63 protein-coding genes and 4 tRNA genes (2 of these 67 cut by a window edge) are annotated in these 55,721 nt (G+C 59.1%); 12 read left to right on the forward strand and 55 right to left on the reverse strand.

The window, feature by feature from the left end:
• Together Q0X28_RS02375 and mycP are read left to right on the forward strand one after the other, a co-directional pair.
• Positions 1–300 carry the final stretch of a hypothetical protein gene (locus Q0X28_RS02375; RefSeq protein WP_298576117.1) on the forward strand. The gene continues 1,101 nt to the left of window position 1, outside the view, so 300 of the gene's 1,401 nt are visible here — the last part of the coding sequence; its start codon lies beyond the left edge, outside the window; the stop codon is at positions 298–300.
• A gap of 105 nt (positions 301–405) precedes the next feature.
• Positions 406–1,785: a type VII secretion-associated serine protease mycosin gene (gene mycP / locus Q0X28_RS02380; RefSeq protein ID WP_296238916.1), complete on the forward strand. Its 1,380-nt coding sequence runs from the start codon at positions 406–408 to the stop codon at positions 1,783–1,785.
• Here mycP and Q0X28_RS02385 read toward each other — a convergent pair.
• On the reverse strand, positions 1,745–2,917 hold the full coding sequence (locus Q0X28_RS02385; RefSeq protein WP_298576121.1) for a type VII secretion protein EccB: 1,173 nt from the start codon (positions 2,915–2,917) through the stop codon (positions 1,745–1,747). The two genes, mycP and Q0X28_RS02385, sit on opposite strands and share 41 nt — an antisense overlap.
• Before the next feature lie 91 nt (positions 2,918–3,008).
• On the opposite strand from Q0X28_RS02385, the gene Q0X28_RS02390 reads away from it, so the two are divergent.
• A complete protein-coding gene (locus Q0X28_RS02390) occupies positions 3,009–4,256 on the forward strand; it encodes a hypothetical protein (RefSeq protein WP_298576125.1) in 1,248 nt (415 codons plus the stop codon).
• Between the two features lie 69 nt (positions 4,257–4,325).
• On the opposite strand, the gene Q0X28_RS02395 is transcribed toward Q0X28_RS02390, so the two are convergent.
• The 34 genes from Q0X28_RS02395 to rpsJ form a co-directional block, all read right to left on the reverse strand.
• The gene (locus Q0X28_RS02395; protein ID WP_298576127.1) at positions 4,326–7,619 is read right to left on the reverse strand and encodes a family 20 glycosylhydrolase; all 3,294 of its coding nucleotides are present in this window, start codon (positions 7,617–7,619) and stop codon (positions 4,326–4,328) included.
• 17 nt (positions 7,620–7,636) lie between these two features.
• On the reverse strand, positions 7,637–8,485 hold the full coding sequence (gene truA, locus Q0X28_RS02400) for a tRNA pseudouridine(38-40) synthase TruA (protein ID WP_296238907.1): 849 nt from the start codon (positions 8,483–8,485) through the stop codon (positions 7,637–7,639).
• 110 nt (positions 8,486–8,595) lie between these two features.
• Entirely contained in the window at positions 8,596–8,775 is a 180-nt protein-coding gene (locus Q0X28_RS02405; protein WP_296238906.1) for a hypothetical protein, read from the reverse strand.
• A 220-nt stretch (positions 8,776–8,995) separates the two neighbouring features.
• Positions 8,996–9,703 (reverse strand): 50S ribosomal protein L17, encoded by a 708-nt coding sequence (rplQ, locus tag Q0X28_RS02410; RefSeq protein WP_296238903.1) that lies wholly within the window; start codon positions 9,701–9,703, stop codon positions 8,996–8,998.
• Between the two features lie 29 nt (positions 9,704–9,732).
• Positions 9,733–10,758, reverse strand: coding sequence for a DNA-directed RNA polymerase subunit alpha (locus tag Q0X28_RS02415; protein WP_298576134.1), 1,026 nt, complete (start codon positions 10,756–10,758; stop codon positions 9,733–9,735).
• A gap of 67 nt (positions 10,759–10,825) precedes the next feature.
• Positions 10,826–11,431 (reverse strand): 30S ribosomal protein S4, encoded by a 606-nt coding sequence (gene rpsD, locus Q0X28_RS02420; protein ID WP_053961727.1) that lies wholly within the window; start codon positions 11,429–11,431, stop codon positions 10,826–10,828.
• Between the two features lie 20 nt (positions 11,432–11,451).
• The gene (gene rpsK / locus Q0X28_RS02425; protein ID WP_298576138.1) at positions 11,452–11,850 is read right to left on the reverse strand and encodes a 30S ribosomal protein S11; all 399 of its coding nucleotides are present in this window, start codon (positions 11,848–11,850) and stop codon (positions 11,452–11,454) included.
• Positions 11,850–12,218 (reverse strand): 30S ribosomal protein S13, encoded by a 369-nt coding sequence (gene rpsM / locus Q0X28_RS02430; RefSeq protein WP_053962665.1) that lies wholly within the window; start codon positions 12,216–12,218, stop codon positions 11,850–11,852. Before rpsM ends, rpsK begins: the two co-directional genes overlap by 1 nt.
• A gap of 155 nt (positions 12,219–12,373) precedes the next feature.
• On the reverse strand, positions 12,374–12,595 hold the full coding sequence (infA, locus tag Q0X28_RS02435; protein WP_053961729.1) for a translation initiation factor IF-1: 222 nt from the start codon (positions 12,593–12,595) through the stop codon (positions 12,374–12,376).
• A gap of 212 nt (positions 12,596–12,807) precedes the next feature.
• Positions 12,808–13,605 carry a type I methionyl aminopeptidase gene (map, locus tag Q0X28_RS02440; RefSeq protein ID WP_296238898.1) on the reverse strand — a complete coding sequence of 266 codons (798 nt, stop codon included), beginning with the start codon at positions 13,603–13,605 and terminating at the stop codon, positions 12,808–12,810.
• Between the two features lie 15 nt (positions 13,606–13,620).
• Positions 13,621–14,166: an adenylate kinase gene (locus Q0X28_RS02445; protein WP_296238894.1), complete on the reverse strand. Its 546-nt coding sequence runs from the start codon at positions 14,164–14,166 to the stop codon at positions 13,621–13,623.
• Entirely contained in the window at positions 14,163–15,515 is a 1,353-nt protein-coding gene (secY, locus tag Q0X28_RS02450; protein ID WP_296238892.1) for a preprotein translocase subunit SecY, read from the reverse strand. Before secY ends, Q0X28_RS02445 begins: the two co-directional genes overlap by 4 nt.
• 202 nt (positions 15,516–15,717) lie before the next feature.
• Positions 15,718–16,164 (reverse strand): 50S ribosomal protein L15, encoded by a 447-nt coding sequence (rplO, locus tag Q0X28_RS02455; protein WP_296238890.1) that lies wholly within the window; start codon positions 16,162–16,164, stop codon positions 15,718–15,720.
• Between the two features lie 3 nt (positions 16,165–16,167).
• Positions 16,168–16,353, reverse strand: a complete 186-nt coding sequence (gene rpmD / locus Q0X28_RS02460; RefSeq protein ID WP_296238888.1) for a 50S ribosomal protein L30 — start codon at positions 16,351–16,353, stop codon at positions 16,168–16,170.
• 2 nt (positions 16,354–16,355) lie between these two features.
• On the reverse strand, positions 16,356–16,979 hold the full coding sequence (gene rpsE / locus Q0X28_RS02465; RefSeq protein WP_296238886.1) for a 30S ribosomal protein S5: 624 nt from the start codon (positions 16,977–16,979) through the stop codon (positions 16,356–16,358).
• Entirely contained in the window at positions 16,979–17,371 is a 393-nt protein-coding gene (gene rplR, locus Q0X28_RS02470; RefSeq protein ID WP_296238884.1) for a 50S ribosomal protein L18, read from the reverse strand. Before rplR ends, rpsE begins: the two co-directional genes overlap by 1 nt.
• Positions 17,372–17,373: 2 nt before the next feature.
• Positions 17,374–17,913 (reverse strand): 50S ribosomal protein L6, encoded by a 540-nt coding sequence (gene rplF / locus Q0X28_RS02475; protein WP_296238882.1) that lies wholly within the window; start codon positions 17,911–17,913, stop codon positions 17,374–17,376.
• Between the two features lie 14 nt (positions 17,914–17,927).
• Positions 17,928–18,326, reverse strand: coding sequence for a 30S ribosomal protein S8 (gene rpsH, locus Q0X28_RS02480; protein ID WP_298576148.1), 399 nt, complete (start codon positions 18,324–18,326; stop codon positions 17,928–17,930).
• Between the two features lie 169 nt (positions 18,327–18,495).
• Positions 18,496–19,059, reverse strand: a complete 564-nt coding sequence (rplE, locus tag Q0X28_RS02485; RefSeq protein ID WP_053961739.1) for a 50S ribosomal protein L5 — start codon at positions 19,057–19,059, stop codon at positions 18,496–18,498.
• A gap of 2 nt (positions 19,060–19,061) precedes the next feature.
• Complete coding sequence (gene rplX, locus Q0X28_RS02490; RefSeq protein ID WP_298576152.1) at positions 19,062–19,376, reverse strand: 50S ribosomal protein L24; 315 nt, start codon at positions 19,374–19,376, stop codon at positions 19,062–19,064.
• Complete coding sequence (gene rplN / locus Q0X28_RS02495; protein ID WP_053961741.1) at positions 19,376–19,744, reverse strand: 50S ribosomal protein L14; 369 nt, start codon at positions 19,742–19,744, stop codon at positions 19,376–19,378. The genes rplX and rplN overlap by 1 nt, the downstream gene beginning before the upstream one ends.
• 219 nt (positions 19,745–19,963) lie before the next feature.
• A complete protein-coding gene (locus Q0X28_RS02500) occupies positions 19,964–20,779 on the reverse strand; it encodes a hypothetical protein (protein WP_296238873.1) in 816 nt (271 codons plus the stop codon).
• 274 nt (positions 20,780–21,053) lie between these two features.
• On the reverse strand, positions 21,054–22,622 hold the full coding sequence (locus Q0X28_RS02505) for an FGGY-family carbohydrate kinase (RefSeq protein WP_296238871.1): 1,569 nt from the start codon (positions 22,620–22,622) through the stop codon (positions 21,054–21,056).
• A 259-nt stretch (positions 22,623–22,881) separates the two neighbouring features.
• The gene (gene rpsQ / locus Q0X28_RS02510; protein ID WP_053961744.1) at positions 22,882–23,166 is read right to left on the reverse strand and encodes a 30S ribosomal protein S17; all 285 of its coding nucleotides are present in this window, start codon (positions 23,164–23,166) and stop codon (positions 22,882–22,884) included.
• On the reverse strand, positions 23,166–23,396 hold the full coding sequence (rpmC, locus tag Q0X28_RS02515) for a 50S ribosomal protein L29 (protein ID WP_053961745.1): 231 nt from the start codon (positions 23,394–23,396) through the stop codon (positions 23,166–23,168). Before rpmC ends, rpsQ begins: the two co-directional genes overlap by 1 nt.
• Complete coding sequence (rplP, locus tag Q0X28_RS02520) at positions 23,396–23,812, reverse strand: 50S ribosomal protein L16 (protein ID WP_296238867.1); 417 nt, start codon at positions 23,810–23,812, stop codon at positions 23,396–23,398. Before rplP ends, rpmC begins: the two co-directional genes overlap by 1 nt.
• A 3-nt stretch (positions 23,813–23,815) precedes the next feature.
• A complete protein-coding gene (rpsC, locus tag Q0X28_RS02525; RefSeq protein WP_296238866.1) occupies positions 23,816–24,577 on the reverse strand; it encodes a 30S ribosomal protein S3 in 762 nt (253 codons plus the stop codon).
• Entirely contained in the window at positions 24,577–24,963 is a 387-nt protein-coding gene (gene rplV / locus Q0X28_RS02530; protein ID WP_296238865.1) for a 50S ribosomal protein L22, read from the reverse strand. Before rplV ends, rpsC begins: the two co-directional genes overlap by 1 nt.
• 11 nt (positions 24,964–24,974) lie before the next feature.
• Entirely contained in the window at positions 24,975–25,256 is a 282-nt protein-coding gene (rpsS, locus tag Q0X28_RS02535) for a 30S ribosomal protein S19 (protein ID WP_053961748.1), read from the reverse strand.
• 14 nt (positions 25,257–25,270) lie between these two features.
• Complete coding sequence (gene rplB, locus Q0X28_RS02540) at positions 25,271–26,107, reverse strand: 50S ribosomal protein L2 (RefSeq protein ID WP_296238862.1); 837 nt, start codon at positions 26,105–26,107, stop codon at positions 25,271–25,273.
• Positions 26,107–26,412: a 50S ribosomal protein L23 gene (gene rplW / locus Q0X28_RS02545; protein WP_296238860.1), complete on the reverse strand. Its 306-nt coding sequence runs from the start codon at positions 26,410–26,412 to the stop codon at positions 26,107–26,109. The genes rplB and rplW overlap by 1 nt, the downstream gene beginning before the upstream one ends.
• A complete protein-coding gene (gene rplD, locus Q0X28_RS02550) occupies positions 26,409–27,056 on the reverse strand; it encodes a 50S ribosomal protein L4 (RefSeq protein WP_296238858.1) in 648 nt (215 codons plus the stop codon). The genes rplW and rplD overlap by 4 nt, the downstream gene beginning before the upstream one ends.
• Positions 27,057–27,058: 2 nt before the next feature.
• Positions 27,059–27,718: a 50S ribosomal protein L3 gene (rplC, locus tag Q0X28_RS02555; RefSeq protein ID WP_296238856.1), complete on the reverse strand. Its 660-nt coding sequence runs from the start codon at positions 27,716–27,718 to the stop codon at positions 27,059–27,061.
• Positions 27,719–27,750: 32 nt separating this feature from the next.
• Complete coding sequence (gene rpsJ, locus Q0X28_RS02560) at positions 27,751–28,056, reverse strand: 30S ribosomal protein S10 (protein WP_003883485.1); 306 nt, start codon at positions 28,054–28,056, stop codon at positions 27,751–27,753.
• 601 nt (positions 28,057–28,657) lie between these two features.
• Here rpsJ and Q0X28_RS02565 point away from each other — a divergent pair.
• From Q0X28_RS02565 to Q0X28_RS02590, 6 genes are all read left to right on the forward strand, one after another.
• Positions 28,658–29,095: an Asp23/Gls24 family envelope stress response protein gene (locus tag Q0X28_RS02565; protein ID WP_296239300.1), complete on the forward strand. Its 438-nt coding sequence runs from the start codon at positions 28,658–28,660 to the stop codon at positions 29,093–29,095.
• Between the two features lie 73 nt (positions 29,096–29,168).
• Entirely contained in the window at positions 29,169–29,486 is a 318-nt protein-coding gene (locus Q0X28_RS02570) for a hypothetical protein (RefSeq protein WP_296239299.1), read from the forward strand.
• 9 nt (positions 29,487–29,495) lie between these two features.
• Complete coding sequence (locus Q0X28_RS02575) at positions 29,496–29,675, forward strand: DUF2273 domain-containing protein (protein ID WP_296239296.1); 180 nt, start codon at positions 29,496–29,498, stop codon at positions 29,673–29,675.
• A complete protein-coding gene (locus Q0X28_RS02580; protein ID WP_296239295.1) occupies positions 29,676–30,143 on the forward strand; it encodes an Asp23/Gls24 family envelope stress response protein in 468 nt (155 codons plus the stop codon).
• On the forward strand, positions 30,127–30,693 hold the full coding sequence (locus Q0X28_RS02585; protein WP_296239293.1) for a DUF6286 domain-containing protein: 567 nt from the start codon (positions 30,127–30,129) through the stop codon (positions 30,691–30,693). The genes Q0X28_RS02580 and Q0X28_RS02585 overlap by 17 nt, the downstream gene beginning before the upstream one ends.
• The gene (locus Q0X28_RS02590) at positions 30,693–31,358 is read left to right on the forward strand and encodes a hypothetical protein (protein ID WP_296239291.1); all 666 of its coding nucleotides are present in this window, start codon (positions 30,693–30,695) and stop codon (positions 31,356–31,358) included. Before Q0X28_RS02585 ends, Q0X28_RS02590 begins: the two co-directional genes overlap by 1 nt.
• 200 nt (positions 31,359–31,558) lie before the next feature.
• Here Q0X28_RS02590 and tuf read toward each other — a convergent pair whose 3' ends face one another.
• The 4 genes from tuf to rpsL form a co-directional block, all read right to left on the reverse strand.
• Complete coding sequence (gene tuf, locus Q0X28_RS02595) at positions 31,559–32,749, reverse strand: elongation factor Tu (RefSeq protein ID WP_298576671.1); 1,191 nt, start codon at positions 32,747–32,749, stop codon at positions 31,559–31,561.
• Between the two features lie 169 nt (positions 32,750–32,918).
• Entirely contained in the window at positions 32,919–35,027 is a 2,109-nt protein-coding gene (fusA, locus tag Q0X28_RS02600; protein ID WP_298576334.1) for an elongation factor G, read from the reverse strand.
• A 129-nt stretch (positions 35,028–35,156) separates the two neighbouring features.
• Positions 35,157–35,627, reverse strand: coding sequence for a 30S ribosomal protein S7 (rpsG, locus tag Q0X28_RS02605; protein WP_296239287.1), 471 nt, complete (start codon positions 35,625–35,627; stop codon positions 35,157–35,159).
• A gap of 2 nt (positions 35,628–35,629) precedes the next feature.
• The gene (gene rpsL, locus Q0X28_RS02610) at positions 35,630–36,001 is read right to left on the reverse strand and encodes a 30S ribosomal protein S12 (RefSeq protein ID WP_053961761.1); all 372 of its coding nucleotides are present in this window, start codon (positions 35,999–36,001) and stop codon (positions 35,630–35,632) included.
• Between the two features lie 678 nt (positions 36,002–36,679).
• On the opposite strand from rpsL, the gene Q0X28_RS02615 reads away from it, so the two are divergent.
• Positions 36,680–38,104 (forward strand): alkaline phosphatase, encoded by a 1,425-nt coding sequence (locus Q0X28_RS02615; RefSeq protein WP_298576338.1) that lies wholly within the window; start codon positions 36,680–36,682, stop codon positions 38,102–38,104.
• A gap of 95 nt (positions 38,105–38,199) precedes the next feature.
• Here Q0X28_RS02615 and Q0X28_RS02620 read toward each other — a convergent pair whose 3' ends face one another.
• The 9 genes from Q0X28_RS02620 to Q0X28_RS02660 form a co-directional block, all read right to left on the reverse strand.
• A complete protein-coding gene (locus Q0X28_RS02620) occupies positions 38,200–42,153 on the reverse strand; it encodes a DNA-directed RNA polymerase subunit beta' (RefSeq protein WP_296239281.1) in 3,954 nt (1,317 codons plus the stop codon).
• A gap of 95 nt (positions 42,154–42,248) precedes the next feature.
• On the reverse strand, positions 42,249–45,719 hold the full coding sequence (locus tag Q0X28_RS02625; RefSeq protein WP_298576341.1) for a DNA-directed RNA polymerase subunit beta: 3,471 nt from the start codon (positions 45,717–45,719) through the stop codon (positions 42,249–42,251).
• A gap of 625 nt (positions 45,720–46,344) precedes the next feature.
• A complete protein-coding gene (gene rplL / locus Q0X28_RS02630) occupies positions 46,345–46,731 on the reverse strand; it encodes a 50S ribosomal protein L7/L12 (RefSeq protein ID WP_296239276.1) in 387 nt (128 codons plus the stop codon).
• 105 nt (positions 46,732–46,836) lie between these two features.
• Positions 46,837–47,355, reverse strand: a complete 519-nt coding sequence (gene rplJ, locus Q0X28_RS02635) for a 50S ribosomal protein L10 (RefSeq protein ID WP_298576345.1) — start codon at positions 47,353–47,355, stop codon at positions 46,837–46,839.
• A 337-nt stretch (positions 47,356–47,692) separates the two neighbouring features.
• Positions 47,693–48,409 (reverse strand): 50S ribosomal protein L1, encoded by a 717-nt coding sequence (gene rplA / locus Q0X28_RS02640; RefSeq protein WP_298576348.1) that lies wholly within the window; start codon positions 48,407–48,409, stop codon positions 47,693–47,695.
• Positions 48,410–48,482: 73 nt separating this feature from the next.
• The gene (gene rplK, locus Q0X28_RS02645; protein WP_298576351.1) at positions 48,483–48,917 is read right to left on the reverse strand and encodes a 50S ribosomal protein L11; all 435 of its coding nucleotides are present in this window, start codon (positions 48,915–48,917) and stop codon (positions 48,483–48,485) included.
• A gap of 194 nt (positions 48,918–49,111) precedes the next feature.
• Positions 49,112–49,771, reverse strand: coding sequence for a transcription termination/antitermination protein NusG (nusG, locus tag Q0X28_RS02650; protein WP_298576673.1), 660 nt, complete (start codon positions 49,769–49,771; stop codon positions 49,112–49,114).
• 232 nt (positions 49,772–50,003) lie between these two features.
• Complete coding sequence (gene secE / locus Q0X28_RS02655; protein ID WP_298576354.1) at positions 50,004–50,462, reverse strand: preprotein translocase subunit SecE; 459 nt, start codon at positions 50,460–50,462, stop codon at positions 50,004–50,006.
• 49 nt (positions 50,463–50,511) lie between these two features.
• Positions 50,512–50,587 (reverse strand) — tRNA-Trp (locus Q0X28_RS02660).
• 257 nt (positions 50,588–50,844) lie between these two features.
• On the opposite strand from Q0X28_RS02660, the gene Q0X28_RS02665 reads away from it, so the two are divergent.
• Entirely contained in the window at positions 50,845–51,615 is a 771-nt protein-coding gene (locus Q0X28_RS02665; protein WP_296239268.1) for an SDR family oxidoreductase, read from the forward strand.
• A 113-nt stretch (positions 51,616–51,728) separates the two neighbouring features.
• On the opposite strand, the gene Q0X28_RS02670 is transcribed toward Q0X28_RS02665, so the two are convergent.
• From Q0X28_RS02670 to Q0X28_RS02680, 3 genes are all read right to left on the reverse strand, one after another.
• A tRNA-Met gene (locus tag Q0X28_RS02670) sits at positions 51,729–51,805 on the reverse strand.
• A 54-nt stretch (positions 51,806–51,859) separates the two neighbouring features.
• Positions 51,860–51,932, reverse strand: a tRNA-Thr gene (locus Q0X28_RS02675).
• Between the two features lie 145 nt (positions 51,933–52,077).
• A tRNA-Tyr gene (locus tag Q0X28_RS02680) sits at positions 52,078–52,159 on the reverse strand.
• Positions 52,160–52,298: 139 nt separating this feature from the next.
• Here Q0X28_RS02680 and Q0X28_RS02685 point away from each other — a divergent pair.
• On the forward strand, positions 52,299–52,790 hold the full coding sequence (locus tag Q0X28_RS02685; protein WP_296239266.1) for a YajQ family cyclic di-GMP-binding protein: 492 nt from the start codon (positions 52,299–52,301) through the stop codon (positions 52,788–52,790).
• A gap of 18 nt (positions 52,791–52,808) precedes the next feature.
• Here Q0X28_RS02685 and Q0X28_RS02690 read toward each other — a convergent pair whose 3' ends face one another.
• From Q0X28_RS02690 to menD, 4 genes are all read right to left on the reverse strand, one after another.
• Positions 52,809–53,837 carry a polyprenyl synthetase family protein gene (locus tag Q0X28_RS02690; RefSeq protein ID WP_296239264.1) on the reverse strand — a complete coding sequence of 343 codons (1,029 nt, stop codon included), beginning with the start codon at positions 53,835–53,837 and terminating at the stop codon, positions 52,809–52,811.
• Positions 53,838–53,968: 131 nt separating this feature from the next.
• Entirely contained in the window at positions 53,969–54,661 is a 693-nt protein-coding gene (locus tag Q0X28_RS02695) for a demethylmenaquinone methyltransferase (RefSeq protein ID WP_296239262.1), read from the reverse strand.
• A gap of 5 nt (positions 54,662–54,666) precedes the next feature.
• Positions 54,667–55,332: a DUF3592 domain-containing protein gene (locus Q0X28_RS02700; protein WP_296239259.1), complete on the reverse strand. Its 666-nt coding sequence runs from the start codon at positions 55,330–55,332 to the stop codon at positions 54,667–54,669.
• A gap of 2 nt (positions 55,333–55,334) precedes the next feature.
• Positions 55,335–55,721, reverse strand: partial view of a 2-succinyl-5-enolpyruvyl-6-hydroxy-3-cyclohexene-1-carboxylic-acid synthase gene (gene menD / locus Q0X28_RS02705; RefSeq protein ID WP_298576360.1) — the end only. 1,341 nt of this gene lie beyond the right edge of the window; only the last 387 of its 1,728 coding nucleotides appear in the window; the start codon falls outside the window, past its right edge; it ends in the stop codon at positions 55,335–55,337.

A 55,721-nucleotide genomic window follows, 5' to 3' on the forward strand; every position in this document is an offset into this window, starting at 1 on the left:
CTCAGTACCGCACTCCACGCCGTCTACCGCACCCAGGTGGGGTGGATTTTGGGATCGCTGCTGGCCATCACTGCGCTGGTAGCTGTCCTGGTCGCTGCTATGACACTTCCCCTCGTGGGACTCGTCCTTGTCCTGGTCTGCTTGCTCATCGTCAGTTCACTCTGGCTCTGGGCGACCCAATGGAACCTCACCCCCATTGCCCAGAAGATTCTTGATGTCATCGAATCGGTGCTCCTTGCCATCATCTTCCCCATTGGCATCGTGGCGACCGGGCTAGTGTCGCTCCTCCTCACCCTCTAGCCCCGCAGGTGCCGGTAGTTCACACCAGAAAGCCTCCACCAGCACCCCTCTCCTTGTTATCCGCCGTGGAGTCTCCGACAGCCCCACTCGTCTGAATGCGAGAGAATGCCCCCTTCCCGACTTACCCCAGCCGCGCTGCTCGCCACCTGTCTGACCTTCATTCTCAGCAGTGGGCTTGCTACCCCCGCCCACGCCGAGAATTACCATGCCCCTGTGGTCGACAGCTCACTGCTCCCCAGTGGGTCCATCCACGTGCGAGTTGCCCAGACGTCCCCCTGCGTCACCCCTATTGCCTCCCCCAATCTGACAAACCACATGCGCACCCAACAATTCCACCCGTTGGTCGATGCGCGCCCCATCTGGCACCTCACCAAAGGCGAGGGACAAACTGTCGCCATCATCGACACCGGTATCAACCCCCACGGACGGCTCCACAACCTTCACGGCCTCGGAGACTTCGACCCCCACCACAACGGCCTCCTCGACTGCGACCAGCACGGCACTTTTGTGGCAGGTGTGCTAGCTGCCCAACCCGCCGACGATGGTTTCGCCGGTGTGGCCCCCGGCGTACGCATCCTCTCCATCCGACAAGCCTCCGGGCACTATGGAGTCTTCCCCGACCCTCCCCGGAACATGCCACCCCAGCTGCGCCAGCACTACCAAGAGCGTCCGGAAGGTAACCCGGGCAACGTGGTCACTCTGGCAAAGGCCGTCCGAATGGCAGCCGATGCAGGCGCTACCGTCATCAACATTTCCCAAGCGGCCTGCCGCCCCTTCGGCATGGACCTCGGTGACGGGCCCCTCGGCGCCGCCCTTCACTATGCGGTACACGTACGAGATGCTGTCGTCGTCACCGCTGCCGGCAACCTCACCCAGGCCTGCCGTACCCAAAACGCCATCCATACCGTCACCTCTGCTGCCGTCCCGCAATCGGATGTCGTTACGGTCGTCTCTCCCGCCCACTTCGACGATCTCGTCCTCACCGTCGGGTCAGTTGCACAAGACGGGCGGCCCTCCGAATTCTCTGTCGCCGGCCCATGGGTCGACATTGCCGCGCCCGGGGAGGAAATCGTCTCCGTAAGCACACACGGTCTCATCGACGCCGTGCGCACCGAAGACGGGCAGATCAACGAACTGCAGGGAACAAGTTTCGCGACCCCCTTCGTCAGCGGTGTCGTTGCACTTGTCCGGTCCCAACACCCCGACTGGAACGCCTACACCGTGATGGAACATGTCAAGCGCACGGCCCGCCCCGTCGCGGGTGGGCGGAACACACAGCTGGGGTACGGCATTGTTGACCCCATTGCAGCAGTCTCAACCACCAGTGCAGTGACACAAGGCGGTGGACAGGGGCTGCCATTCCGAGAACGTCCAGCAGCCGTCCACCACACTGTATTCTCTGCCATCCTGGGTACCTTTGCAGCGGCTGGACTGCTCTTCGGAATTAGCCGGTGGCGGCGGCGTTATCGCTCGAACCAGGCTTAGCCAGATACGGCCCAGTACTCAGCTGGGAAATCATTGCCCAGGGCAGTGGCATAGCCTCCGACCCCAAACCCAACGTATCTAGGGTCTCCCGCTGGGTACCGAAACGGACACCGTCATCCCCCACAACCCACACGTCCGCCTGGCGCTGGGCTGCTTCCTCGGACTCGTCCAAGGCCGACTGCACGGCACCGCCTCCCACCAAAGGTGCGGCAAAACCAACTACCGTCCGCCGACCCACCAACAGGAAGGCATCAACTCGGTCACCATCATTATCCTGCTGCGCCACATCGGTGGCTTGCTTCCACTCCTTATTGAGGTCGCCCGCGCGCAGTGAAAGACGCGGCTCTGCCTCCCCCGGCTTCACCCGCCACACGGCACACAGGGACGTCTCTCCCGTATCCGCCGGTAACGTACTCGGCTTAGTGCTCGGCATTTCCACCAGGGAGTTTAGGAGAGCCCCCGACACAACGCGGGCGCCCTTCCGCAAAGCATCGCTCCGCGTCATCCCCCGCACCTCCCGCCGATGCCCCTGCTCCAGCAACCACACATCCTCATCGTGCACTGCCAGCATGGATACCGGGTGAAGTTTGTCCAGCGCAGACTCTGTCACCGCTCCTAACAGCATGGTCGAACGCACCTTGAAGAACCTATCCGTGGTGGGCTCGGCGTAGTCACACATCGCCCATGTTTGGCCGCTTTCCCCTACCCTGCCGGCGTCCTCGGGGAGCGCACGTGGCCCCTGCGCGATGCCCAACGGAACCCCTTGCGGTACCTTGGAAATGTCTTTATCGGTGACCATTATGGGGCTAGCGGCGTTCCCCAACACCAGCCGAGCCGCCGCAATGCCCGAAACGGGATGCAGACGGCCATCCTTCATGACATACATCTGCCCGGAGTTTTTACTGAGAACGAGATCATTTCCAGCCGCTCCTCGCGACGGTGAAATTAAGGCGACAACTGCCACCACCACAAGCACCAAAACCATCAGGATGACACCCGCAATAAGGGACTTTGACCTGCGCGAGGGGACTTCCTCATCCCACTTCCACGACTGATCCGGCATCCCTGCTTGCAGGTGTTTAATGATGAAGCTGTAGGCGTTAATGCGCGCCCGAGATTGTTCCTGGCCCATAAAGTAGCTCTCCCACGGTTAGCGATCGACCAGTACCATACAGATCGTTCCGTCCCGTGGGGGATGCTACTTTACGCGCAGAAGGGTAGATATGGCCACCACAAGCAGCACGAATATGCCATTGATCTCGGCAAACATCGACCAGAATGAGGCCGCCACAATTCTTGAAAACGGTGATCATTGTCTGGGCTGGGCGCTGCGCCTCCAACCCACCTCGGAACACTGTTACAGCGAGTCCGTCTCCCTCGAAATTGAACATATTCTGCGCCATCATCCCAACTCCCTCCTCACCGTCCTCACCCTCTACAATCGCACCCTCTATGGCGGCAACAACGGTAGCTCCCAGCTCACCTGGGAAGACCAAGACGTCCAGATCTCCATCAGCTACCGGCTGCCCTCCCCCGCCAATATGCTCGCCCACCCTACCGCTCTCGACGACCTGCAACAAGCCATGCGAGACGACCGCCAAGCAGTCTTCACCTGGGCGCACCATGCACACTGGCATGCCTCCTCCCTCCCCTGGGAAAAAACGTTGCAAACCGCCCGCGAGTGGGAAAACGTGGGAATCTTCCACCGTCCCCAAACGCTCCGCACGAACAACTACCAGCTAGGCTCCTACGCCCCCACTACTACCGAGTCCCCTAAACTCCGCATTGCCAACCGTGTCTGGTGGGATGAAGTGTCCCAATGCTTCATGGTGACAGAGTGCTCTTACCATGACTTCAGTGTGACACCCGACTACGAGAGTGACCCACTGGAAATGTCCCATCAGCTCATCCGCAACCACTGCCCGTGCCAACACTGGATCCTCCCCACTCCCCTCAGCAGCATCCTTATCGGTGTCGATGACGGAAACACCCCTGCAGCTGTCAACCTCCAGTTCGGTAACCGCATGGCGATGGTGCACGCCTACGATGAAGCCAGCGCCACCTGGCACCCCTTGCTCTTCAACACATGCCTGCGGGCTGCCGCTGCCGGCCTCCGCGCCTACGTCGCTACCCACAACCCCGAACCGTGGATCAAGCTGCGCACCTATGTAGGGCGCCAACAGCTCACGTTCCTGGAAGACGCTCACGAGGACCAGTATCCCCGTCAACTCCTTTTTTGGGACTACCCAGAACCCCCCACCTACGATGTGATGAACCGCTATTCCTCGGTCGGAACCGTGGTGTGGACGCGCCTCGAATCCATGGCGCAGTGCGCGACTCTTTTCCCCACCTACGTGGTGGAGTGCCTGTGGCCAGATACCCCCCAGCACCATGTGGAGCGCTACACCGGGGTGCTGCATCGGCACGGCGACAAACGCCACATCCGCTGCGTCGCCGACCGCCCACAGTAGAAGGCGAACCTGCGGAGGAGATTAACCAGCACTGGCAGAGGTAACTAACCCCGTCGGCGGGAGAGGCCACTAAGGGACTCGACTATAGGGGGCATCCCCAATGAGGTCGTGTTGTTGCCGAAACACCACCAACGAAACTGGCGTCACTGGATTCCACACTTTCGCAGCCATAGCCCGCAGCCGCAGATACACCCCATCGGCTACCTGTTGTTCTGTCTCCACTTCTGGATGATCCGTCCAGATGGAGAAACACCCACCCCGCACCCACTCCGGGCTAGGTACACCATAGTACTGGCGGTCACCTGCCGGTGAGTGCACTGTAGCGCCGGGCTGCCAGGGGAAGTCCCCGGGCACCCAACTATAAATGCGCTGCACCGTGGGACGGTCGTAGTACCACAGGCCAGGGTATGTGAGGTTGTAGTAAAAGGCATGATCGTTGTAGTTGATGATCTTGTGGCCGTGCTCGCGCACCGTCTTTACAGACGGGGCATTCTCATTCGCCATCGTCCAGTAAGCGACATCAATCGCGGGGTTGAGCGTTTCCGTGGTTCCCTTCCAGTACAGGGCATCATTCCATACCCGCACATCCGTCTTCCCTAACGCCTTCACAACTGCATACTGCTGGTTGAGGAAATACATGAATCCGTCAAAAATCGTTGCTTTCTCCCCCGCTGCCGCGTGTTTCTTGGCATAGGCCAGGAGCTTCGGAAAACGCTGGGTAATGCCCTCTGCTCCGCCATTGGGGTAAAACACCTCGTCCCCTCCCATATGGAGTTTCGTGGAGGGAAACAGCGGGAGGAGCTCGCTCAGCAGATCATTGAGATAGGCAACAGCCTGCGGATTGGAGTAGTCGAGGATCTTCATCCCCTCATCAGTGGAGGCAGCACGGAAACGTGGGTGGTAGATTAGTGCGGCACGGAAATGCCCCGGCATATCAAAACTAGGGACAATCTCCACATGGTACCGCTGTGCATAGGCGATGATGTCCCGTAACTCCGCCTGGGTGATGTAGCGGCCCAGCATCACCTCTGGATGGCGCTTGGACTCCAGCCGGAACCCCTCATTTTCGGAAAAGTGCAACTCCAGCTCGTTCATTTTGAGGTAGCTCATACGGCGGATCTGCTGTTTGAACCATCGCGGGGAAAAGTATTTCCGGCCGGCGTCAACATTGAGAGCGCGCACTGGCTTGGCTGGATAATCGACAATTTCGCCGGTCTGTACGAAGCCACTTGCTCGGAGCCCCTGGAGAAGAGTGCGAGTGCCCCAAAAGATGCCGGCATGTGTTGGACCGGTAATAGTGACGCGTCCATCAACAGTGCGGATACGGTACGCCTCCGGGTTTCCGGATGTTCCTGCGACGTCACCTCGTTGAAGGCGCACATCACCTTCCTGCGCACTCGCAGGTCCCCCGTCAGGCGCCTGCACCACCGGCATACGATAGCCCGTCACCTGAGATAGCTCGGATGCCACCAACTGGGCGTCTTTCCACAGTTGTGACCCGCGAGAGGCCTGGCTGCGTGATACCACCACCCGCTTCAGCTGGTAGCTTTTCACTCTGCCGTCGACGTCCAGCATCAGGGTGGTAGGGCGCGGCATAACAGCCCGATATCCCGCTAGCTGACGTGACTCTGGCTGGGGGTTAGGCGGTTCACCAATCTGACGGTGCTCCAGGCGGAACCTGACCACGGAGGTTGTCGGCTGGCTTTTCCACATCTTGGCGGCAAAGGCGCGCAGCCGCTCATTAACCCCCTGAGAGACACTCTCTTGGGTGGCAACATCCGGTTTATCGCACCAGACGGAGAAAGCCCCACCCGTGATCCAACTGGGGCTGGGTTCTTGCCAGTACTGCCGCTCCTCCTGACCGCGGAGGATAGTCGTTCCAGGACGCTGCGGGAGCACACCTGGTGCCCAGGAGTAGATCTTGCTGACGGACGGCTTCAGGTAATAGCCCTGGCCAGGAGTCGTCAGCGTGTAGTAGAGGTAGTCGCCATTAAAGTTGATGATCTTGTGGCCGTGGCGGCGGATCTCCGCCACCGACTGCCAGGCTTTAGACCACGCAGACCAGTAGGTGATGGTGATGCGCGGGTCGAGGGACTCGGTAGTGCCGTCCCAGTAGAGGGCGTCGTTCCAGGCACGGATATCTGTTTTCCCTAGTGAGCGCAGATAGTCGTTGATCTGGTTGAGGAAGTAGGTGTATCCATCCAGGATAGTTGCAGACTGACCGGCCTTGGCGTGCCGCCGTGCGTAGGCCAGTAGCTGTGGAAAGTTCCGCCCCATTTGGTTGAGGGTGCTGTCCAGGTCGAACACCTCGTCGCCACCCAGATGCCAGGTTGTGGAGGGGAATAGGACAGTGTATTCCGAGAGAAGGCTCTTAATGAAGGCCATCGCCTTAGGGTCGGCATAGTTGAGGATCTTCTGTCCCTCGGGGGTTTGCGACGCACGGTACTGGGGAAAGTGATTCAGAAGCACTCTCATATGTCCTGGTACATCAAATGCGGGCACAATCTCCACATGGTAGCGCTCTGCGTACGCAATGATGTCCCGCAGCTGTGCCTTGGTGATGTACTGCTTCGACATGAGCTGCGGGTACTGAGTGGATTCGAGCCGGAACCCCTCATTTTCGGAGAAGTGGTACTGGAGCTCATTGAGTTTGACGTAGCTCATCCGTCGGATGTGTTCTTTGAACCAGTCAGGGGAGAAATACTTCCGTCCAGCGTCCACATGGAAAATACGGTGCGTTTTGGATGGCCAGTCGACGACTATTCCGGCCGGGGCGCTCCCTCGTGCAGCAAGACTCTGTAGCAGCGTCCGGGTACCGTAGAACAATCCGCGCGCTGTAGGGGCTTGGATCTCCGCCCAAACACCTAGCTGCATGCGGTACCCTTCAGCTGCGCGTGCGCCGGTAATCCCCGGAGCTGGCTTTAGCCGCAGCACGATGTCACCGCGTCGATAACGGGTGCTGAAAACGACGGGGAGACGTTTCATATCCTTCCACCCGTAGACGATGGGAAGTTCCTGAGCCACCAACTGGGCATCTCGTCGCACCACATGAGGAGCACCTGGTGCAAGCACAATACGGGACTCTTCCGTGGCGTAGAACGGGAGGCTACCGATATGTGGGGTGTAGCGCTGTACCTCGGGGATGGAGGTGAAGGTGGTGAGATGAGTGGCACGATCGAGACGCGGAGTCTTTCGAGTGGCCTGGTGGATTGTGGTTCCTACCACTGCGGTAGCAGTGATGTCGGCTGCCGGAGCGGCGTGTGCCGTCACGGAACTGGTAGTGATGAGTCCTACCAGTAAGGCCAGGGAACTCATCATAGACATGGCTTTACGCCAGGAAGTTACACGCAGAAATTTTCCCATGGCCCAAGTTTATGGGCTTAGTCGCACTCGCAGGCTTCTCTCATGCCACGGGTTTGCCGCTGTCGCGCCGCCAACTCACTGTCGGCTGGATAGTCAACCTGATAGAGACAGAGACCGTGTGCGTCCGCTACCGGGACCTGCGGATTCCGCGATCCGGGCCCTAATAAAGAGGCTGGCCAGTCGACTGGTTTGCGCCCGTCGCCTACCAGAAACAATGCCCCTACCAGGCTTCGCACCATAGACCAGCAGAACGCATCAGCAGTCACATATGCCTCGAGTACCGGGCCGAGGGGTTCATCGCACCATTCCCAGTCGAATCGTTGCAGGTCTCGAATGGTGGTGGAGCCTTCGCGGTAGCGGCAGAAGGCCGAAAAGTCGTTAAGCCCAAGCAGGCGCTGGCTTGCCTCTTGCATCCGCGCGCGGTCGAGCGGTCGATGCCAGGAGGCTGTGTCGCGTGCCCGCAGTGGGTTTGCGCCGAAAGGCTGGTTGGCGACTCGGTACACATAGTGCCGGCGGAGGGCGGAGAAGCGGGCATCGAAGTCAGCGGGGGCTTCGACCACACGAGTTATGGTGACATCTGAGGGAAGCAGACGGGCGAGGCGTCGTACTAGCCGTGTCGGGTCGCCGGCAAGCGAGCGGGTATCCAGGCGATCCCGCGGGATGTCGACGTGGGCGACCTGACCGGTGGCGTGGACGCCGGCGTCGGTCCGCCCCGCTACGGTGAGGTGAAGGGGGCTTTGCAACACCAGTTCCAAAGCGCGGGTTACTTCTCCGCAGACGGTGCGTTGATGTGGTTGGATGGCCCATCCGGAGAAGTCAGTGCCGTCATAGGCGATGTCGAGACGCAGCCGCATGATGTTATCCATACTCCTCCTGTCGGACGGGGCGCGGATGGGTGGTACGCAACATGGTAACGATAGTAATCCACCCCCGTACTGTGCAGCGACGGGGGTGGCGGAATCAGGGTTGTGGGTAGTTATAGGCTAGTGCGGTAAGCACCGGGCTCATCTGCAAGGAGGGGCTTGGTGGGCGACTGGCCGAAACCGCGGTAATCCATCACTGGGCTTTCCGGCTTCACATATTCTTTGACGAGGAGGGAGCCGATGCTCATCAGCAGAGCGACCAGGCCGACAGTGCTGAACGTTTTCTTTGCCATAATGTTTATCCTTCCGATTTCACCGAACTTCACTAGGGATATTACTCAAAATCGCTATCGCGGGAGCTTTGTTCGGACGAGTTTGCTGCCCGGTTTCTGAAGTGGTGGGGAAACGTGGTGGCAAAGGCAAAAAAGTGCCCCTGTTCAATAGAACAGGGGCACTTTTCATGTTGGTGTCGGGGTAGTGGTACCCCGCGCAGCAGCGGAAGCTGTAGTGCTACTACTTCTGCTGGGACTTGGGCTTCTCGTAGCCGGCAGCCTCTGCATCTTCTTCGGTGGCGAACCAGATTTCGGCAATGGTGCGGTCATAGAAGCTGGAGCCCGGAACGTGGTACTTCTTGGAGTTGGCGTTGCCCTTAATAGGGAAGCCCTCCGGAGCCTCGTTCGGATCCTCGAGCGGTGCGTGGGCACCGGCGGGGAGCTCGGTCTCAGCAGCGTCAGCGGCGGGAGCAGCCTCAGCGGTCTTCTCCTCGGCAGCGGCCTGGTCGGCGTCCTTCTTCGCAGCCTTTTCCTCATCGGCCTTCTTAGAGGCGGCGACGCGGGTGGCGCGAGAGGCTTCTGCAGCAGCGGTGGACTCGGTTACGAGGGAGATCTGCGCCATGGGGGCGTTGTCACCCTTGCGGTTCTCGAGCTTGATGATGCGGGTGTAACCACCGTTACGCTCGGCGAACATCGGGCCGATTTCTTCGAAAAGCGTGGCCAGTACGTCCTTGTTACGGATCATCTTGGCAGCATTGCGGCGGGCAGCGAGGGAGCCGTCCTTGGCCTTGGTGATGAGCTTTTCGGCGTAGGGGCGAAGGTTCTTAGCCTTCGTCTCAGTGGTGGTGATTGCACCATGCTCGAACAGCTGGGAGGCCATGTTGGCCAGGATCTTTTCCTGGTGGGAGGCCGAGCCGCCGAGTCGGTTACCCTTCTTGGGTTTTGGCATGATTTTCTCCTGTTAAGGGGTTGGCGAGACTAAAGCTGTTCGGTCTCGGAGTAAGCGTCAGCACCCCAGCCGTTGCCGTCCTGGTCATAGCCGTCCAGCATCGTGGCATCGAAGTTGGGGTCGGCATCCTTGAGGGTAAGACCCAGCTCAGCAAGCTTGAGCTGAACTTCCACGATGGACTTCTGACCGAAGTTTCGGATATCCAGCAGGTCGGATTCCGTGCGGGCAACCAGCTCACCAACGGTGTGGATGCCTTCGCGCTTCAGGCAGTTGTAAGAGCGGACAGTGAGATCGAGGTCGTCGATCGGCATGGAGTATGCCGCAATGTGATCGTGCTCGACGGGGGAAGGCCCAAGCTCGATACCTTCGGCTTCGGTGTTGAGCTCACGGCACAGGCCGAAGAGTTCAACCAGAGTGGTTCCGGCGGAAGCAAGTGCATCGCGGGCGGCGATGGAGTTCTTGGTTTCCACGTCGATAACCAGCTTGTCGAAGTCGGTACGCTGCTCAACGCGGGTGGCCTCAACCTTGTAGGACACCTTCAGCACCGGAGAGTAGATCGCGTCCATGGGGATGCGACCAATCTCGACGCCCTGCACCTTGGTGTCGGGGGCGGGCACGTAGCCGCGACCGCGCTCAACGACCAATTCCATGTCCAGCTTGCCCTTTTCGGACAGGGTGGCGATGTGGAGGTCAGGGTTGTGGATGGTAACGCCGGCGGGCGGAACGATGTCCGCACCGGTAACCTCACCCGGTCCCTGCTTGCGCAGGTACATGGTGACGGGCTCGTCATCCTCGGAAGACACAACGAGGTGCTTCAGGTTCAGGACGATTTCCGTAACGTCTTCTGTCACACCAGTAATGGTGGAGAACTCGTGGAGGACACCATCAATACGAACTGACGTGACCGCTGCACCCGGAATGGAGGACAGCAGGGCACGGCGCAACGAATTACCAATGGTGTAGCCGAAACCAGGCTCAAGGGGTTCGATGGTGAAGCGCGAGCGGCTTTCGGTGACGAACTCCTCGTGTAGGGTGGGGCGCTGAGAGATCAGCATGGGGGTTTCTCCTTACGGGCGACCGCTATATGACGCCCATTGAGGGATGATCACTAATGCGATCGGATTACTTCGAGTAGAGCTCGACGATGAGCTGTTCCTGAACGGGAACGTCGATCTGGGCGCGCTCGGGCAATTGGTGCACGAGAACACGGAGGTTCGACGGAACAACCTGCAGCCAGCCCGGAACGGGACGGTCGCCAAGGTTATCCATGGCATCCTGGAACGGCAGCATCTCCAGCGACTTGGGGCGCACGTCGATGATGTCGTACTGGGACACACGGTAGCTCGGGATGGTCACCTTCTGGTCGTTGACCAGGAAGTGTCCGTGGCTAACCAGCTGGCGGGCCTGGCGGCGGGTGCGGGCCAGACCGGCGCGGTACACAACGTTGTCGAGGCGAGACTCAAGAATCTGCAGGAGGTTCTCACCTGTCTTGCCGGGACGACGGTTAGCTTCTTCGTAGTAGCGACGGAACTGACGCTCGAGAACGCCGTAGGTGTAGCGGGCCTTCTGCTTTTCTTGGAGCTGAACGAGGTATTCAGATTCCTTGACGCGGTTGCGGCCGTGCTGACCCGGGGCGTACGGGCGGCGCTCGAATGCTACGTCTCCACCGACAAGGTCAACCTTGAGACGGCGGGACTTCTTAGTGATAGGTCCGGTGTAACGAGCCATGATTTATCTATCTCCCTTTCCTAGACCCGGCGACGCTTCGGCGGACGGCAGCCGTTGTGGGGCTGCGGAGTCACGTCGGAAATCGTGCCAACCTCAAGGCCGGCAGCCTGGAGGGAGCGGATGGCGGTCTCACGGCCGGAGCCGGGACCCTTAACAAGAACGTCGACCTTCTTCATGCCATGATCCATGGCCTTACGGGCAGCATTCTCGGCAGCCAGCTGAGCGGCGAACGGGGTGGACTTACGGGAGCCCTTGAATCCCACGTGGCCGGAGGAGGCCCAAGAAATGACAGCACCAGAGGGATCTGTGATGGACACAATGGTGTTGTTGAAGGTGGACTTGATGTGGGCGACGCCGTGCTGAACGTTCTTCTTCTCGCGACGACGACCGCCCTTAACGGAACGAGTCTTAGGAGGCATTACTTCTTCTTCCCGGCGATGGTCTTCTTCGGGCCCTTACGAGTACGGGCGTTGGTCTTGGTGCGCTGACCGTGAACGGGCAGGCCACGACGGTGGCGCAGACCCTGGTAGCAGCCAATTTCCATCTTGCGACGGATGTCGGCCTGAACTTCGCGGCGGAGGTCACCCTCAACCTTGTAGTTGTTTTCGATGTGGTCGCGCAGCTTGGCGACATCATCATCGGTCAGGTCCTTGGAACGAAGGTCCGGGCTAATGCCGGTGGCGTCAAGGATGTCCTTGGCGGTTTTCCGGCCAATGCCATAGATGTAGGTCAGTGCGATCTCCATCCGCTTTTCGCGGGGGAGGTCGACACCAGCAAGGCGTGCCATAGAGGCATTTCCTTCCAGTACAGTGACGGTTTTCTCCCATTCCATCCCCGGTGGCCACGCATTGTCTCTTGCGTGAGCGGGGCCTCAGCCGTCACAGCCGAGGGTATTGCGGGGAGCTTGGGACTCTCCGCAAGGCAGTGGGAGGCGAAAATTTCTTACTTGTAGCGGTAGACGATTCGCCCGCGAGTCAGGTCGTACGGGGACAGCTCGACGACGACACGGTCCTCGGGGAGAATACGGATGTAGTGCTGACGCATCTTTCCGCTGATGTGGGCGAGCACCTTGTGTCCATTCTCTAGCTCGATGCGAAACATTGCATTCGGCAGAGGCTCGACAACGCGGCCCTCAACCTCAATGGCTCCCTCTTTCTTGGCCATATCCTCTACTATCCAGACCGGTAGACGGTCTTTCTCGTTGACAATTATCTGGTGGATCACCTGTAGCACAAGCCTTTCGAAACTCTTGGGAGAATCGTGAGCGATGCACATGAGGCGCTACTGATCCGTTTGTGGGCACACTTATAGAAAGGTACCGACAAACTAGTCTAGCCATTCGCGGCTAAATGCCGCAAATCCTGCATAAATGGGTGTTAAGAGACCTCTCGCACAGTGAGGATCCGGGGCCCTTCTGGCGTTGCAGCGACGGTGTGCTCCCAGTGCGCCGCGAAAGAGTCGTCGTCGGTAATGGTGGTCCAGTTATCTGAGAGCTCCACCGTCCAGGGGCTTCCCAACGTTAACATGGGCTCAATCGCCAATACCGAACCTTCATTGAGGAGGGGTCCACGGTGTGGTTTACCTTCGTTCGGCAGGTAGGGATCCATGTGCATTTCTCGGCCGATACCATGCCCACCGAACTCTTTCACGATGGCGAACGTGTAGCCATAGCGGCGGGAGGCCTCTTTGGTAGCAACTTCAATGGCATGGGAGATATCGCCTAGCCGGTTCCCCGGCACCATTTGAGCGATACCTGCAGCAAGAACGTCTTGAGTCGCTTGGTTGAGTGCAGCAACGTCTGCATCTACAGCGCCGATCTCGACAGTGAGGGCGGAGTCTCCGTGCCATCCATCGAGAATTGCACCGCAGTCAATAGAGAGGAGGTCCCCCTCTTTGAGAATGATGCTGCGTCGGGGGATGCCATGGACGACGACTTCGTTGGGGGATGCACAAATGGAACCGGGGAAGCCGTGGTAGCCCTTGAAGGAGGGGACGGCACCGGCGTCACGAATCACGCTTTCGGCGAGTGCATCGAGCTCTAATGTGCTCACACCCGGAACCGCAGCGGCCTGGACTGCCAGGAGAGCCTGACCGACGATTCGGCCAGCAGCTTCCATGGCGTCGAGTTCGCCGGGGGTCCGGGTGGGAACAGTACGCTTTTTAAAAATACCCATGTGCTGGGCGGGCTCCTACTTCTGGAGAGCTGTCATGGTGCGCTCGTGAATATCTTCCACGGTGCCCACAGCGTTGATCGGGATGATCACATCTTTGTAGTAGTCGATAAGGGGTTCGGTTTCGGAGCGGTAGACGGCCATACGGTTGCGGATGACATCCTCGGTATCGTCTGCGCGCCCACGAGCCAGCATGCGCTCGACAACAGTATCTTCATCGACCTGGAATTCCACCACCGCGTCGAGGGCGACTCCGCGCTTCTCCAACATTTCCTTGAGAGCATCGGCCTGTTCTACGGAGCGGGGGAAGCCGTCCAGCAGGAAGCCGTTCTGGGCGTCAGCCTCGTCAAGGCGCGCATCTACCATGCGGTTGGTGAGTTCGGCAGGCACCAGGTTTCCGGCGTCCATGTAGCTCTTGGCTTCCAGACCTAGCTCGGTGCCTTCGCCAATATTGGCGCGGAAGAGGTCACCGGTGGAGATGTGGGGGATACCAAGCTTTTCGGCGAGGAGAACAGCTTGGGTGCCTTTACCTGCCCCAGGGGGGCCGACAAGTACGAGTCTCACTTGAGGAATCCTTCGTAGTTACGTTGCATTTGCTGGCTTTGCAGCTGCTTAATCGTGTCAAGGCCAACACTGACGAGAATCAGTACTGCGGTACCACCGAACGGGAAGTTGTGGCCGGAGCCGCCGGACCCAATGGTCATCAAGAGGTTCGGCAGGATGGCGATGATCGCGAGGTAGAGAGAACCAACGAAGAGGAGTCGGTTCATGACGAAGCCGAGATACTCGGCAGTGGGGCGGCCGGGGCGAATGCCGGGGATGAAGCCGCCGTACTTCTTCATGTTGTCAGCCTGCTCGGTCGGATCGAACTGCACCGACACATAGAAGTAGGAGAAGAAGATGATGAGGATGAAGTACAGAAGAGTGTACTGCCAGGTTGCCGGCTGCGTCAGCCAGGTCATCACATGCTTATCCCACCAGGAAGCCTGTCCAGCTGTCCCCTGGGATTGCTGCACGATGGTGGTGATGAGCACTGGCACATAGATAAGGGAGGACGCGAAGATGACGGGGATAACACCGGCTTGGCACACCTTCAGCGGCAGGTAGGTAGAGGCACCACCGTACATGCGACGGCCGACCATACGCTTGGCGTACTGTACCGGGATACGACGCTGGCCCTGCTCCACAAAAGTGACAGCGATGATGATAACGAGTGCGGCAACAATGACTGCGGCGAACCGGAAACCACCCGACTGACGCAGGATGGCGGCGCCTTCTACCGGCATGCGGGACGCGATACCAGCGAAGATAAGTAGCGACATGCCGTTACCAATACCTCGCTCGGAAACCAGCTCACCCAGCCACATCAGGAGAACGGCGCCAGCGGTCATCACCATGATAGCGGCGACCATTTCAAGAATCTGGAGTCCATCGCCTTCACCGGCGGCGAAGACCTGGACACCAGGGAGGAACTGGCTGTTCGGGGAGGCGGAGGCTGCCATTGCCACCACACCGGCGGCCTGCAGGAGGGCGAGAGCGACAGTGAGGTAACGCGTGTACTGCGTCATCTTCGTCTGACCGGACTGGCCTTCCTTCTTCAGCTCTTCGAAGCGAGGGATAACCACAGTCAACAGCTGGATGATAATCGAGGCCGTAATGTACGGCATGATGCCGAGGGCGAAGATAGATAGCTGCAGCAGCGCGCCACCAGAGAACAGGTTAATCAGCTGATAGACGCCGTTGGAGCCATCGCTCGACTGCATGTTGTCAAGGGCGGCTTTCACCGCGGTGTAGTTCACGCCGGGAGACGGAATCTGGGCGCCAATGCGGTACAGAATAATAATGCCGAGGGTGAACAGGATCTTCCGACGAAGTTCCTTGTTCTTCCAGGTGGCAGCAATGCGTGATGACACTTATCCTCCTGCCAGAGCAGCCGTAATGGAGCTGCAGCTGTGACATGTGCGTGACGGAGTGTCTCCGTCTACTAAGACTGCGGCTACGGGGGAACCGCAGCGACTATTCGAGAATATCAGGATTATAGAGAAAGGGTGACCACGGGTCGCCTTCCAGTGGAAATGCGACCACGTGGTCACCACTACTGTCTCTGGGTGAAGACTAGGCTTCAACGACGGTCACAGAACCGCCAGCAGCCTCAATCTTCTCCTTGGCAGCACCGGAGAACTTGTGGGCGCTAACCTTGACGGCTACGTCGATGTCGCCCTGGGCGAGCACCTTGACGAGCTCATTCTTCTTCACGAGGCCAACTGCCTTGAGGTCGTCAAGAGATACCTCGCCACCCTGCGGGAACAGACGTGCCAGGTCGGAGACGTTGACAACGGCGTATTCCTTACGAGCCGGGTTCTTGAATCCCTTGAGCTTCGGCAGACGCATGTGAATAGGCATCTGGCCACCTTCGAATGCCGGGGAGACATTCTTACGGGCCTTCGTACCCTTGGTACCGCGTCCAGCGGTCTTGCCCTTGGAGCCTTCACCACGGCCGACGCGAGTCTTGGCCTTGGTGGAGCCTGCTGCGGGCTTCAGATCGTGCAGTTTAATGGTCATGTTTTACTCTCCCGCTACTTCTTCGACCTCAACGAGGTGGCGAACAGCGTTGATCAGACCACGGACCTGCGGGGTGTCCTCGCGAACCACGGACTGATGGATCTTGTGCAGACCGAGGGTACGCAGGGAAGCCTTCTGGTTTGCCTTGCTGCCCACGGTGCCACGCACCTGAGTCACCTTAAGTGCCATGACTATGCCTCCTGTCCTGCGGTGCGCTTCCGCAGCATACCGGCCGGGGCAACCTCGTCCACAGCCTTGCCACGGCGAGCGGCGACGGCTTCCGGACGCTGGAGCTGCTTGAGGCCATCTACGGTGGCGTGCACAACGTTGATGGAGTTGTCGCTACCAAGCGACTTGCAGAGGATGTCGGAGATGCCGGCTGCTTCAAGCACTGCACGGGCAGCGCCACCAGCGATCACACCGGTACCTTCGGAGGCGGGACGCATCATAACGACACCAGCGGAGTCCTCACCCTGAACCGGGTGGGGAATAGTGGTACCGATGATCGGCACGCGGAAGAAGTTCTTGCGAGCTTCTTCAACACCCTTGGAGATAGCGGCGGGAACTTCCTTGGCCTTGCCATAGCCCACGCCAACCATGCCCTTACCGTCACCAACGACGACGAGAGCGGTGAAGCTGAAGCGACGACCACCCTTTACGACCTTGGCGACGCGGTTGATGGTGACAACGCGCTCGATGTAGTTGTTTTCCTTTTCCTCGTTCCGAGCGTTGTTGCGCTCATCACGACGACCGCGACGCTGCTCGCGGCTGTTGGCGGAATTCTCTCCGCCTTCTCGACGCTGACGTTCTGCCATTAGAACTCCAGACCTCCTTCACGAGCGGCATCGGCGAGGGCGGCGATGCGACCGTGGTACTTGTTACCGCCACGGTCGAACACGACGTTTTCGATACCTGCAGCCTTGGCACGGACGGCAACGAGTTCGCCAACCTTAGCGGCCTTGGCCTTCTTGTCGCCTTCCAGGGCACGCACATCAGCTTCGATGGAGGAAGCCGCGGCGAGGGTGTGTCCAGCCAGATCGTCGATGATCTGAACGTGGATGTTGCGGGTAGAGCGGTTCACGACCATACGGGGGCGTGCGGCGGTACCAGCAACCTTCTTGCGCAGACGGGCGTGGCGGCGGGCACGGGCGGCGCGACGCTTGGTGGACTCGTCCTTACCAATACTCTGACGCTTGTCTTCAGCCATGCTTACTTACCAGCCTTTCCGACCTTGCGGCGAATCTGCTCGCCTTCGTAACGGATGCCCTTGCCCTTGTAGGGGTCAGTCTTCCGCAGACGACGGATGTTGGCGGCAACCTGGCCGACGAGCTGCTTATCAATGCCGCTCACGGCAAACTTGGTGGCGCCATCGGTGGTGAAGGTGATGCCTTCCGGAGCCTGGACGGGCACCGTGTGGCTGTAGCCGAGGGAGAACTCGAGGTCCTTGCCCTTCTGTAGCACACGGTAACCAACGCCGTAGATTTCCATCTTCTTGGTGTAGCCCTCGGTAACACCGATCACCATGTTGTTGATGAGGGTGCGGAAAAGGCCGTGCAGGGCACGGTTTTCGCGCTCATCGTCAGGACGCTCTACAACAATGGCACCGTCTTCGTTACGGGACACCTTCATGGGCTCATCAACGGTCAGGGAGAGGGTACCCTTGGGGCCCTTCACCTCGACGTCCTGGCCATCAATTTTAACTTCCACATTGGCCGGAATGGCAATGGGGTTCTTACCAATACGTGACATTGTGTCAGTCCTCCTTACCAGACGTAGGCGAGGACTTCCCCACCTACACCCTTCTCGGTTGCCTGACGGTCAGTCAGCAGGCCCTGGGAGGTGGAGATGATGGCCACACCCAGGCCGCCCAGCACGGTCGGCAGGTTGTCGGACTTGGCGTACACGCGGAGACCCGGCTTGGAGATGCGGCGCAGTCCAAGAATGCCCGGCTCACGGGAAGAGCTGTACTTAAGCTCGATGGTGAGAGTCTTGCCAACCTTGGCGTCTTCGACGGTGTAGTCGGCGATGAAGCCCTCGTTCTTCAAGATCTCAGCAATGTTGATCTTGAGCTTGGAGGCCGGCATTGCGACCTCGCTGTGGAATGCAGAGCTTGCATTACGAACGCGCGTAAGCATATCTGCGATCGGATCGGTCATCGACATGAGCGATCTTCTACCTTTCTCGCCGTGGTTCCCATACAACATGCGGCGGATTCCCGCCTCATCGTGGGCCTTCTGCGAAGTAATTTGTGAACCGAACTGGTTTTCCAGTCCGGCAGGTTCTGCGTGGCCGGGTCAGCGTGTGCTGTTCCCAGCCCCACAGCGCCTCAACTTATTTGTTGTTTTTCTTGAAGGGGAAGCCCAGCTCGCGGAGGAGAGCGCGTCCCTCATCATCGTTCACCGCGGTGGTCACGACAGTGATGTCCATGCCGCGCGGGAAGTCAATCTTGTCAATGTCCAGCTCGTGGAACATGGACTGTTCGGTGAGACCGAAGGTGTAGTTGCCGTGGCCATCGAACTGCTGGTCAGACAGACCGCGGAAGTCGCGAATACGCGGCAGGGCGGTGGTCAGCAGACGGTCGAGGAATTCCCACATGCGGTCGCCACGCAGGGTGACGCGAGCGCCAATGGCCTGGCCTTCGCGCAGCTTGAAGTTAGCGATGGACTTGCGGGCTCGACGGATTTCCGGCTTCTGTCCGGTAATGGCGGTGAGGTCTTCCACAGCACCATTGATGCGCTTGGCATCATGAGCGGCGGCGCCAACACCCATGTTGACGACAACCTTGGTGAGACCCGGGATCTGCATGACGTTCTCGTAAGTGAATTCCTTCTGGAGAGCGTCCTTGATCTCGGTCTGGTAGCGGGTCTTCAGACGGGGGGTAAGGGCATCGGTCATGATTAGAGATCCTTCCCACTCCGGCGAGAGATACGGACATTCTTGCCGTTCTCGTCCTTGCGGTAACCCACCCGAGTCGGAGTGCCGTCAGCGTCAAGAACCATGACGTTGGACACGTGGATGGGGGCTTCCTGAGTGACAATTCCACCGGACTGTGCGCCGGCTTCGTTGGCAGAGTTAGCGGTGTGCTTCTTAATGCGGTTAACGCCTTCGACGAGGACTTTATTGGTCTGCGGGTAGGCTTCGATGACCTTGCCCTCGACGCCCTTGTCCTTACCGGAGATGACGAGAACCTTGTCGCCCTTGCGTACCTTCATTACAGCACCTCCGGAGCGAGAGAAATGATCTTCATGAAGCGACGGTCGCGCAGCTCGCGAGCGACGGGTCCGAAGATACGGGTACCGCGGGGCTCATTGTCATTCTTGATGATGACAGCGGCGTTCTCGTCGAAACGAATGTAGGAACCGTCGGGACGGCGGGTTTCCTTCTTGGCGCGAACGATGACAGCCTTGACGACATCGCCCTTCTTAACATTGCCGCCGGGGATGGCTTCCTTGACGGAGGCGACGATGACGTCGCCGATCCCGGCGTAGTGGCGGCCGGAACCACCGAGAACACGGATGCACAGCAGCTCGCGTGCACCAGTGTTGTCGGCGACCTTAAGCCGCGACTCTTGCTGAATCATTGTTACTCCTGACCAGGAATCTTGTACGTATATGAGATTTCCGACCTACATATACGCGGTCTAGTGAAATGTGTCATTATCCAACGCGCACAAGCTAATTCACCTTGCATAAGGCGATCCCATCCACATACCGAAATTGTGGCATTAGACATAACTGTGCCCGTACGGACAGCAACTGTTCAAGTATAGAATCCCGCAGGTAAATGACCAAATTTGCGGTTACTGCAGCCAGGTCCCCTGTTGTGCGAAATCCTCTAGGTAGGCCGTCGTTACACCGAAGCAGATTCCAATGGCGTCCAGTGAGGGAGAAAGCATCGAGGTGTAGAGGCCCACTGTGATATTGCGATTAATCACCAGCGGACTGCCAGGGATGGCAAAACGGGGTTCGCAGCTGAAGGCGAATGTGGAGACACCATCGGCATCGTCACTGGGGTAGCTGAGGACAAGAGGATTGTCGAGACTGTGCGCACCGCGCCCAAAGTAGTCCAGCCGGTTGATGAACGGACGTGGGTGCATTCCACGGGGCAGGTTCGGGTAACTGTGCCCCTGTCGAACATGCTTGTCGAAGCGGATAACGGCGAGGAAAGAGTCTGCCTTGTCATGTGCGACAACCTCTCCTACCCGCTGAGTTTGGCCGCGCTGCCCCAGTTTAGAGACGACGGTGCCAGTGGGTCCGCAGGCGGTGGTGGTGATGCCGTAGAACACCCCGTCCCGTTGGAAGAGGTATCCCGCCATGCACTCAGTAATGTGCAGACCATCTGCTTGTTTGCTGGCGATATGGACGAGCGGATCGGTTTGATGGACGACGTTAAACTCGTCGAGCGGTTCTCCGGTTGGTGCGGTGACGGGGGTTGGCGCCGGGGATTCGGAGAGGATGGGGGCAGCCGTGGCTGCCGCTCCCCCGGCGACTGAGCTCAGTAGCGCGAGAGTGCTCGTGACCGAGCACATATACCGAACCAGACGCTGACGACGGTGTGAAACAGTGGTATGAGGAGTGGCCCAGGGGGACAGGATGCGGGCGGCGCGGGACTTCATTGCGCAGTATCTACTTATCTTGACGGTGAACAGGGGTGGACGAGGGGCTGAGTGATTGAATGGTGGGGAGTGCACCTATGGGAGGTGGCCAGTGTGATAGTACTGGGTTTACTCCAGGTTGTGGGAGAGGACAAGAGAGACCCGCTGTTTTCTTGTGCAATCCTTTAAACTCCCGATATACCCCAGGGGAGACCCATCATCGTGGCCGGTGATGGGTCTCCCCTGGGACTAGGTGAGCAATCGTGTTCGGAAGAATTGCTGTCAGAGACGTCCTTTAGCGATCGGCTTCAGGAGAGGCTTCCTGCAGGTGGCTGTACTTATCAAGAACCTGGAAAGCATCCTTGTTCTTGTTGTAGTACGGCAGGTAGACGTTCTTGTACAGATCCTCGTAGATCTTGACGTTCTCAGGGTTCGGGGTGAACACCTTCACTTCTTCACGCATGGCCTTGACGCCCTCTTCTGCGCTCTTGAAGACGCCCACTGCCATGCCACCGAGGATGGCGGCACCGATAGCACACACCTCGATGGTGTTGAGGCGCACGGTCGGGCGATTGAGAATGTCTGCCGTGATCTGCATGCCGACGTCGGAGCGGGATCCACCACCGCACACAACCACACGCTTCGGCTGCTGCTTGGAGGCCTTCTCGATGACGTCAAGGCCTTGACGCATGGCGAATGCAATGCCTTCCAGGAAGCAGCGGAAGATGTCTGCCCGGTGGTGGGCGTCGGTGAGGCCGAAGATAGCGCCCTTGCCGCGCGGGTAGAAGCCCTCATGCGGGGTGAAGAACGGGAAGAGGAAGAGACCATTGGAGCCAGCGGGCACGTGCTGGGCTGCTTCGTCCATCTCACGGAGGAACTCACCGTGGTTGTCGTCACGTCCGGTGTACTGACGGCAGAACCAGGTGATGAGCCAGTAGCCGCGATAGATGTTAAATTCGGCGTTCCACCTCTTCTCCAGAGCACTGGGGAAGGTGTTGAACTTGAACTTTCTGTCGCTGACGGCCTTATCCATCATGACAGACAGGGATGCCATGGTGCCGTAGGAGATTACGGCTTCTTCGGGGGTAAAGGCGCCTGCACCGAGGGATTCAACCTGCTTGTCACCGGCAGTGGCGACAACGGGAAGTCCTTCGGGAAGACCAGTGATCTGGGCGGCGTCGGCAGTGATGTTGCCGAGGATGCCACCCTGCTTGACGAGGTCAAACATCTGGTCGCGGCGAACACCGAAGACCTCATAGATGAAATCGTACTTGAACCAGTCTTCGGAGGCGTTGTCGAAGGGGAGGAAGCCACACTGCATGCCAGTAGCATCGGCGGTCTTGCCGGTGAGTTTGAGGGTGAGGTAACCGGACAGGGTGCAGTAGTAGGCAGCCTGCTGGTGAATCTCCGGCTCGTTGTACTTGAGCCAGTTGAACTTGGAGTTGGATGCGGCGTATTCCATAAGGCTGCGGGCGACGCCGGAGACCACGCGGGTCTTCATGGTGGCCTTGTGGTGAATGTCGTAGACAGCCTCGGGAGTCTGGCGCTTATCGAGCCAGATGATCCAGTCGCGCATGGGCTTGAGGTTTTCGTCCAGCGGCATGATGTTGTCGCGGTTTGCGGTAATGGCGAGGGAGCGAATGTTGTTCTTTTCTTCGCCCATCTCGTCGGTGACCTCCTTGAGGATCACCTTGCAGTCATTCCATACCTGGTCGGAGGGGAGCTCGGCCCAACCGGGTTGCTTGGAGTAATACGGCTTTGCGGTACGGCTTGCCTTGGAGATGACGTTTCCATGGGTGTCGAAAACGATGACGCGGCTGCTCTGCGTGCCGATGTCAATAACGGCCAAATAGTCTTTGCTCATTTGTAGCCCTTCAGGAGGGAGGTACTGATGTAGTACTTACTCTAGGTTCATGAGCCAGATTATTCTCGGAGACGGCATGGCAGTTTCCATACCATGCGGTGCAACCTGCGGAAACCTCGTTACAGGTTAACAACTTTTAAAAACCTGTAATGCAGTATGGTGAGCGGAAAGACAAAACTACCCCACACCACAGTGGTGTGGGGTAGTTTCTCTAAACTCTGTGGTCTCACGAGAGTGAGAGCCTCAGAGTGGCAAAGCTTTACTTAGCCTTTTCGAGGATCTCCACGAGACGCCAGTGCTTGGTAGCAGACAGCGGACGGGTCTCCATGATCCGCACGCGGTCACCGATACCGGCGGTGTTGTTCTCGTCGTGAGCCTTCACGCGGGAGGTGCGACGGATGATCTTGTCGTACAGCGGGTGCTTAACGCGATCTTCCAGTTCCACAACAATGGTCTTGTCCATTTTGTCGGACACGACGTAGCCGATGCGGACTTTGCGACTTCCACGCTCTTGGGTGTCGTTAGCCACGGTATTTTCCTTCATTACTCGTCACCACCCGGGACTGCGCTCAGGCCGAGCTCACGCTCGCGAAGCACGGTGTAGATGCGGGCGATGTCCTTGCGGACGACACCGAGTCGACGGTTGTTATCGAGCTGGCCAGTGGCGAGCTGGAAACGGAGGTTGAACAGCTCCTCCTTGGACTCACGAAGCTTAGCTTCGAGGTCGGCATTGCTGAGCTCACGCAGCTCAGCGGCAGAAGTACCGAGTGCCATTAGAACTGCTCCTCCCTAGCGACGATACGGGTCTTAATCGGAAGCTTATGCTGAGCGCGGCGCAGGGCCTCGCGAGCAACAGCTTCATCCGGGTAGGAAATCTCGAAGAGAATTCGGCCGGGCTTAATGTTGGCAACCCACCATTCCACGGAACCTTTACCGGAACCCATACGGACTTCAGCAGGTTTCTTGGTCAGCGGGCGGTCCGGGAAGACGTTAATCCAGACCTTGCCACCACGCTTGATGTGGCGGTTGATAGCAATACGAGCAGCTTCGATCTGACGGTTGGTCAGGTAGGTGGGCTCGAGAGCCTGGATACCGTACTCGCCGAAGTTGATCTTGTTGCCACCCTTGGACATGCCGGTGCGGACGGGGTGGTGCTGCTTGCGGTGCTTGACGCGACGAGGGATAAGCATGTGTTATGCCTCCTTCTTCTGGTCAGCTGCGCCAGCGCGGGAGTTGCGGCGGTTGGAGGGACGGCCACCACGACGGGGGCGTCCTCCGCGACGGCCACGCTCTGCTTCCTGCACAGCGAGGGCGGATTCGCGACGGCCACCAACGACGTCACCCTTGTAGATCCACACCTTTACACCGATACGGCCGAAGGTGGTACGGGCTTCAAAGGTGCCGTAGTCGATCTCAGCACGGAGGGTGTGCAGCGGCACACGGCCTTCGTGGTAACGCTCGGAGCGCGACATTTCGGCGCCACCCAGACGGCCAGAGCACACAATCTTGATGCCTTTGACCTGCGGCTGGCGCATTGCGGACTGGATAGCCTTGCGCATGGCGCGACGGAACGCGACACGGTTGGAGAGCTGCTCGGCGACAGACTGGGCAACCAGCTGTGCGTCAGCGTCGATGCTCTTCACTTCGAGGATATTGAGCTGAACCTGCTTCGAGGTGAGCTTTTCCAGCTCGCCACGAATGCGCTCAGCTTCGGCGCCACGACGTCCGATGACGATGCCCGGACGGGCGGTGTGGATGTCCACACGCACGCGATCGCGGGTGCGCTCGATGTTGATGGAGGACACACCGGCACGTTCCAGGTTTTCGCTCAGGAACTTGCGGATCTTGATGTCCTCAGCAACGTACTCGGCGTACTGCTTGTCGGCGTACCAGTGCGACTTCCAATCGGCGGTAATGCCCAGGCGGAAGCCCACGGGGTTAATTTTCTGACCCACTAGCGAGCACTTCCCTTCTGGTTCTTGCGGCCGGCAACAGCGGAGCGCAGTGCGACCTCGACGGTGATGTGGCTCGTACGCTTCCGAATGTGGAAGGCACGACCCTGGGCACGCGGCTGGAAGCGACGCATGGTCGGGCCTTCGTCCGCGTAGGCGGCGGAGACCACGAGGTCAGCGGGATCCAGGTTGAAGTTGTTCTCGGCGTTTGCAACAGCAGAAGCGAGAACCTTCGCCACCGGCTCAGATGCGGCCTGCGGGGCGAACCGCAGGATGGAAGCAGCTTCGTCGACGGACTTACCGCGGATGAGGTCGATCACGCGGCGGGCCTTGAACGGAGCTACGTGAACGAACTTGGCAGTTGCGCGAGCGCTAGTGCGCTCAGTCATGTTTTCAGTGCTCATCGACGCTTGCCCTTCCGGTCATCCTTGATGTGACCCTTGAACGTGCGGGTGGGAGCAAACTCGCCCAGCTTGTGACCAACCATGGAGTCGGTGACGAAGACGGGGACGTGCTTGCGGCCATCGTGCACAGCGAAAGTGTGGCCGATGAAATCCGGCAGGATGGTGGAGCGACGGCTCCAGGTCTTAATAACCTGCTGGGTGCCCTTTTCGTTCTGGGCGTCCACCTTAGCAAGGAGGTGCTCGTCTACGAATGGGCCTTTCTTAAGGCTGCGAGGCATACTTCATTCCCTCCTTAACGGTTCTTACCAGAGCGACGACGACGCGTAATAAGGGCGTCGCTAGGACGGTTGGGCTTACGGGTGCGACCCTCAGGCTGACCCCACGGGCTGACCGGGTGACGACCACCGGAGGTCTTACCTTCACCACCACCGTGCGGGTGGTCGACCGGGTTCATAACGACACCGCGGACGGTCGGGCGAACGCCCTTCCAACGCATACGGCCGGCCTTGCCCCAGTTGATGTTGGACCACTCAGCGTTGCCCACCTCGCCGATGGAAGCGCGGCAGCGCACATCGACGCGACGGATTTCGCCGGACGGCATACGCAGGGAAGCGTAAGCACCTTCACGGCCGAGCAGCTGAATGCCAGCACCGGCGGAACGAGCGAGCTTTGCGCCACCGCCCGGCTTCAGCTCCACACAGTTAAGGGTGGTGCCCACGGGGATGTTGCGCAGCGGCAGGTTGTTGCCGGGCTTGATGTCGGCGTTGGGGCCGGACTCGACCATAGCGCCTTGCTTGAGGCCCTTGGGGGCCACGATGTAGCGCTTTTCGCCATCGACGTAGTGCAGTAGCGCAATGTTGGCGGTGCGGTTGGGGTCGTACTCGATGTGAGCAACCTTGGCCGGCACGCCGTCTTTGTCCACACGCTTGAAGTCGATGATGCGGTACTGGCGCTTGTGTCCGCCGCCCTTGTGACGGGTGGTGATACGTCCATGGACGTTACGACCACCGGTCTTGGAGAGGGGACGAACCAGAGACTTTTCAGGATACGAGCGGGTGATCTCGGCAAAGTCCGAGACGCTCGAACCGCGACGACCGGGGGTCGTCGGCTTGTACTTACGAATAGCCATTAGGAAGCCGCTCCTCCGAAGATTTCGATGGGCTCGCTACCCTCAACGAGGGTGACGATGGCGCGCTTGGTGCTCTTGCGCTGGCCGTAACCGGCGCGGGAACGCTTGCGCTTGCCCTGACGATTGGCGGTGTTCACGCTGGCGACCTTAACTCCGAAGATCTGTTCGACGGCGATCTTAATCTGAGTCTTATTGGCGTCGGGAGCAACGTAGAACGTGTAGACGTTCTGCTCCATAAGGCCATAAGCCTTCTCGGAGACTACCGGGGCCAAGATGATGTCGCGGGGATCTGCGATGGTGCTCACTTGGTCTCCTCCTTAGGCTGCTTTGCGGACACGAAGGTGTTGAGAGCTTCCACCGTGAAGACCACGTCATCAGCGTTCAACACATCGTAGGTGTTGAGCTGATCGGCGGCGATCGGGTGGACGTAGTCGAGGTTGGCGACAGACTTCCAGGCGGCCAGGTCTTCGCGTCCGAGGACGACGAGGAACTTGGTGCGCTCGGTCAGGGCAGCCAGGAACTCCTGGGCGGCCTTGGTAGAGGGGGTCTGGCCTTCGACGAGCTCACTGATCACGAAGATGCGATCGTTGCGCACGCGGTCGGTGAGGGCGCCAGCCAGGGCGGCAGCCTTCATCTTCTTGGGGACGCGCTTGGTGTAGTCACGTGGCTGCGGACCGAAAACGGTACCACCACCAGTGAACTGGGGTGCGCGGGTCGAGCCCTGGCGGGCGCGGCCGGTGCCCTTCTGACGGAACGGCTTCTTGCCACCGCCGGACACCATGCCACGAGTCTTGGTGGCGTGGGTACCCTGGCGAGCAGCAGCCTGCTGGGCCACGACGACCTGGTGCATGAGGGCGATGTTGGGTTCCTTGTCGAAGATTTCGGCAGGAAGATCAACAGTACCGGCGGTCGTGCCAGCCGGGGTGCGGACGTCAAGTGTAAGAGCCATTATTACGCACCACCCTTCACAGCGGACTTCACCATCACGAGGCATCCCTTAGGACCGGGGATTGCACCCTTGATGAGGATGAGGCCGGCTTCTGCATCGACCTTCTGGACTTTCAGGTTCTGGGTGGTGACACGCTCGCCGCCCATACGACCAGACATGCGCATGCCCTTGAAGACGCGGCCCGGGGTGGCGCAAGCGCCGATAGAACCGGGGCGACGGTGCACGGCCTGGGTACCGTGGGCGGCACCCTGTCCGGCGAAGCCGTGGCGCTTCATGGTACCGGCGTAACCCTTACCCTTGGAGGCACCGGTAACGTCGACGAAAGCTCCAGCTTCGAAGATGTCGGCGGTGAGTTCCTGACCCACCTCATAGTTAGCAGCCGCATCGGCGTCCGCAAGGCGGATCTCAGCGATGTGGCGACGCGGCGTAACACCGGCCTTCGCGAAGTGGCCAGCCACAGGCTTGGTCACCTTACGCGGGTCGATGGCGCCGAATGCGATCTGGACGGCGTTGTAGCCGTCGGTCTCTTCGGTGCGAACCTGGGTCACGACACAAGGCCCAGCCTTGACGACAGTCACGGGGACAACCCGGTTCTGCTCGTCGAAGACCTGGGTCATGCCGAGCTTGTTGCCCAGGATGCCCTTGATCTCGGTTTCACTCATTGGTTTCTCTGCTCCGATGCCGTTGTCCAAGCTCACTGAATGTTGACGTCGACGCTAGCCGGAAGGTCGATACGCATAAGGGCATCAACAGTCTTTGGCGTCGGGTCGAGAATATCGATGAGGCGCTTGTGGGTGCGCATCTCGAAGTGCTCGCGTGAGTCCTTGTACTTATGGGGCGAGCGGATGACGCAGTACACGTTCTTCTCGGTAGGCAGCGGCACCGGGCCGACCACGCTGGCGCCGGTACGGGTAACCGTTTCGACGATCTTGCGCGCAGAAGCATCAATTGCTTCGTGGTCATAGGCCTTCAGCCGGATGCGGATCTTTTGTCCCGCCACGCTTGTCCTCTTCCTTCACCCACCAGGTGGGTCTGTCTTACTCTGTGCGATCACTGGTATCGCACCTTTCCTAAGGTGATCGTCGGTTTCGACCGATGACACCGTCCCCCGGAAGAGCCGCGACGGGTTTCCGAATCCGCTGTTCATCTGTCACGCCGTCGTTCCACGCGCTCGGGCGTGTCGCCCGATCACCTTTAACGATGTGTCCGATCTGAGATCCCCGGGGAGCGAACTCGTGGGCGTTCTCAGTGCTAGGAACACATCTCATGCGTGCTCGCTTTACCAGCGCTCCGCCGGCCGTCGTGAGATGAGGCGCAGGCATCTGCCCTGTTAAAGCAACCTGAATAGTATGCATCAATCCGAGTGAAAAGGCAAAATCAGTGCTTTTACGAGATTCCTTCAGTATCTTGGAAGTAAGGGAGCAAGGCCGTCCTAACCGGCACAATACGTGGCACTCTCTGGGAGAACCGCTGAGCAACTCGCTTCCTTACCCCGGAAGTAAACACACAGTTTTTACCCCCACCGCTACGCTGTTCACGAGATTTCGCTTTTCCGGAAAGCACTTCCACAACAGCGGGCTGAACAGCACAAAGGAGCACCGATGTCTGAAAACAAGAACACTCCCACCCCCCAGTCTGCCGAACCCGCCGACCGCGGCCAAACCGTTATCGCCGACGTCGTTGTTGGTAAGGTTGCCGGCATCGCCGCCCGCGAAGTTCCCGGCGTCTACGACCTTGGAACCGGCGCTGCCCGCTTCGCCGGCGCCATCCGTGAGCGCATCCCTGGTTCCAACACCGATGTCCAGCAAGGTATCTCCGTTGAGGTCGGCGAAACTGAAGCCGCCGTCGACGTCGACATCGTCGCCGAGTACGGCGTAGCTATCCACCAGCTTGCCGGAGCTATCCGCAAAAACATCATCTCCGCTGTCGAGGGTATGACCGGGCTTAAGGTCAACGAAGTCAACGTCTCCGTCCTGGACATCCACCTTCCCGAAGAGGACAAGAAGGAAGAGGAAAAGCAGGAGTCCCGCGTCAACTAACGACGCCTGCTCCTTCTCCCTTTCGTCTACTCAGACGATTCCGCTCTGACAAAACGAATGGTGGCACACCCCAATGACAACTGTCCCTTTTACCTTCACCGACGACCTGGCGACACAACTCGCCGCAGCTGTGTCTCAGGTTCCCGGTGTTGACCACCTTGATGGTGGACGCTACGGGGAAACCTCGACCTATACACCCAAAGGCATCGTTAAAGGTATCGCTTATGATGCCGATACCCACCGTGTCCACGTCGCTATCGCGGTACGGTGGCCTCATAACCCTATGAAGGTTGCTCAGGCAGTGCGCCGTGCCCTTCACCGTGCAGTCCCCGTTCCTATCGATGTGTACATTAATGATCTGGTGGTTCCCGCCGCCGAATCACATACCTAGGAGAAATCCATGTCAATTACGTATTACGGCATCATTGTCGGCCTACTGCTGACGATTGCCTGGGCAACCGGAGGATTTTCCTTCTTCCTTGCCGCCCTCATCCTGGGTGCGATCGGCGGACTTGTCGGCGCCCAGATTGACGGCAAGATCGACATGCGGGCTATGTTTACGAATCGTGGACGTGGCTAAATGGAGTCCACCTCTTCCGTAGCCACCGGCTCTCTCCGCATCGACCAGTCCGTCACCAACCGGATTATCCGGCAAGCGGCACTGTCGGTTCCCGGATGTGTGGAAAAGGCTGCCGGAGTAGGCCGCCTCTTTGGCAAGCCTCTCCCCCAGTCCGACATCACCACCGATGGCCCTTACATCGCCGCCGAAGTGCACATTGCCGTCAGCTGGCCCGCCCCCGTCGTGCAAGTGGCCCGGAGTGTACGCGAAGCAGTGCGCACTCACCTCGAGACCTTTATGGATGCACAGGTGACGGAGGTTGCCGTATTTGTGGACGCCATCACCACAGACCCGCAATCCGGCTCAAAAACTCGTCCCCCGCGAGTGACCTTCGAGGATCTCGCAGCGTTCGACAGCAGCCCGCATGTTCAGCATGTTGTCGCCCCCTGCGATGTGGAGGAAGGAACAAACAATGAGCCAACCCGCTGATAATTACGATCTCACCAAAGAACCCCGTCTGCCGAAGTCCCGGCCTGGGGCGGCCGGATTCATGTGGTTCCTCACGGTAGTGTTCCTCCTCGTCGCCGCCATCGCCATCCACGATGCGGTCGTCGCCCGGGGACACGTCAGTGGCCCCTCGTGGTTCGGAACCGCCTCCCACGCCATCGGCCAAATGCAGTACGGCCAATGGGTACTGCCAGCAGGTATCATCCTTGCCTTGGTCGGACTCATCACCATGGTTCGTTCCCTCCTTCCCACCCGGGTCCGCTACTTTCCCATCCACAGTGAAGCCGCGGTCTGGATGCGCCCGATAGACGTCTGCCGCCTGTGCACTCATGCCGCTCAGGAAGTCTATGGCGTTACGCGTGCCAGCACTGCGACCAACGACAAAAAGGTGACGGTCTCCATCTACACCGCCGGACCTGCCTCGGCCGATGTCGTCGAGCGCGTACGCGAAGCCGTCACAGCTGAGCTGGAACACGTCGATCGCACCCTCACCCTCACCGTCCGACCTGTGAACAAAGGAGGACAGCAATAATGACTCGCGGTGCTGAAGCCTACGCACGCTTTACCATGTTCCTTGTTGGTCTCATCCTCACCGGGCTCGGGGTGGTGTGCATCCTGTGGTACGCCGGAGTGGAGCCACTCACCAGTTGGCTGAACGATAGCTGGCCGAAGAGTCAATTCGAACGTGCCGAAAACGCCGACTGGTGGTTCCCCGCCCTCGTCGTCGCAGCTATTCTCATCATCCTGATGTGTCTCCGCAGCATTACCCTGCTGACAAAGCGGCGTACCGTCGACACTCTAGTATTGGACGCCAACCAGCCCGGCGGCGCCATTCGCATTGAGCTTTCCGACGTCGGCCGAGCAATAGCTCGAGATGTGGAAAACCTCCCCGCTGTACGGTCCGCCTCGTCGCGCGCCGTTAACGACAGGGGTGTTCCGACGCTAGACATTGACTTGCAATCGCCTGCTGACGTCCCCATCACCACCCTTATTGACATTGCAGAACAGATCTCTGCGGATGTCCCTGCTGCAGTGAGCTACTGCGGCCCAACGACCCGCGTGTTCTTGCAGCTTGACAAGGTCCGCCGGCCCGATGGCACCACGTCTTCTGCCCGCTACCGGGGAACTCAGGAAGTCCAAACGAATATTCCGCCCGACCTAGAGTCTGATGAGAAGTCCGTGTCGGCCGTAGAGTAGCGGCGATCCAACAGAGTTACTGCTCGAATACCTTTCAGCCCCCACACTATGTGGGGGCTGAAGTCGTATAGGCAGTAGGTAGGGGGAAGGACGAAGGAATGTAACTGGTGCAAATAGCATGAACCCCGCCTCACGACTGAGGCGGGGTTCATGTGAGCTTACTGTGTGCTCGGTGTGTTACTCCCTACGGAGCAGATCACTTACTTGATGATCTTGGTAACACGACCGGCGCCGACGGTACGGCCACCTTCGCGGATTGCGAAGCGGAGGCCCTCGTCCATGGCGACGGGCTGGATGAGCTCAACGGTCATCTCGCAGTTGTCGCCAGGCATAACCATCTCGGTGCCTTCGGCGAGCTTCACAACACCGGTCACGTCAGTGGTACGGAAGTAGAACTGCGGACGGTAGTTGTCGAAGAACGGGGTGTGGCGGCCGCCCTCGTCCTTGGACAGGACGTAGACGGAACCCTCGAAGTTGGTGTGCGGGGTGTAGGCGCCGGGGGCGCAGACACACTGGCCGCGCTCGACGTCTTCGCGCTTGACACCACGGAGGAGGAGGCCGACGTTGTCGCCAGCTTCGCCGTCATCGAGCATCTTGCGGAACATCTCGATACCGGTAACGGTGGTGGAGGTGGCCTTGTCGCGGATACCGATGAGCTCGACATCCTCGTTGAGGTGGATAATACCGCGCTCGATACGGCCGGTGACAACGGTGCCACGACCGGTGATGGTGAAGACGTCCTCAATGGGCATGAGGAAGGGCTTGTCGGTTTCACGAACCGGATCCGGAACGGATTCGTCAACGGCGTCCATGAGCTCGAGGATGGAGTTCGTCCACTTCTCGTCGCCCTGCAGAGCCTGGTAGGCGGAAACGCGGACGATCGGAGCGTCCTCGTCGTATTCCTGGGAAGCGAGCAGTTCGCGAACTTCCATCTCGACGAGCTCGAGGATTTCCTCATCGTCAACCATGTCGCACTTGTTGAGAGCGACGACGATGTAGGGGACACCCACCTGGCGGGCAAGGAGCACGTGCTCACGGGTCTGCGGCATCGGGCCGTCGGTGGCGGCGACCACGAGGATGGCACCGTCCATCTGAGCAGCACCGGTGATCATGTTCTTGATGTAGTCAGCGTGACCGGGGGCGTCGACGTGTGCGTAGTGACGCTTCTCGGTCTGGTACTCCACGTGGGAGATGTTGATGGTAATACCACGGGCCTTCTCTTCAGGGGCCTTGTCGATCTCATCGAACGCGAAGGAAGCGTTGAGATCGGGGTACTTCTCCGCGAGCACCTTGGTGATAGCTGCGGTCAGGGTGGTCTTGCCGTGGTCGACGTGACCGATGGTGCCAATGTTTACGTGCGGCTTGGTCCGCTCGAACTTAGCCTTCGCCACTTTGTTGTCCTCCTGGACGATCATGAAATACTAGCGGGCGCTAGCAATTCTTGTTTGGTTCAGATCTTTGGTCAAATGCTACTTGGTTAAGTGTAGCTGGCATTTCTGTCAATTGCCTAGTCACGAATTTCCCGCGACTAGGCAGTCGGCAGGGTCAGGGCCACGAAGATTACTCTCCGTTAGCCTTCGCGATGATTTCCTTCGCCACATTCTGAGGAACCTCAGCGTAGGATCCGAAGACCATCGTGTAGTTGGCTCGGCCCTGGGTCTTCGACCGAAGGTCTCCAACATAGCCGAACATCTCAGACAGCGGGACGTCGGCTTTCACCACACGTGCGCCACTGCGCTCTTCCATGGCCTTAACCTGGCCACGGCGGGAGTTGAGGTCACCGATTACGTCGCCCATGTACTCCTCAGGGGTAACAACCTCCACGTCCATAATGGGCTCGAGGAGGACCGGTGAAGCTTTCTTTGCAGCTTCTTTCAGTGCCATAGAGCCGGCAACCTTGAACGCCATTTCCGAAGAGTCAACTTCGTGGTAGGCACCGTCAAGGAGCTCACACTCGATGTCGACCAGCGGGAAGCCGGCCAGCACACCGTACTGCATGGCATCCTGCACACCAGCGTCGACGGAGGGGATGTATTCCTTCGGGACGCGGCCACCAGTGACGGAGTTGACGAACTTGTAGTGTTCGCCGTCTTCGCCAATCTCGGTGAGAGGAGCAAGCTTGATGATGACACGCGCGAACTGACCAGAACCACCGGTCTGCTTCTTGTGCGTGTACTCGTACTTATCGACCACCTTGCGGATGGTCTCGCGGTAAGCAACCTGCGGCTTACCAACGTTAGCCTCAACCTTGAACTCGCGACGCATACGGTCAACCAGCACGTCCAGGTGGAGCTCGCCCATGCCGCCGATGACGGTCTGACCGGTCTGCTCATCGTTCTGCACGGTGAAGGTCGGGTCCTCTTCGGCGAGCTTCTGGATGGCGATACCCAGCTTCTCCTGGTCGGACTTGGTCTTGGGTTCGATGGCCACCTGGATAACGGGATCCGGGAAGGTCATGGATTCGAGGACGATTGGGTTGCTGGGGTCACACAGAGTGTCACCAGTGGTGGTGTCCTTGAGGCCGATGAAGGCGTAGATGTGGCCGGCGAAGGCCTCATCAACCGGGTTCTCCTTGTTGGAGTGCATCTGGAAGAGCTTTCCGACGCGCTCCTTCTTGCCCTTGGTGGAGTTGGCGATGGTGTCGCCGGACTTCACATGACCGGAGTACACACGCACGTAGGTCAGCTTGCCGAAGAACGGGTGAGCAGCAACCTTGAAGGCGAGTGCCGAGAACGGCTCGGACATGGAGGGCTTGCGGTCAATCTCAACGGTCTCATCGTTGACAGCGTGGCCGGCGATGTTGGGAACGTCCAACGGGCTGGGCAGGTAGGCGGTGATGGCGTCGAGGAGGGGCTGCACACCCTTGTTCTTGAAGGCGGTACCACAGATGACGGGGTAGGCCTCGGAATTGATGGTGAGCTTGCGGATAGCACCCTTGATTTCGTCGATGGTGAGTTCTTCACCGGCGAAGTACTTCTCCATGAGTTCTTCATCGGACTCAGCGACGGTCTCGATGAGCTTCTCACGGTATTCGGCAGCGCGGTCAGCGAGATCGGCGGGGATCTCTTCGATGCTGGCTTCCTGGCCCGGTTCAACCTTGCCCGGCCACATGAGGGCCTTCATGGTGAGCAGGTCGACAACGCCGTCGAAGGCGTCTTCAGCGCCGATGGGGAGCTGCAGAACCAGCGGCTTGGCGCCGAGGCGATCTTCAATGGTCTTAACAGAGTAGTAGAAGTCCGCGCCCATCTTGTCCATCTTGTTGATGAAGCAGATGCGGGGGACGTCGTACTTGGAAGCCTGACGCCACACCTGTTCGGACTGCGGCTCGACGCCTTCCTTACCGTCGAAGACGGCGACAGCGCCGTCCAGCACACGGAGGGAGCGCTCCACCTCAACGGTGAAGTCCACGTGGCCGGGGGTGTCGATGATGTTGAGCTGGTGGCCCTTCCAGTAGCAGGTGGTGGCCGCGGAGGTAATGGTGATACCGCGTTCCTTTTCCTGCTCCATCCAGTCCATGGTGGAAGCGCCATCGTGAGTCTCACCGATCTTGTAGTTAATACCGGTGTAGAACAGGATGCGCTCGGTAGCAGTGGTCTTACCAGCATCGATGTGAGCCATGATGCCGATATTGCGAACCTTATTCAGGTCCTTAAGCACTTCAAGTGCCACTTCGAACTCTCCGTTCGATCATGGATCCGCGAGGGATCCTCTTTTGACATAGGTCAGTTGCGCGAACGCCGCTAAAGCTGAACGTTCTGGACAGTGCATCTTCTAGTGTAGTGATGCGCTGCCGTAGCGTCACCAGCGGTAGTGGGCGAATGCCTTGTTGGCTTCTGCCATCTTGTGAGTGTCTTCACGACGCTTCACAGAGGCGCCAAGACCGTTGGAAGCATCGAGCAGCTCGTTGGCGAGACGCTCAGCCATGGTCTTCTCACGACGCTGACGGGAGAACGCGACGAGCCAGCGCAGAGCCAGGGTGGTGGCACGGCCAGGACGCACCTCGACGGGCACCTGGTAGGTGGCGCCACCGACGCGGCGGGACCGGACCTCGAGGGAAGGACGAACGTTGTCGAGAGCCTTCTTGAGGGTGTTGACAGGGTCAGTGCCGGTCTTCTCACGGCACATTTCCAGAGCGCTGTAGACGATGCGCTCGGCGGTGGACTTCTTACCGTCGATAAGGACCTTGTTCACGAGCTGGGTGACCAGCGGGGAACCGTAAACAGGATCGTTGACGAGAGGCCGCTTCGGGGCGGGACCTTTACGAGGCATGTTTACTTCTCCTTCTTGGCACCGTAGCGGGAACGAGCCTGCTTGCGACCCTTCACGCCCTGGGTATCCAGAGCGCCACGGACGATCTTGTAACGAACACCCGGGAGGTCCTTCACACGACCGCCACGCACGAGCACCATGGAGTGCTCCTGGAGGTTGTGACCTTCACCGGGAATGTAAGCGGACACCTCAATGCCGGACGACAGGCGCACACGGGCAACCTTACGAAGGGCAGAGTTCGGCTTCTTAGGGGTAGTGGTGTACACACGAGTGCACACGCCACGGCGCTGCGGGCTGCCCTTCAAAGCTGCAGTCTTGGTGACTGCGGTCTTATCCTGGCGGCCCTTGCGAACCAGCTGCTGAATAGTTGGCATGAACCGACTTTCCTCAATGTGTTAGTGACCCGCACCTTGTGGCAACGGGAATGGGCGTCTGGGGGTCTCCCCCACGCGCCATAAAAAGCTAATGGGGCAAAATGTCCAGATCAGAGCCGTTTTTTGCGCAAGAAAGAGCACGTCGGCCGCTCTCGCTGGCTTACCTGGGACAATAACCCGCCCACATGTTGTGGGCACGGTTATCAATGCTAGTGCGAAAAACCCTGGAAACCAAACCCAAGGATTTTACGGGCCCCTCATTGAGGACTCTATACGCCCATTTCAGGGTGTCCGAACACACCACCTGCTACACACAAGGGAACCTGTTTCGCCCACCACGGTACGGGCCAGTGCCCATGAAAAACGTGATAAGTTTGGCCAGCTTTCAGATCCCTAGTTCCTAAATCACCTCGTACCTCAATCACCTGGTACCTATGCCACTAAGTATCTACATCACCTAGTACCACTATCTACCCTCATCCCAAGGGCATCAGCGCAGCGATGAGGGAGGATGAGGCAAATCGAGCCGATGACGGCGATAGACAGTTTGTCGTCGAAATGTTGTTTTGCTCCTGCGCTACCGATCCGGAAGTTTTAACTCTCCGTTACCTGTTGATGGGATCCTGTTTGGCCAGGACAGTTAAGGTCAAGGGGACAACCTTGGTACAAGGAGCTCCGATGACCTCTACCGCACCGTGGGCCCTCCGCACCCACACCCCGTTCCGCCCGTGGCGTTTCACCAAGCACACCCTGGCTGCTGTCAGCGTCTCTGTCCTCGCACTGGCCGCCCTCTCCCCCATCGCACACGCTGCGCCTGGGCAGCAGAACCCCACCGGCGTCCCTAAAAACGTCATCTTCATGATCGGTGACGGCATGGGATTTAACACTCTCGACCTATACAACCTGCACTACCGGAACAGCACCGGTTATCAGGTGTCCCGCGGTGGAGCGAAAGCACACAACAAGCCCCAGCCCGGTTTCCAGCGTTGGCCACACGTCGCCCAATCCACCTATGCCGCTATTGGTAGCTACAACACCCATGTGAACTGGTCCTCAGTTGTTGGGGCAAATGGCGTCCCCACCGACTCGGCCGCAGCGGCAACGGCGATGGCATCCGGCCACAAGACGTTCCAAGGCGTAGTGGGTATGGATGTTCTCCAGCGCCCCGTAGAAAACCTTACTGAGCGGGCCAAACAGCTCGGTAGGTCCGCGGGTGTGGTCTCCAGCGTGCCCTACTCGCACGCCACTCCAGCGTGCTACGTCGCCCACGAACCGCAGCGCTCCAGCTACCACAACATCACCAATCAGATGCTGAAGAGCCAGCTGGACGTGGTGATTGCACCTGGTCACCCGTTGTTCGACAACAACCACAAGCGCCAGTCTCGCCCCGACTACACCTACATCTCGGAGTCAGACTGGACGGCCCTGCGCGGTGGAAAGACCCCGTTCTCCTTCATCGAGAAGAAGAACGATTTCACCAAACTCGCCCGAACTAACAGGAACTACCAGGGCAAGCGCATCTGGGGTATTCCCCAGGTTGCCTCCACCCTGCAGCAGGGACGAGACTCCCGCGCCGGCAAGAGTACTAACGAGACTGTCGGCCAGACTCCGCGCAACAACGTTCCCACCCTCTCTGACCTGGCGCTGGGTGCACTGAACGTGCTTGACGACAACCCGCGCGGAACATTCCTGATGATTGAGGGAGGCGCCATTGACTGGTCCGGCCACGCCAATGAGAGCGCCCGCATTATTGAAGAGACCGCCGAGTTCGTGAAGGCCATCGATGACGTTGCTACTTGGGTCGAAAAGTACTCCAGCTGGGAGGAGACCCTTCTCATCGTCACTGCCGACCACGAAACCGGTTTTGTGAACGGCCCGTCGAAGATGGACTTCCGCCCGCTCAGCAAGGACACCTCCGGCAGTATCCAGATGGAGTGGCTCTCCGAACAGCACACGAACCAGCTGGTGCCGTTCTTCATTCGCGGTGCGGGCTTCCACACTGTCCTTAACCTGGCTGACCAGCAGGACCTCGTGCGGGGTCGCTACTTGGATAACACCGAGTTCGCCCAGCTTGTCATGCAGCGTTGGTGGGTGAAGCGCTAAGCTTCCACTTCCTGTCTTTCTCGCAAAACTACAGACAGAAAAACTGTGGGTGATGTTCCTGTTGGAACATCACCCACAGTTTTGTCTAAGCAGGACTATTCGCCAAAGTCGAAGTCATCCAACGGAACGGCCGCACCGGTCTCGTCGATGAAAGCATCGTCGGGACCATAGAAGCCGTCATCGAAGCCCGTCGGAATGGCATAGGCAGCTGCACGCGCCTCCTCGGTGGGATGCACCTGGATGTCGCGGTAGCGGGTAATGCCGGTACCAGCAGGGATGAGCTTACCGATGATGACGTTTTCCTTAAGGCCGATGAGGTTATCGACACGACTGTTGATAGCGGCATCGGTAAGGACGCGCGTGGTCTCCTGGAAGGAGGCCGCAGACAGCCAGGAATCGGTGGCCAGGGAGGCCTTGGTGATACCCATGAGGACGGGACGACCCGCGGCGGGGGTTCCGCCTTCGCGCACGATGGCACGGTTGGTTGCCTCGAATTCGGGGCGCTCAACCAGAGAACCAGGAAGGAACTCAGTGGAGCCAGAGTCGATGATGGTGACACGACGCAGCATCTGGCGCACAATCACTTCGATGTGCTTGTCGTGGATAGACACACCCTGCGAACGGTACACACCCTGAACCTCATTGACGAGGTGGATCTGCACCTGGCGGGGGCCCATGACACGCAGCACATCGTGGGGATCGGCAGCGCCTTCCAGCAACTGCTCACCAATGGTGATGTGGTCACCAGTGTCGATAACACCTTCGGAGCCGTCGGCCTTCTTCAGAACGTGCAGGCGCTGACGCTTCGAGAGCTTGTCATAGACGACGTCGTCGGAGCCATCATCCGGGGTAATGGTGATGGTCCAGAACTTCTCGCCCTCTTCCAGTTTGACGGTACCGGACACCTCCGCAATGGGGGCTTTGCCCTTGGGAACACGAGCTTCGAAGAGCTCCTGCACACGCGGCAGACCGCCGGTGATGTCGTCACCGACACCGCCCTGGTGGAAGGTACGCATCGTCAGCTGGGTACCGGGCTCACCAATGGACTGGGCTGCCACAATACCAACAGCTTCGCCGACGTCCACGAGTTTACCGGTGGCCATGGAGCGACCGTAGCACTTGGCACAGACACCATTCTTGGAGTTACAGGTGAGCACAGAGCGCACCTTCACCTCAGTGACGCCGGCAGTCAGGAGCGCGTCGATCTCTGGATCGCCGATGTCGGTGCCACCAGCAACGATGACGTTGCCGTCCTTATCCTTGGCATCCTCGGCAAGGGTACGAGCGAACACGCTGGTCTCGATGTGCTGGTCCCGGATGAGAGTGCCATCGGGCAGAATCTCAGCGATCGGCACGACAATACCGCGGGTGGTGCCACAGTCCTCTTCCCGGACGATGACGTCCTGGGCCACGTCCACCAGACGACGGGTGAGGTAGCCAGAGTCTGCGGTACGGAGGGCGGTATCGGCCAGGCCCTTACGGGCACCGTGAGAGTTAATGAAGTACTCCAGCACGGTCAGACCTTCACGGAAAGAGGACTTAATAGGCTGCGGGATGAAGTTACCCTTCGGGTCTGTCACCAGGCCCTTCATACCGGACAGCGACCGCATCTGGGTCATGTTACCGGCGGCACCAGACTTCACGATCACGGGGATCGGGTTGGTGGCAGGGTAGTTGTCTTCCATCGCCTGGCCGACCTCTTCGGTGGCCTCAGACCAGATCTTCACAAGGGCGGCGTTGCGCTCATCGTGGGAAAGGGCACCGCGCTGGTACTGCTTCTCCACTTTGTTGGCGCGCTTGTCGTACTCGGCCAGAATCTCCTTCTTGACCGGCGGAACCTGCACGTCGGAGATGGCGACGGTAACACCGGAGCGAGTCGCCCAGAAGAAGCCGGCATCCTTCAAACGGTCAACTGTCTGGGCAACCACGATCATCGGGTAGCGCTCAGCCATGTCGTTGATGATGACAGCCTGCTTCTTCTTGGCCATCTGGTCGTTGACGTAGGGGTAGTCACCAGGCAGCAAATCATTGAACATGATGCGGCCAAGGGTAGTCTTGCAGACCCACACGTCGCCGGGGTGCCAGCCGTTCGGGAACTGCTCAGCCTCGATCTCCTTGGGTGGACGCTGGTGGGTGAGCCGAATCACGATGGGCGACTGGATGGAGAGGGCACCTGCGTCGCGGGCCATTATGGCTTCCGCCACAGACGAATAGTAGCCGTTGGTGGGGCACTCCTTGTGGAGGTCCTCGCGGTAGGAACCCGGCGCGTCGGGATCCACGGTGGTGAGGTAGTAAAGGCCTGTCACCATATCCAGTCGCGGCATTGCCAGCGGACGGCCGGATGCCGGGGAGAGGATGTTGTTAGAGGACAGCATGAGGACGCGAGCTTCTGCCTGCGCCTCAGCGGACAGCGGTAGGTGGACTGCCATCTGGTCACCGTCGAAGTCGGCGTTGAAGGCTTCACACACCAGCGGGTGGAGCATGATGGCCTTGCCTTCGACGAGCACCGGTTCGAAGGCCTGGATGCCCAGACGGTGCAGGGTAGGTGCACGGTTGAGGAGAACCGGATGCTCGGCGATGACCTCTTCCAGCACGTCCCACACCTGCGGGCGCTGGCGTTCCACCATACGCTTGGCAGACTTGATGTTCTGGGCGTAGTTGAGGTCAACCAGGCGCTTCATGACGAAGGGCTTGAAGAGCTCCAGAGCCATGAGCTTCGGCAGACCACACTGGTGCAGCTTGAGCTGCGGGCCCACGATAATAACGGAACGGCCGGAGTAGTCGACGCGCTTACCGAGCAGGTTCTGGCGGAAGCGGCCCTGCTTGCCCTTGAGGAGGTCAGACAGCGACTTCAGGGGACGGTTACCGGGGCCGGCGACGGGGCGACCACGGCGTCCGTTATCGAAGAGTGCATCCACGGATTCCTGGAGCATGCGCTTTTCGTTGTTGATGATGATCTCGGGGGCACCGAGGTCAATGAGGCGCTTCAGGCGGTTGTTGCGGTTGATGACACGACGGTAGAGGTCGTTGAGGTCGGAGGTGGCGAAGCGGCCACCGTCGAGTTGCACCATGGGGCGCAGTTCCGGCGGAATGACCGGAATGCAGTCGAGTACCATGCCAGCCGGGTTGTTACCGGACTGGATGAAGGCGGCGACTACCTTGAGGCGCTTCAGAGCACGGAGTTTCTTCTGGCCTTTGCCGGTGCGGATGATCTCGCGCAGCACCTCTGCTTCGGCTTCCAGATCGAAGGCCTCGATAAGCTTCTGGATGGCCTCGGCGCCCATGCCTGCCTCGAAGTATTCACCGAAACGGTCATCGAGTTCGTTGTAGACGTTCTCGTCGAGGATGAGGTCCTTGGGCTCCAGCTTAGTGAAGGTATCCCAGAGGATGTCGAGGCGGTCGAGTTCGCGGTTGGCGTCCTCGCGGATGTGCTTCATCTCACGCTCGGCGGCGTCCTTGACCTTGCGCTTCAGATCAGCCTTGGCGCCTTCGGCCTCGAGCTCGGCCAGGTCAGCTTCCAGCTTCTGGGCGCGCTCCTCGAGGTCGACGTCGCGGCCGTCCTCGATCTCCTTCTTCTCAGCGGTGATTTCTGCTTCGAGGGTGGAGAGGTCGTTGTGTCGGGCTTCTTCATCGACGCTGGTGACGACGTAGGAAGCGAAGTAGATGATCTTTTCCAGATCCTTGGGTGCCAGGTCAAGCAGGTAACCCAGACGGGAGGGCACACCCTTGAAGTACCAGATGTGGGTGACGGGGGCGGCGAGCTCAATGTGGCCCATGCGCTCACGACGTACCTTGGCACGGGTGACTTCCACGCCGCATCGTTCACAGACGATGCCCTTGAAGCGGACGCGCTTGTACTTACCACAGGCGCATTCCCAGTCCCGGGTAGGACCGAAGATACGCTCGCAGAAGAGGCCGTCCTTCTCTGGCTTCAGCGTACGGTAGTTGATGGTCTCCGGCTTTTTGACCTCACCGTAGGACCAGCGACGAATGTCGTCGGCGCTAGCGAGGCTGATTCGGAGCGAATCGAAGAAGTTGACGTCGCGCACGTAACTTCCTTTCCCCAGTGGGATTGTGGCTACCCGGGCGGGTAGCCGAGGTGAATGTCTCTTTGGTTCAGGTGGCTACAGAGAGCCGAAGACTCTTAGGCGAGATCTTCCACGGATGCGTTCTCATCGTGCGAGAGGTTGATGCCCAGGTTGGAGGCGGCCCGCTCGAGGTCGTCATCGTCGTCAGACAGGTTGACAACGTCACCGTCTGCGGAGAGGACTTCCACGTTGAGGCAGAGTGCCTGGAGTTCCTTGAGCAACACCTTGAAGGACTCGGGGATACCCGGAGCGGGGATGTTCTCGCCCTTCACGATGGCTTCGTAGGCCTTCACACGCCCCACCACATCGTCAGACTTGATGGTGAGGAGCTCCTGCAGGGTGTAGGCAGCGCCGTACGCCTGCATGGCCCAACATTCCATTTCACCGAAGCGCTGGCCACCGAACTGGGCCTTACCGCCGAGCGGCTGCTGGGTAATCATGGAGTAGGGGCCGGTGGAACGAGCGTGGATCTTCTCGTCTACCAGGTGGTGCAGCTTCAGCATGTACATGTAGCCGACGGAGACCGGGTAGGGGTAAGGCTCGCCGGAGCGACCGTCGAACAGAGTGACCTTGCCGTCGGGACCCATCATGTTTTCACCGTCGGCGTTGGGCCGGACACAGCCCAGCAGACCTTCGATCTCGTCGGGTTCAGCACCGTCGAACACGGGGGTGGCGGTCTTGGTATTCGGCTCCACATCGAGCATTTCCTCGGGGAGCATCTTGGCCCACTCCGGGTCACCCTCGATCTTCCAGCCGTACTTGGCCAGCCAGCCGAGGTGGATTTCCATGATCTGGCCGATGTTCATACGACGGGGCACGCCGTGGGTGTTGAGGACAATGTCGATGGGGGTGCCGTCGGCGAGGAAGGGCATGTCTTCGACCGGTAGGATCTTGCCGATAACACCCTTGTTGCCGTGGCGGCCGGAGAGCTTGTCACCGGGCTGAATACGACGCTTCTGGGCGACGTAGACGCGCACCAGTTCGTTCACGCCCGGGGGAAGCTCGTCGTCATCCTCGCGGGAGAAGACGCGCACACCGGTCACCTTGCCGGTTTCACCGTGCGGCACCTTGAGGGAGGTGTCGCGGACTTCGCGGGCCTTTTCGCCAAAGATGGCACGCAGCAGGCGCTCTTCCGGAGTGAGCTCGGTTTCACCCTTGGGGGTGACCTTGCCGACCAGGATGTCACCGTCGCGGACGGTAGCACCGATACGCACGATGCCTCGCTCGTCAAGGTCGGCGAGCACTTCGTCGGACACGTTGGGGATGTCGCGGGTGATTTCCTCGGCACCAAGCTTGGTGTCGCGGGCATCGATCTCGTGCTCTTCGATGTGGATAGAGGTCAGTTCGTCCTCTTCCACGACGCGCTGCGAGAGGATGATGGCATCCTCGTAGTTATAGCCTTCCCACGGCATAATGGCGACCAGCATGTTCTTGCCGAGAGCCATTTCGCCCTTGTCAGTGGAGGGGCCGTCGGCGATGACTTCGCCGGCTTCCACACGCTGCCCGGCGGCCACAATTGGAACCTGGTTGTAGCATGTGCCGGGGTTGGAGCGGACAAACTTCTGCAGCTGGTAGGTGGTGCGGGTGCCGTCATCAGCCATGACGGTGATGAAGTCAGCGCAGACTTCTTCGATAATGCCGGCCTTCTCATTGATGATGACGTCGGCGGCATCGTAGGCGGCGCGCAGTTCCATTCCGGTGCCGACCAGCGGGGAGTCGGTCTTCAGCAGGGGCACGGCCTGGCGCTGCATGTTGGCACCCATGAGAGCACGGTTGGCGTCGTCGTGCTCGAGGAAGGGAATCATAGCGGTTGCTACGGAGACCATTTGGCGCGGGGACACGTCCATGTAGTCCACTTCGTCGGGGGTAACGTATTCGACGTCGCCACCCTTCTTACGCACGAGCAGGCGCTCATCGAGGAACTTGCCATCTGCGTCCATCGGCGAGTTGGCCTGGGCCACAACGTGGCGATCTTCCTCATCTGCGGTGAGGTAGTCAACCTGGTCGGTGGCACGGCCGTCGACGACGCGACGGTACGGGGTTTCGATGAAGCCGAAGGGGTTCACGCGGGCGTACACGGAGAGAGAACCGATGAGGCCAATGTTCGGGCCTTCCGGAGTCTCAATCGGGCACATACGGCCGTAGTGAGAGTTGTGAACGTCGCGGACTTCGAGGCCAGCACGGTCACGGGTGAGGCCGCCCGGTCCCAGGGCAGACAGACGACGCTTGTGGGTGAGGCCCGACAGCGGGTTGTTCTGGTCCATGAACTGAGACAGCTGGGAGGTTCCGAAGAACTCCTTGATTGCTGCCACCACGGGGCGGATGTTGATGAGGGACTGCGGGGTGATGGCTTCCACGTCCTGGGTGGTCATGCGCTCGCGCACGACGCGTTCCATGCGGGAGAGGCCGACGCGTACCTGGTTTTGGATGAGTTCGCCGACGGTGCGGAGGCGACGGTTACCGAAGTGGTCAATGTCGTCGGTTTCCACCGGGATCTCGGTGCCGTCAGGGGCAGTCATGGTGGTGTCACCGGCATGCAGGCGCACTAGGTACTCGATGGTGGTGGCGATGTCCTGCTCAGTGAGGGTGAGAGAATCGTTGCCTTCCTTGAGCAGGCCGAGCTTGCGGTTGATCTTGTAGCGGCCAACGCGCGCAAGGTCGTAACGCTTTTCCTTAAAGAACAGGTTAGCGAGAAGGTTCTGGGCGCCTTCCTTGGTCGGGGGTTCGCCCGGACGCAGCTTGCGGTAAATCTCAAGCAGGGCCTCGTCCGGAGTGTCAGCCGTGTCCTTTTCGAGGGTGGACATCATAACTTCGGAAAAGCCGAAGCGCTCGGTGATGGCCTCACTGGTCCAGCCGAGGGCTTTGAGGAGGAGAGTGACGGGCTGGCGGCGCTTGCGGTCGATGCGGACACCAACGGTGTCACGCTTGTCGACGTCAAACTCGAGCCATGCGCCACGGGAGGGGATGATCTTCACCGCGTGAAGTTCCTTCTCCGTGGTCTTGTCGATGGATTCATCGAAGTAGACACCGGGGGAACGGACAAGCTGAGACACCACGACACGCTCGGTGCCGTTAATAATGAAGGTGCCCTTATCGGTCATCATGGGGAAGTCACCCATGAAGACGGTCTGGCTCTTGATTTCGCCGGTGGTGTTGTTCACGAACTCAGCCGTGACGAACAGCGGGGCGGAGTAGGTCATGTCCTTTTCTCGACATTCCGCGATAGAGGCCTTCACCTCATCGAATCGCGGATCCGAGAACGACAGAGACATAGACCCGGCGAAGTCCTCAATGGGGGAAATTTCGTCGAGAATGTCTTCAAGACCGCCGGTGACGCGCTGCTCACCGGTGACCTCGTCTGCATCGGACTGGGTGTACTTCTTCGTTCCGACTAGCCAAGCAAATGAGTCAGTCTGAATGCTCAGCAGATCGGGAACCTCAAGTGGTTCGCGAATGGTAGCAAACGACGGCCGCTTGGGGGCTCCAGGGATCTGGGCCTTCGAACTGGTCTGGCGAGAGACTGCCAAGGTGCGTCCTTCCAGGACCTCATGCGCAGAAGCATACGCGGCGACCCAGGACGCGAGCCGCCAGGAATGTTTCCACGACGTAATCTACAGTGGTTCCGTTGTCAGCCTCTGTACTCTTTAATACAGCAGTTTCCAGCTTCTCCAACTAAAGCCTTCCACTACCGAACAAAGCGTACATTTTGCCTGTTCAAAAGGGTTTTTGGGAAGTCCCGAAAGTCACTTTCTGATCAGTAAGCCCAGTTTTGGGCGCAATGGGGCCAACGCAAAGATCAATGGTATAACGAAATCCGACTTATGTCCACCGGCAGAGACACCGGCGCTCGCGTACTGCCTTCCATCTGCACTCGTGAAAACCCCACGATGAAAGGGAACATCCCTCCTCAAATTATGTGCCACGTCACGTGGTCACAATCATCGTCACCTGCACACAAAGAATTGTCAAGGATATGCGCGGAAACAAGGGAAGAATTCGCCTAAAGAAAGTGCTGGTAACTGCTTTTTTAGGACAATGACTGGGTGGCGAGAGATGTGCTCGCAGAGGGCGAAATTCCCGGTTCTTGCCGAGAAATAGGTCAATGCCCCTCCCGCGGATGCGGAGAGGGGCATTGACGGTAAGTCGAAAAACTTACTTGAGGGTGACGGTGGCGCCGGCTTCTTCAAGCTTGGCCTTGGCAGCCTCAGCGTCATCCTTGTTAGCACCTTCGAGGACGGCCTTGGGGGCAGCCTCAACGAGGTCCTTGGCTTCCTTCAGGCCGAGGCCGGAGACGATCTCGCGGACGACCTTAATAACCTGGATCTTCTTGTCGCCGACGGACTCGAGGATGACGTCGAACTCGTCCTTCTCTTCCTCAGCCTCGGCAGCAGCGGCGGGGGCACCAGCAGCGGCAACGGCGACGGGGGCAGCAGCGGTAACCTCGAAGGTGTCTTCGAAGGCCTTGACGAACTCAGAGAGCTCGATGAGGGTCATTTCCTTAAAAGCATCGAGGAGCTCTTCGGTGGTGAGCTTAGCCATGGTGGCTTCCTTTCCTTTGGTCCTTGATTATGGACTCTTACGTTTGTGGTGGTAAGTGCCCGGGCAATCCCAGGCGGTATCCGCGCTAGGCAGCGGATAGATGAACTACTCTGCGGACTTCTTCTCCTGCAGGGCGGCTGCGAGACGAGCCACCTGGGATGCGGGAGCGTTGAAGAGTCCAGCAGCCTTCGCCAGGTTGCCCTTCATCGCACCGGCGAGCTTGGCGAGGAGAACGTCGCGAGACTCGAGGTCTGCGAGCTTCTCGACCTGGTCCACGGACAGCGCCTGGCCATCCATGTAACCGCCCTTGATGACGAGTTCCTTGTGGTCCTTACCGAATGCACGGAAAGCCTTGGCGGCTTCGACGGGTTCGCCGTCGATGAACGCGATGGCGGTGGGGCCAACCAAAAGATCCTCGAGGCCTTCCACGCCAACTTCAGCAGCAGCGCGCTTGACCAGGGTGTTCTTGGCGACGGAGTAGGTTGCACTCTTTCCGAGAGCGCGGCGCAGCTCGGTCATGGCCGGAACGGACAGACCACGGTATTCGGTGACGATGGCAGCAGTGGAATTCTCGAACTGCTCCTTGATCGCGGCTACTGCGGTGACCTTCGTAGACTGGACCATGCTTTGCCTCCTTCCTCTTGTCGTTCGCCCGAAATAAACAAACGCCTTGCGCAGGAGACGCAAGGCGTGAATCACGGGCAAACACGATTGTTCGCCGTCATCCTCGACTGAGTTCTACCTGCGTGGGCCGCCGAATTATTTCGGACCTTCAACTGCTAACGTGTGTTAACAGTGACCAACGGTCTTGGGTGAAACTTGATCGGGTCAAACTTCTTCATTGAGTGTAGCGATTGATGCTGCTCAGTACCAAATCGACCCCCACCCGCTCGTAGAACGGAATGGGGGTCGATGGTATGGCACGTGAGAATGGTGCAGAGCACCAGCTCACGGGAAGAGATTAGGCGTCTGCTTCACCAAGGTAGTTACAAGTGACGCTGGGATCCACCGGGATGCCCGGTCCGGTGGTGGTGGACATCGTAATCTTCTTGACGTAGCGGCCCTTGGAGGAGGACGGCTTGAGGCGCAGAACCTCGTCGTACACCGCTGCGTAATTCTCCACCAGCTGCTCAACATCGAAGGAAGCCTTGCCGATGATGAGGTGCAGGTTGGCGGCCTTGTCGACGCGGAAGGTAACCTTACCGCCCTTAATGTCCTTAACAGCCTTGGTCACGTCAGTGGTCACGGTGCCGGTCTTGGGGTTCGGCATAAGGCCACGGGGACCGAGGATGCGGGCGATGCGGCCAACCTTGGCCATCTGATCCGGGGTGGCGATGGCGGCATCGAAGTCGAGCCAGCCGCCCTGGATCTTGGCGATGAGTTCGTCGGAGCCAACCTCGTCGGCACCAGCAGCTTCAGCCTCAGCGGCCTTGTCTGCAACGGCGAAGACGATCACACGGGCGGTTTTACCGGTGCCGTGCGGAAGGTTGACGGTGCCGCGCACCATCTGGTCAGCCTTGCGGGGGTCAACGCCCAGACGCATAGCCACATCGACGGTGGCATCCATCTTGACGGAGGAGGTTTCCTTAGCGAGTTTGGCAGCCTGCAAAGGAGTGTAGAGAAGGGAACGGTCGACCTTCTCCGCAGCGGCCTTATAAGCCTTAGAGTTCTTGCTCATTTGTTTCCATTCCTGTCACCAGTGTGACGGTTGGGGGTGGTTCGAGCCGAAGCGGGCTCTTCCACTGAGGTTGTTATGCACCCTCGACGGTGATACCCATCGAGCGAGCGGTACCAGCAATAATCTTGGCGCCAGCCTCGATATCGTTGGCGTTGAGATCCGGTTGCTTGGTCTTGGCAATCTCACGGCACTGATCCATGGTCACAGAACCGACCTTATTGGTGTGCGGAGTAGCCGAACCCTTGGCAATGCCAGCAGCCTTGAGGAGGAGCTTAGCGGCCGGAGGGGTCTTCAAGACAAAGGTGAAGGACCGATCTTCGTAGACGGTAATTTCCACAGGCACAACGTCGCCGCGCTGACTTTCAGTGGCAGCGTTGTATGCCTTGCAGAATTCCATGATGTTGACACCATGGGCACCAAGAGCAGGGCCCACCGGCGGAGCAGGGTTGGCCTGTCCAGCCTGGATCTGCAGCTTGATGAGCCCGGTGACTTTCTTCTTCGGGGGCATCCGTGCTTCCTTACTTGTGTTGACTGTTAGCGGCTTGTCGCATGTCGCGCTACGCCGCTACTTGTTACCTCATCACATTTAGTGCTGCCCAGCAGAAAATAAATGAGTGCCAGACAGATAGGTGACTAGGAGATATTACCCGATACACACGGAAAACCCCACATCGAGGTGGGGCTTCCGACGTAAAGGGGGGTTTAGGAGATCTTCTCCACCTGGTCGAAACCGAGTTCCACGGGGGTCTCGCGACCGAAGATAGAGACCAATACCTGCAATTTCTGGGTATCGAGATCAACTTCGCTAATAGTGGCGGGGAGGGTAGCGAAGGGGCCATCCATAACAGTGACGGACTCTCCGACCTCGTAATCCACCTTGATGACGGGGGCAGCTTCCTCTTCAGTAGCTTCCGGGGCAGCTGGAGCGTTATCTTTCGGCATGAGGAACTTGACGACTTCCCGAAGCGACAGCGGAGTGGGGTTACTGGTAGCACCCACGAAACCGGTCACACCGGGGGTGTTACGGACGGCACCCCAAGACTCGTCATTGAGTTCCATACGCACCAGCACATAACCGGGGAGGATCTTGCGCTTGACGGACTTCTTCTGCCCATTCTTCAGCTCAATGACCTCTTCCTGTGGAACTTCCACCTGGAAAATGTAGTCGCCCACGTCAAGGGTCTGGATACGAGTCTCCAGGTTGGTCTTCACCTTATTCTCGTAGCCAGCGTAGGAGTGGATGACATACCACTTTCCGGGGAGGCGACGGAGTTCCTTCTTGAACTCCGCAACCGGATCGACTGCGGAGGCAGGAGCAGCCTCAACGGCCAGCGGCTGCTCAGCAGAGTCTCCCACTGGCAGTTCTACGGCGGCAGTGTCCGGCGTCTGCTCCTCAACTAGAGCGTTGTCGTCGGTGTTGCTCACTGTTCTCTTCCCTTCAAGCAGTACGGCCCGCAGCTGTGCGCGGTTCGGTCGTAGCAAACGTCGTGTTGTGCAGGTAGCCGAGGAGGGTTGGTCACTCGTCCACACGTGTTCAGTCTATAAGTTCTGAAAAAACAATGAAGGCCCTCCGGAGAGGGCTTTCAGCGGAGATTTACATTCCGGGTATTCCAGGCATTCCCGGTGGAACCATATCGGCGCCACCATTCGGATTCTGGAAGATCACTCGGACCAGCTCACCCGCTCCAGTATCCACACCGAATACCAGAGCAACCGTGATGACCAGGAAGATGAAGACGGCGAGCACCGACATCAACATCTCCTTCTTGGTGGGCCACACGACCTTTCTCATCTGGTCCCAGACGCTCTTGAAGAAGTGCCCGATGCGGATAAAGAAGGCCTTGATGGCTCGACCTGCGCGAGGGAAGAAACCGTCCTTGGCGTTCTTCTCCTCGGTTTCCGCAGGAGCCTCAACGACCGGGCGCTCCGAGGCGCCCTTGCGGCGACGCTTACCGGTCGGCTGCACCGACTGGGCGTCAGTGTCAGCAGCGTCGGCTGCAGACACGACCGGGTCGACAATGTTGTCGTCCGGTGTGCTCTTCTCGTCGCTCACTCGTTGTCCTCCATGTCTTCAACGGATGCCCTACAATCCAACAGGGTCCTGGCAGGGGTGACAGGACTCGAACCTGCAACCTGCGGTTTTGGAGACCGCTGCTCTACCAATTGAGCCACACCCCTCTATTCACTGTGATCAGAGCACCTCGACACCAGCCACAATGGCATCGACGAGTCCCTGCTCACGGGTGAACAAGGTGGCGTCTGCGCGCCGGGTTGGCGACACACGGAACTACGCCTCCTGCGATGATACGCGAGGACCAGCGCTGCTGACAAACGCCGCGCTGGCAGCTCCTTCCCCATTGTGCCGAAAAACGAAGAGTTTGGCTCGTCGACGAAAACCCCATACCTCAGCCTGTGACTTGTGTCACCATAGAGTTATGACCAGAAAATCCATTTTCATTTCCGGTGCTGCCCGCGGAATTGGCCGCGAAACTGCCGAGCTGTTCGCCCGTAACGGCTACCTCGTGGGCGCATACGACATCTCCCCCGTCGACTGGGCCGACAACATGCCCAACATCATCGCTGGCCACCTCGACGTCACCAGCCAAGAAGACTGGGACCGCGCTCTCGCCAACTTCACCTCCCACACCGGCGGCACCCTCGACATCCTACTCAACAACGCCGGCTTGCTCATTGACGGCCCCTTCAATGAAGACGACCGCAAACGCGAAGACCTCATGGTCGACGTCAACGTCAAGGGCGTCTACAAAGGCTGTCACGCCGCCTTCCCCTACCTGCTTGCCACCCCCCACTCGCAGGTCATCAGCATGTGTTCCGCCTCCGGCATCGTCGGCACCCCCGACATGGCCCTCTACTCAGCCACTAAGTTCGCAGTCCGCGGCCTTACGGAAGCCCTCAACGTGGAATGGGACCAATACGACATTCGCGTCGTCGACATGATGCCCCTTTATGTCAACAGCAAGATGCTCGACGGCGTCTCCACCGCCGGCACCCGTCGAATGGGCGTCCGGCTGGAGCCCAAGGACGTCGCCAAGCGCATCTGGGGCGTGGCCACCGGTATCACCACCAAGCTCCCCACCGTCCACCACCCCGTGGGCAAACAGTGCACCGCTTTCTACCTCACCGAACAGGTCTCCCCGAATGTCATTGCCCGCCTGGTGAACCGCATTCTCACCTACGGAAAATAACGGCCACCGCCGTCCCCTTCTCCGCGACCAGCGTCAATACGCGAATGCGGCGCAGGAGGCTCTCGGGTGACCCGAAAAAGCCCTGGTTAACACTGTTAACCAGGGCTTTTCTGTGGTAGCGATGGAGGGGATCGAACCCTCGACCTCACGATTATGAGTCGTGCGCTCTAACCGTCTGAGCTACATCGCCATGTCTAGTTGTCAGTCGAGGCTCCGCAGCAAAGTGCTTTCAGAGCAAAAAGAGAGCCCCCTGACAGAATCGAACTGTCGACCTTTTCCTTACCATGGAAACGCTCTGCCGACTGAGCTAAGGGGGCAATCTTGTTGAGGGAGATTCACTCTCTTACCAAGCTTCTAGAAGATTACCGGACAGTTGCGTACATGACAAATCGCCTGTATAACGGTAATTTCTTGTTAATCATATATAAAACTCAACCCCCGCTTGTGGCGGGGGTGTGAGAGTGCCAGGTCAAGGATTCGAACCTTGGTAGGCAACGCCGACGGATTTACAGTCCGCTCCCTTTGGCCGCTCGGGCAACCTGGCGTGCACTGAAGAACAGGTGCTCACAAGACTTTAGCGACTCTCCCAGCAATATGCCAAACCGGCAGCTAAAAACTACTAAAGTGGGGTCGACTACGAGACATACACCCCATCACCAGCCACCCGCACGGAAGGACACACCATGGCCGCAGATTCTTCTTTCGACATCGTCAGCGAGATTGATCGCCAGGAAGTCGATAACGCCCTCAACCAGGCCGCCAAGGAAATCTCCACCCGCTATGACTTCCGCAACGTGGACGCTGACATCGTCTGGTCCGGGGACGCCATCGTCGTACAGGCCAACTCGGAGGATCGCGTGCGGGCAGCCCTTGACGTGTTCCAGTCCAAGCTAATCCGCCGGGGTATTTCTCTGAAGGCAATTGAGGCCGGCGAACCGGCCACCTCCGGCAAGCTGGTAAAAATGACCATCACCCTGAAGCAGGGCATCGACCAGCCCACCGCCAAGAAAATCTCGAAGCTCATTCGGGACGAAGGCCCGAAGGGCGCGAAAGTACAGATTCAAGGTGACGAGCTGCGGGTGAGCTCCAAGAAGCGGGACGATCTGCAAGACACCATCGCGCTGGTGAAGGCAGCAGATCTGGACGTGGCGCTGCAGTTCACCAACTACCGCTAGGAGGGTGTGTCTCGCTCGCTACCCGACGCGAGCGACCGTAAAGTCCACCAGCCGGAAGAAGGCTTCCTTGGCGGGGGAATCCTGGAAGATGCTCAGCGCATCTTTGGCTTCGTCACGGTAGGCGTACACCGTCTCTCGGGCCTGCCGCATTCCCGCGGAACCACGCAGCAAAGTGAGAGCTTCCTCCACCAGATTTTCGTCCGTCACGGGGCCAGTGAGGATCTCACGGAGCCGATCCCCCACCGGGCCTTCCTCGTCCAGCGCGTAGAGCACCGGCAGGGTAAACACACCTTCGCGGAGGTCTGTTCCCGGAGTTTTGCCGGATTGGGTGGACTCGGAGGCAATGTCGATGACGTCATCGACAATCTGGAAGGCCATTCCGGTCGCGTGGGCGGCTTTCTTCAAAGCGGCAACCTGCTGCTCGGAAGCACCCGCATAGTGGGCGCCGAAGTGGCCGGCGGCGGCGATCAGCGAAGCGGTCTTCCCGTGAATCACCCGCAGATACGCTTCCACGGACTCCATCGAGCCAGCGTGAACAGTTTCTTCCATCTGTCCGTTCACAAGCTCAGCGAATGTTTCGGAAATCCAGCGGACCGCCTGCGTGCCCATTTCCGACATGATGGCGCTGGCGGCAGCGAAGAGGTAGTCCCCGGCCAAAATAGCGACAGAGTTTCCCCACCGGTTATTGGCGGAGTCCGTACCGCGCCGCTGTTGGGCCTCATCCATCACATCGTCGTGATAGAGAGAGGCTAGGTGGATCATCTCAATCACGGCGCCGGAGCGAATAACGTTGGCGGTGAACTCTTCTGTAACACTTGCGGGAGAATTCTCTGCAATGGCGACCTGCGCGGCCAACAGCACCATAAGGGGGCGGAAGCGCTTCCCCCCCGCTTGGGCAAGATAGGAGGCTGTAAGGGTGGGCATGGCGTGGCCGTTATCAAGACTGCTGAACATCAGGTCCTCAACCTGCTGCATACCACGAGTGGTACGGGCGGCCAGCGCAGCATCACCGAGGTCGATACCAGAGACCTGAGTGTCTTCTGCCATGCGTATTACTTCCTTTAAGAGGTCTGTGATACCCGCGGGAGCATCCGGGGCCATCGGTGGAGGGCAACACCACCAGCCTAATAGGTGGTGCGCAGTCTTGAGATAAATCCTACCGATAGTTAGCGGTTTCATTACAAGGGACGACGGCCATAATGCAACGCCACAATGCCACCCGTCTCATTCTGGTAGGTGGCACCATCCCCCCAGCCCGCATCCTGCAACTCTGCCAAAAGTTGTTCTTGGTTCGGCCAGGCGCGGATAGATTCGGCCAAGTACACATAAGCCTCTGGGTTGGAGGACACCTTAGTAGCGACCCACGGCAACGCCTTCATGAGGTACTCCATGTACACCACCCGGAAAGGCTTCCAGGTGGGGGTAGAGAATTCACAGACGACCAGACGCCCGCCCGGTTTTGTCACCCGCGCCATCTCGCGCAGACCAGCGCGGAAGTCGGAGATATTGCGCAGACCGAAAGAGATGGTGACAGCATCGAAAGAGTTGTCCGCGAAGGGCAGGTGCATACCGTCACCCGCTGCCTTAGGAACAGGGCGGCTCTTGCCGGCTTCCAGCATGCCAATGGAGAAGTCCGTGGCAACACACCAGGCGCCGGACTTGGCCAGTTCAACAGTGGAGACGGAGGTTCCCGCGGCAAGATCGAGGACGCGTTCCCCCGGCCGTAAATCGAGGAGTTGGCGGGTGTGGCGACGCCACAGTTTGTCTTGACCAAAGGACAGCACCGTGTTGGTGATGTCGTAGCGTTTAGCGACACCGTCAAACATGCTGGCGACGTCCTGTGGTTTCTTCTCTAGGCTTGCTCGTGACACAACGCTCAGGTTACCCGTTTTGTGGGCAGAGCAGTAGCTGCACGCATCCGCAGTATCGTGCGAGACTGGTTGACGTGGATCCCCGCGATGGTCCCCCCAAAGTGGGTGCGCCGAATGATGCCACCCGCCCGCATGCGGTAGCGGCCGATCACACAGTAGGCCAACGCGATCCACGGAAGAACGCACACCAGCAGGGATAATGCCGGAACAATCGATAGCGTCCAGCTACGCCCGGAGATTCGCGCATAGTTGGGGTTGGTGTAGTCGTAGTCGACGCGAACCAGTTGCCCCTCCCGCACTCCGGTTGGGTAGAGGATACCGTCACGGGGGTTCTGCACGTTGCCATCGCGGTCTACGAAACTGACGTAGCTGGTGGAGCGTTCAGTGGATTCTACCCGGGCATAGGTGCTAGCGAGGTGGCTATTGATATGGCGGTCGCTAATGGCGCACCCCACTACCATGCTCAGCGACATGAGGAGTACAAAGCAGGCCAGCACGATAAGGATAATTTGTGTGTAACGCAAGCCTTTCCGGAGACGAAGACGGAGATAAGACATCTCGTAATCATCCGGCCGAAGCTCCTGCGGCAGACGACGAATAGTCTTCCCCAGCTTGGTAAACCAGGCTGCAATCCGGCGCTGACGGGCAGTCGGGGTAGATGCTGCAGACACGCTTATCTCCCCGTCAAGGTAGCCGCCAGTGCGTGGCGGTGACGACGCTGCGTGCGCACCTCCACCAGCCGCACGCCAGCCTGCGCCGCATGGCTGGTCAGGACACCCGCTAGTTCCGCCAGCGTGCACTGCTGGTAGGCCACTCCCCAACCAGCTGCCAACGCCTCAAAGTCGGCAGTATGGGGTACCCCAAAGAGCCTCTCGAACTGGTCTTCATATGCGGGCGCACCCTGCTCAAGGGTGGCAAAGATACCGCCCCCAGCATCGTTGGCCACCAGAATTGTGAGGTTCTTGGGGGCATTTTCCAAGGTGGGCACAAGCAGTCCTCCACTGTCATGCAGAGCTGCCAAGTCTCCCAGGAACGCCACCACCGGGCCCGGATGGTGGAG

It is taken from the genome of uncultured Lawsonella sp. (assembly GCF_947252745.1).
Classification (GTDB): Bacteria; Actinomycetota; Actinomycetes; order Mycobacteriales; family Mycobacteriaceae; genus Lawsonella.

Bases quoted from the DNA above. Each gene is read 5' to 3' on its own strand.
- mycP (WP_296238916.1), top strand. From the start codon at position 406: ATGCCCCCTTCCCGACTTACCCCAGCCGCGCTGCTCGCCACCTGTCTG.
- Q0X28_RS02385 (WP_298576121.1), bottom strand. From the start codon at position 2,917: ATGGGCCAGGAACAATCTCGGGCGCGCATTAACGCCTACAGCTTCATC.
- Q0X28_RS02390 (WP_298576125.1), top strand. From the start codon at position 3,009: ATGGCCACCACAAGCAGCACGAATATGCCATTGATCTCGGCAAACATC.
- Q0X28_RS02395 (WP_298576127.1), bottom strand. From the start codon at position 7,619: ATGGGAAAATTTCTGCGTGTAACTTCCTGGCGTAAAGCCATGTCTATG.
- truA (WP_296238907.1), bottom strand. From the start codon at position 8,485: ATGGATAACATCATGCGGCTGCGTCTCGACATCGCCTATGACGGCACT.
- Q0X28_RS02405 (WP_296238906.1), bottom strand. From the start codon at position 8,775: ATGGCAAAGAAAACGTTCAGCACTGTCGGCCTGGTCGCTCTGCTGATG.
- rplQ (WP_296238903.1), bottom strand. From the start codon at position 9,703: ATGCCAAAACCCAAGAAGGGTAACCGACTCGGCGGCTCGGCCTCCCAC.
- Q0X28_RS02415 (WP_298576134.1), bottom strand. From the start codon at position 10,758: ATGCTGATCTCTCAGCGCCCCACCCTACACGAGGAGTTCGTCACCGAA.
- rpsD (WP_053961727.1), bottom strand. From the start codon at position 11,431: ATGGCTCGTTACACCGGACCTATCACTAAGAAGTCCCGCCGTCTCAAG.
- rpsK (WP_298576138.1), bottom strand. From the start codon at position 11,850: ATGCCTCCTAAGACTCGTTCCGTTAAGGGCGGTCGTCGTCGCGAGAAG.
- rpsM (WP_053962665.1), bottom strand. From the start codon at position 12,218: ATGGCACGCCTTGCTGGTGTCGACCTCCCCCGCGAAAAGCGGATGGAG.
- infA (WP_053961729.1), bottom strand. From the start codon at position 12,595: ATGGCCAAGAAAGAGGGAGCCATTGAGGTTGAGGGCCGCGTTGTCGAG.
- map (WP_296238898.1), bottom strand. From the start codon at position 13,605: ATGGGTATTTTTAAAAAGCGTACTGTTCCCACCCGGACCCCCGGCGAA.
- rplO (WP_296238890.1), bottom strand. From the start codon at position 16,164: ATGACCATTAAACTGCACGATCTGAAGCCCGCAGCAGGCTCCACCAAG.
- rpmD (WP_296238888.1), bottom strand. From the start codon at position 16,353: ATGGCACTTAAGGTGACTCAGGTGCGTGGCACCGTGGGCAGCAAGGCA.
- rpsE (WP_296238886.1), bottom strand. From the start codon at position 16,979: ATGGCAGAACGTCAGCGTCGAGAAGGCGGAGAGAATTCCGCCAACAGC.
- rplR (WP_296238884.1), bottom strand. From the start codon at position 17,371: ATGGCTGAAGACAAGCGTCAGAGTATTGGTAAGGACGAGTCCACCAAG.
- rplF (WP_296238882.1), bottom strand. From the start codon at position 17,913: ATGTCACGTATTGGTAAGAACCCCATTGCCATTCCGGCCAATGTGGAA.
- rpsH (WP_298576148.1), bottom strand. From the start codon at position 18,326: ATGTCGATGACCGATCCGATCGCAGATATGCTTACGCGCGTTCGTAAT.
- rplE (WP_053961739.1), bottom strand. From the start codon at position 19,059: ATGACCGATGCCCTTACCCCCCGTCTGAAGACCCGCTACCAGACCGAG.
- rplX (WP_298576152.1), bottom strand. From the start codon at position 19,376: ATGAAGGTACGCAAGGGCGACAAGGTTCTCGTCATCTCCGGTAAGGAC.
- rplN (WP_053961741.1), bottom strand. From the start codon at position 19,744: ATGATTCAGCAAGAGTCGCGGCTTAAGGTCGCCGACAACACTGGTGCA.
- Q0X28_RS02500 (WP_296238873.1), bottom strand. From the start codon at position 20,779: ATGAAGTCCCGCGCCGCCCGCATCCTGTCCCCCTGGGCCACTCCTCAT.
- Q0X28_RS02505 (WP_296238871.1), bottom strand. From the start codon at position 22,622: ATGAGCAAAGACTATTTGGCCGTTATTGACATCGGCACGCAGAGCAGC.
- rpsQ (WP_053961744.1), bottom strand. From the start codon at position 23,166: ATGAAGGAAAATACCGTGGCTAACGACACCCAAGAGCGTGGAAGTCGC.
- rpmC (WP_053961745.1), bottom strand. From the start codon at position 23,396: ATGGCACTCGGTACTTCTGCCGCTGAGCTGCGTGAGCTCAGCAATGCC.
- rplP (WP_296238867.1), bottom strand. From the start codon at position 23,812: ATGCTTATCCCTCGTCGCGTCAAGCACCGCAAGCAGCACCACCCCGTC.
- rplV (WP_296238865.1), bottom strand. From the start codon at position 24,963: ATGACTGAGCGCACTAGCGCTCGCGCAACTGCCAAGTTCGTTCACGTA.
- rpsS (WP_053961748.1), bottom strand. From the start codon at position 25,256: ATGCCTCGCAGCCTTAAGAAAGGCCCATTCGTAGACGAGCACCTCCTT.
- rplB (WP_296238862.1), bottom strand. From the start codon at position 26,107: ATGGCTATTCGTAAGTACAAGCCGACGACCCCCGGTCGTCGCGGTTCG.
- rplD (WP_296238858.1), bottom strand. From the start codon at position 27,056: ATGGCTCTTACACTTGACGTCCGCACCCCGGCTGGCACGACCGCCGGT.
- rplC (WP_296238856.1), bottom strand. From the start codon at position 27,718: ATGAGTGAAACCGAGATCAAGGGCATCCTGGGCAACAAGCTCGGCATG.
- Q0X28_RS02565 (WP_296239300.1), top strand. From the start codon at position 28,658: ATGTCTGAAAACAAGAACACTCCCACCCCCCAGTCTGCCGAACCCGCC.
- Q0X28_RS02570 (WP_296239299.1), top strand. From the start codon at position 29,169: ATGACAACTGTCCCTTTTACCTTCACCGACGACCTGGCGACACAACTC.
- Q0X28_RS02575 (WP_296239296.1), top strand. From the start codon at position 29,496: ATGTCAATTACGTATTACGGCATCATTGTCGGCCTACTGCTGACGATT.
- Q0X28_RS02580 (WP_296239295.1), top strand. From the start codon at position 29,676: ATGGAGTCCACCTCTTCCGTAGCCACCGGCTCTCTCCGCATCGACCAG.
- Q0X28_RS02585 (WP_296239293.1), top strand. From the start codon at position 30,127: ATGAGCCAACCCGCTGATAATTACGATCTCACCAAAGAACCCCGTCTG.
- Q0X28_RS02590 (WP_296239291.1), top strand. From the start codon at position 30,693: ATGACTCGCGGTGCTGAAGCCTACGCACGCTTTACCATGTTCCTTGTT.
- rpsG (WP_296239287.1), bottom strand. From the start codon at position 35,627: ATGCCTCGTAAAGGTCCCGCCCCGAAGCGGCCTCTCGTCAACGATCCT.
- rpsL (WP_053961761.1), bottom strand. From the start codon at position 36,001: ATGCCAACTATTCAGCAGCTGGTTCGCAAGGGCCGCCAGGATAAGACC.
- Q0X28_RS02615 (WP_298576338.1), top strand. From the start codon at position 36,680: ATGACCTCTACCGCACCGTGGGCCCTCCGCACCCACACCCCGTTCCGC.
- rplL (WP_296239276.1), bottom strand. From the start codon at position 46,731: ATGGCTAAGCTCACCACCGAAGAGCTCCTCGATGCTTTTAAGGAAATG.
- rplJ (WP_298576345.1), bottom strand. From the start codon at position 47,355: ATGGTCCAGTCTACGAAGGTCACCGCAGTAGCCGCGATCAAGGAGCAG.
- rplA (WP_298576348.1), bottom strand. From the start codon at position 48,409: ATGAGCAAGAACTCTAAGGCTTATAAGGCCGCTGCGGAGAAGGTCGAC.
- rplK (WP_298576351.1), bottom strand. From the start codon at position 48,917: ATGCCCCCGAAGAAGAAAGTCACCGGGCTCATCAAGCTGCAGATCCAG.
- Q0X28_RS02665 (WP_296239268.1), top strand. From the start codon at position 50,845: ATGACCAGAAAATCCATTTTCATTTCCGGTGCTGCCCGCGGAATTGGC.
- Q0X28_RS02685 (WP_296239266.1), top strand. From the start codon at position 52,299: ATGGCCGCAGATTCTTCTTTCGACATCGTCAGCGAGATTGATCGCCAG.
- Q0X28_RS02690 (WP_296239264.1), bottom strand. From the start codon at position 53,837: ATGGCAGAAGACACTCAGGTCTCTGGTATCGACCTCGGTGATGCTGCG.